Raw genomic sequence first — 54,030 nt, forward strand, 5'->3', positions numbered from 1 at the left:
GTCGATGTCGAGCTGATCGTGCCGATCGCCATGGAAGAGAAGCTGCGCTTCGCCATCCGTGAAGGCGGCCGCACCGTCGGTGCCGGCATCGTCGTCACCATCAAAGAGTAATTTGGACTTAAACCGATCTGTCGCGGGCGCAGGAGTTGCCCGCGCCGCGCCAGAACAAGGAAGTGACGCATGAACGGACAGAATATCCGCATCCGCCTGAAGGCGTTTGATCACCGCGTGCTCGACGCCTCGACGAAGGAAATCGTGTCGACGGCCAAGCGCACCGGTGCCAACGTCCGCGGCCCCATTCCGCTGCCGACGCGGATCGAAAAGTTCACGGTCAACCGGTCGCCTCACGTCGACAAGAAGAGCCGCGAGCAGTTCGAGATGCGCACGCACAAGCGTCTGCTCGACATCGTCGATCCGACCCCGCAGACAGTCGATGCTTTGATGAAGCTCGATCTGGCCGCCGGTGTGGACGTCGAGATCAAGCTCTAAGGGAATGAGAGCGCGGTAAGGGGCGGTGCCCCTGGCCCGGAACTCTAAAGGAATTGAACCGATGCGTTCAGGTGTGATTGCAAAGAAGGTGGGAATGACCCGCATCTACAACGATGCCGGGGAACATGTTCCCGTCACCGTTCTCCAGATGGAGAACTGTCAGGTCGTGGCGCAGCGCACGCAGGAGAAGAATGGCTACACCGCCGTTCAGCTCGGCGTTGGCCTCGCCAAGGTGAAGAACACGTCGAAGGCGATGCGCGGCCATTTCGCGACCGCTTCCGTCGAGCCGAAGGCGAAGGTCGCCGAGTTCCGCGTCTCTGCCGACAACATGATCGATGTCGGCGCCGAGATCACCGTCGAGCATTTCGTCCCCGGCCAGAAGGTCGACGTGACGGGCACGACGATCGGCAAGGGTTTTCAGGGCGTCATCAAGCGCCACCACATGGGCGGTGGCCGCGCGACGCACGGTAACTCGGTCTCGCACCGTACGCACGGTTCGACCGGCCAGCGCCAGGACCCGGGCAAGGTGTTCAAGGGCAAGCATATGGCTGGCCACATGGGCGACACCCGCGTCACCACGCAGAATGTCGAGATCGTTTCGACCGACGCCGACCGCGGTCTGATCCTGATCCGCGGTGCGGTTCCCGGATCGAAGGGCGCCTGGATCCTGGTCCGCGATGCGGCCAAGGTGGCACTGCCGGCCAATGCGCCGAAGCCTGCCGCGATCCGCGCCGTTGTCAAGAATGAGGCTCCGGCCACAGAGGGAGCGGAATAATGGATCTCAAGATCACAACGCTTGGCGGCAAGGACGCCGGCAAGGTGGAACTCTCCGAGGAGATTTTCGGCCTTGATCCGCGTGAAGACATCCTGCAGCGCGTCGTGCGCTGGCAGCTCGCCAAGAAGCAGCAGGGCACGCACAAGGCCAAGGGTCGCGCCGAGATCGCGCGCACCGGCGCCAAGATGTACAAGCAGAAGGGTACGGGCCGCGCCCGTCACCATTCGGCACGCGCTCCGCAGTTCCGCGGCGGCGGCAAGGCTCACGGCCCGGTCGTTCGCAGCCATGAGCACGAACTGCCCAAGAAGGTTCGCGCGCTCGGCCTCAAGCATGCTCTCTCGGCCAAGGCCAAGAGCGCGTCGATCATCATCATCGACGAGCTGAAGTTGACCGAGGCCAAGACAAAGGCGCTGATCGCGAATTTCGCGACGCTGGGCCTGACCAACGCTTTGGTGATCGGCGGTGCCGAGCTTGACAAGAATTTCAAGCTGGCAGCGACGAACATCCCCAACATCGACGTGCTGCCCATCCAGGGCATCAACGTCTACGACATTCTGCGCCGCGGCACGCTGGTCCTTTCGAAGGCCGCCGTCGAGGCTCTCGAGGAGCGCTTTAAATGACCGACCTTCGTCATTACGACGTGATCGTCTCGCCGGCGATCACCGAAAAGTCGACCATGGCCTCCGAGAACAATCAGGTCGTCTTCAACGTCGCCAAGAAGGCGTCGAAGCCGGAAATCAAGGCCGCCGTCGAAGCGCTGTTCGGCGTCAAGGTGGTGGCCGTGAACACGCTTGTCCGCAAGGGCAAGATCAAGCGCTTCCGTGGCACGGTTGGCCGCCAGAGCGACGTCAAGAAGGCGATTGTGACGCTGGCCGATGGCCAGTCGATCGACGTCGCGACGGGTCTCTGAGCAAGGCCGCGAGGACAGAAACATGGCACTGAAAAAATTCAACCCGGTAACGCCCAGCACCCGTCAGCTGGTCATCGTCGACCGCTCGGGCCTCTACAAGGGCAAGCCCGTCAAGGGTCTGACCGAAGGTCTGACCAAGTCGGGCGGCCGCAACAATCACGGTCGCATCACCGCTCGCTTCATCGGTGGTGGCCACAAGCGTTCGTACCGCATCATCGACTTCAAGCGCCGCAAGTTCGACGTTGTCGGCACGGTCGAGCGTATCGAATACGATCCGAACCGCACCGCTTTCATAGCGCTGATCAAGTATGACGATGGCGAGCTGTCCTACATCATCGCTCCGCAGCGTCTGGCTCCCGGCGACAAGATCGTGTCCGGTGAATCGGTCGACGTGAAGCCGGGCAATGCAATGCCGTTGGCCTCGATGCCGGTCGGCACCATCGTCCACAACATCGAGCTGAAGCCGGGCAAGGGCGCTCAGGTCGCTCGTTCGGCAGGTGGTTATGGCCAGCTGGTCGGTCGTGACCAGGGCATGGCGATCCTGCGCCTCAACTCGGGCGAGCAGCGTGTCGTGCACGGTTCGTGCATGGCCACCGTCGGTGCCGTGTCCAATCCGGACCACGGCAACATCAATGACGGCAAGGCTGGTCGTACGGTTTGGCGTGGCAAGCGTCCGCACAATCGCGGCGTGACCATGAACCCGGTCGACCATCCGCACGGCGGCGGCGAAGGCCGCACCTCGGGTGGCCGCCATCCGGTTTCGCCCTGGGGCAAGCCGACCAAGGGCAAGAAGACGCGGTCCAACAAGGCGACCGACAAGTTCATCCTGCGCTCGCGCCATCAGCGCAAGAGCTAAGAAGAGGTAACGCCAAGTGACTCGTTCTATTTGGAAAGGCCCCTTCATCGACGGCTACCTTCTCAAGAAGGTGGACAAGGTTCGTGAAGGTGGTCGCAATGAGGTGATCAAGATGTGGAGCCGTCGCTCCACCATCCTGCCGCAGTTCGTCGGCTTCACCTTCGGTGTCTACAACGGCCAGAAGCATGTTCCAGTTTCGGTGAACGAGGACATGGTCGGTCACAAGTTCGGTGAATTCGCTCCGACCCGGACCTATTACGGTCACGGCGCGGATAAGAAGGCGAAGAGGAAATAATCATGGGCAAGGCCAAAGCTCCGCGCAGGCTTGCTGACAACGAAGCGCGCGCCGTGTTGCGCACGATCCGTATCAGCCCGCAGAAGCTGAACCTGGTTGCCGCGCTGATCCGCGGCAAGAAGGTCGCGACAGCGCTTTCCGATCTCGAATTCTCGGCCAAGCGGATTTCCGGCACGGTCAAGAAGACGCTGGAATCGGCAATCGCCAACGCCGAAAACAACCACGACCTCGACGTCGATGCACTGATCGTGGCGGAAGCCTATGTCGGCAAGTCGATCGTCATGAAGCGGTTCCATGCCCGTGGCCGTGGTCGCGCCAGCCGTATCGAGAAGCCGTTCTCGCACCTCACGATCGTCGTTCGTGAAGTCGAAGAAAAAGGGGAGGCCGCATAATGGGCCAGAAAGTCAATCCGATCGGTCTTCGCCTCGGCATCAACCGCACCTGGGATTCGCGCTGGTTCGCGAACACCGGCGAGTACGGCAAGCTGCTGCATGAGGACATCAAGATCCGCAAGTATCTTGAGAAGGAACTCAAGCAGGCCGCGATCTCGAAGGTCGTCATCGAGCGTCCGCACAAGAAGTGCCGCGTCACCATCCATGCCGCGCGTCCGGGTCTAATCATCGGCAAGAAGGGCGCCGACATCGAGAAGCTTCGCAAGAAGCTGATGGAGATGACGAAGTCCGAGACGCACCTCAACATCGTTGAAGTGCGCAAGCCGGAAATCGACGCGACCCTGGTCGCCCAGTCGATCGCCCAGCAGCTCGAGCGTCGTATCGCCTTCCGTCGCGCAATGAAGCGCGCCGTGCAGTCGGCGATGCGCCTCGGTGCCGAAGGCATCCGCATCAACTGCGCCGGCCGTCTTGGCGGCGCCGAGATTGCGCGCATGGAATGGTACCGCGAAGGCCGCGTGCCGCTGCATACGCTGCGTGCGGACGTCGACTACGGCACGGCCGAGGCGCATACGGCGTACGGCATCTGCGGCGTCAAGGTCTGGGTGTTCAAGGGCGAGATCCTCGAGCACGACCCGATGGCTTCGGAGCGTCGTGCGACCGAGGGCGATGCTGCACATGGCGGTGGTGGTGATCGCGAACGCGGTCGTCGTCGCGAAAACGCCTGAGACATTTAGGAATTTGGAGTTAGAACGATGCTGCAGCCAAAGCGCACAAAGTTCCGCAAGCAGTTCAAGGGCCGTATCCATGGTACCGCAAAGGGCGGCACCAACCTGGATTTCGGTGGTTTCGGGCTGAAGGCGCTTGAGCCGAACCGCGTCACCGCTCGCGAGATCGAGGCGGCCCGCCGCGCGATCACGCGTGAAATGAAGCGCGCCGGTCGCGTCTGGATCCGTATTTTCCCGGACGTGCCGGTCACTTCGAAGCCGACCGAAGTCCGCATGGGCAAGGGCAAGGGCGCGGTCGATTACTGGGCGGCGCGCGTCAAGCCGGGCCGCATCATGTTCGAGATCGACGGCGTCAACGAAGAAACCGCCCGTGAGGCACTGCGTCTCGGCGCGGCCAAGCTCTCGGTCAAGACGCGCTTCGTGCAGCGCATCGCAGAATAAGGACGGGCTGATCATGAAAGCCGAAGACATCCGGACCAAGACCCAGGACCAGCTGACCGACGATCTGGCCAGCCTGAAGAAGGAGCAGTTCAACCTGCGCTTCCAGAAGGCCACCGGCCAGCTCGAGAAGACCGCGCGCGTGAGACAGGTCCGCAAGGACATTGCGCGTATCAAGACCATCGCTGCGGAAAAGTCCGCGGCTAAGAAGGCTTAAGGACGAAAACCATGCCAAAGCGCATTCTGCAGGGCACCGTCGTCAGCGACAAGAACGAGAAGACGGTTGTCGTCAAGGTCGAACGGCGCTTCACGCATCCCGTGATGAAGAAGACCGTGCGCATGACCAAGAAGTACAAGGCGCACGACGAAAACAACGCCCACAAGGTTGGCGATCAGGTGTTCATCCAGGAATCGAAGCCGATTTCCAAGGATAAGCGCTGGATCGTCGTGTCTTCGGACCAGGCGTAAACAAACGAATTTTGGACAGACCGGGGAGGGGCTTAGAGCCCGTCCCGTTAGAAAAGAAGAAGGCGGCCAGTCATGATTCAGATGCAAACAAACCTCGACGTCGCGGATAATTCCGGCGCCCGTCGTGTCATGTGCATCAAGGTGCTGGGCGGCTCGAAGCGGAAATACGCTTCCGTGGGCGACATCATCGTGGTGTCGATCAAGGAAGCCATCCCGCGCGGCCGCGTGAAGAAGGGCGATGTGATGAAGGCGGTCGTGGTTCGCACGGCCAAGGACATCCGCCGCCCGGACGGCAGCGTGATCCGTTTCGACAAGAACGCGGCCGTTCTCGTCGACAACAAGAAAGAGCCGATCGGCACGCGTATCTTCGGACCGGTTCCGCGCGAACTCCGCGCCAAGAACCACATGAAGATCATCTCGCTCGCGCCTGAAGTGCTGTAAGGAGCCGGACCAATGCAAAAGATTAGAAAAGGCGACAAGGTCGTCGTGTTGGCCGGCAAGGACAAGGGCCGTTCGGGCGAGGTCCTCTCGGTTCAGCCGAAGGATGACACCGCGCTGGTGCGCGGCGTCAACATGATTCGTCGTCACCAGAAGCAGTCCCAGTCCCAAGAGGGCGGGATCATCACCAAGGAAGCGCCGATCCAGCTGTCGAACATCGCGCTGGCCGACCCCAAGGATGGCAAGCCGACCCGCGTCGGTTTCATCTTCCAGAAGGACGGCAAGAAGGTGCGCGTCGCCAAGCGCTCGGGAGAAGTCATCAATGGCTAAGGCTCAAACCACGAAGCCCAAGGCTGAAAGCAAGCAGTCCAAGGCCCAGAACACGCCGCGCCTCAAGCAGGTCTACAACGAGACCATTCGCAAGGCGCTGCAGGAACAGTTCGGCTACGAGAACGAGATGCAGGTTCCCCGCATCGACAAGATCGTGCTGAACATGGGCGTTGGCGAAGCGACCGGCGATTCGAAGAAGCCTTCGATCGCGGCCGAAGACCTGGCGATGATCGCCGGCCAGAAGGCCGTCGTCACCCGCGCCCGCAACTCGATCGCCGGCTTCAAGGTCCGCGAGAAGATGCCGATCGGCGCCAAGGTCACGCTGCGCAAGGAACGCATGTACGAGTTCCTCGACCGCCTCGTGAACATCGCACTGCCACGTGTCCGCGATTTCCGCGGGCTCAATCCGAAGAGCTTCGATGGCCGTGGCAACTACGCCATGGGCATCAAGGAACACATCGTGTTCCCGGAGATCAACTACGACAAGGTTGATCAGATCTGGGGCATGGACGTCATCGTTTGTACGACTGCGAAGACGGACGACGAAGCCAGGGCGTTGCTCAAGGCTTTCAACTTCCCCTTCCGCCAGTAACGGCAGCGAGAAAAGGAAAAATCTGAAATGGCAAAGACCAGCTCAGTCGAGAAGAACAACAGGCGCCGCAAGCTTGCCGACCAGTACGGTCCCAAGCGCGCCGCGCTCAAGGCGATCATCATGGATCAGTCCAAGCCGATGGAAGAGCGTTTCCGCGCTCAGCTCAAGCTTGCCGCCATGCCGCGCAACTCGGCCAAGATCCGCATCCGCAACCGCTGCGAAGTTACCGGCCGTCCGCGTGCCTACTATCGCAAGCTCAAAGTATCGCGCATCGCGCTTCGTGATCTCGGCAATAACGGCCAGATCCCGGGCCTGGTCAAGTCGAGCTGGTAAGGAGGACATAACATGTCATTGAGCGATCCTCTCGGCGATATGCTGACCCGCATCCGCAACGCCTACGGCCGCAAGAAGTCGAGCGTTTCGACGCCGGCCTCGCGCCTGCGTACCCGCGTCCTCGACGTGCTGAAGGCTGAAGGCTATATCCGCGACTACAGCCAGACCGACTTCGACAACGGCAAGTCCGAAATCGAGATCGAGCTGAAGTATTTCGACGGCGCGCCGGTCGTGCGCGAAATCGCCCGCGTCTCGAAGCCAGGCCGCCGCGTCTACGTTTCGGCCAAGTCGATTCCGCACGTCGCCAACGGCCTCGGCATCGCCATCCTTTCGACACCGAAGGGCGTGATGGCCGACCACGAAGCGCGTGAACAGAACGTCGGTGGTGAAATCCTCTGCCAGATCTTCTGATCTGGCGTGTGACCGGGAAAATTGGAATCCGGTCTTCGGGATCATGCCCGAAGACAGAGACCTGAAACAAGAGAAGTGACGAGGACAACAAAATGTCTCGTATTGGAAAGAAACCCGTTTCGCTGCCGCAGGGCGTGACCGCGACCGTCAACGGCCAGACCGTGACGGCGAAGGGCCCCAAGGGTGAGCTGAAGTTCGTGGTGAACGACGAAGTTCTGGTCAAGATGGAAGGTAGCGAGATCGCTGTCCAGCCGCGCGACCAGACCAAGACCGCCCGCTCCAAGTGGGGCATGTCGCGCACGCAGATCGTCAACATCCTGCAGGGCGTCAAGGACGGTTTCGAGAAGAAGCTCGAAATCACCGGCGTCGGCTATCGCGCCGCCCTTCAGGGCAAGAACCTGCAGCTGGCGCTTGGCTTCAGCCATGACGTCGTCTACGAGACGCCGCAGGGCATCACCATCACTGTGCCGAAGCCGACCGAAATCACCGTTGCCGGCATCGACAAGCAGCAGGTCGGCCAGGTTGCCGCTGAGATCCGCGAATACCGCGGTCCCGAGCCTTACAAGGGCAAGGGCGTCCGCTATGCCGGCGAGAAGATCGTCCGCAAGGAAGGCAAGAAGAAGTAATTGTAACGCCGCGGGGAGCGGTCGCGGGAGGCGCTTTCGCCTACCGCATATGGCGGCCCCCGTTTTTTGAAGGCAAGGAAGACTATCATGGGTACCAAGGAATCCACGCAGCGTCGTGCGCAGCGCGTTCGCCGCCAGATCAAGAAGGTCGCCGGCGAGCGTCCGCGTCTGTCGGTCCACCGCACGTCGAAGAACATCTATGTGCAGGTCATCGACGACGCCAAGGGGCACACCATCGTCGCTGCCTCGACGCTCGAGAAGGACCTCAAGGGTTCGCTCAAGACCGGCGCCGACACCGCTGCTGCCGCCGCGATCGGCAAGCTGATCGCCGAGCGCGCCACCAAGGCCGGCGTCAAGGAAGTCGTCTTCGACCGCGGCGCCTACATCTATCACGGCCGCGTCAAGGCGCTCGCCGAGGCTGCCCGTGAAGGTGGTCTTAGTTTCTAATGCCTGATCCCGAAAAGTTGCAGACTTTTCGGATAAGATCATGCAAGGGAAAAAATAGCTTTCGCCCCCGGTGACCCACAGAGGCGCCGGATATTATCAGCAACCGTGCTTCCGGAAAAAAACAAGGAACAGGATATGGCACAGGAACGTAGGGATGGCGGCCGCGGCCGCGATCGTGAAGAACGCGATGACGGCATGGTGGACAAGCTCGTCCACATCAACCGCGTCGCCAAGGTCGTCAAGGGCGGCCGTCGCTTCGGTTTTGCAGCACTCGTCGTCGTCGGCGACCAGAAGGGCCGTGTCGGCTTTGGTCACGGCAAGGCGCGCGAAGTGCCGGAAGCTATCCGCAAGGCAACTGAATCAGCCAAGCGCGACATGATCTTCGTGCCGCTGCGCTCGGGTCGTACGCTGCACCACGACGTCGAAGGACGCTGGGGCGCCGGACGCGTGCTGCTGCGCGCTGCCAAGCAAGGTACCGGCATCATCGCCGGTGGCCCGATGCGCGCTGTCTTCGAGACGCTCGGCATGCATGACGTGGTCGCCAAGTCGATGGGTTCGTCGAACCCTTACAACATGGTTCGCGCCACCTTCGACGCGCTGAAGAGCCAGATGCATCCCAAGGATGTGGCTGCTGCTCGCGGCATCAAGTATTCGACCCTTCAGGGCCGCCGCGGCACCGCCGTTGCGGCTGAAGAATAGTCGATCTGACCAGGGATTTTGACCATGGCCAAGAAAGCAACAAAGACCGTCACCGTTGAGCAGATCGGCTCGCCGATCCGCCGCCCGAAGGAACAGCGCGCGACGCTGGTCGGGCTCGGCCTCAACAAGATGCACAAGCAGCGCACGCTGGAAGATACGCCCTCCGTGCGCGGCATGATCGCTGCCGTCCAGCATCTCGTCCGCGTCGTGGACGAGGGCTGAGCCAGAGCGCAGGAGAACTCAGATGAAACTCAACGATCTGCGTGACAAGGACGGCGCGACGCACTCCAAGAAGCGTCTCGGCCGTGGCATCGGCTCCGGCACCGGCAAGACCGGCGGTCGCGGCGTCAAGGGCCAGAAGGCGCGCTCCGGCGTCGCCATCAACGGCTTCGAGGGTGGCCAGATGCCACTCTACCGGCGCCTGCCGAAGCGTGGCTTCAACAACATCTTCGCCAAGAGCTTCACCGTCGTCTCGCTGGCCCGTATCCAGGTCGCCATCGACGCCAAGAAGCTCGACGCCAAGGCAACCGTGACGGCTGAATCGCTGGTCGCTGCCGGCGTCATCCGCCGCGTCAAGGACGGCGTGCGTATCCTCTCGGACGGCGAGATCAAGGCGAAGCTCGCCTTTGACGTTGCCGGCGCCTCCAAGGCCGCGATCGAGAAGATCGAAAAGGCTGGCGGCTCGGTCAAGTTGCCGGAAAAGGCAGCTGCCGAGTAATGGCAATTTGAAGCGCGAGCGGGATCCGTTTTTGCTCACGATTGCGCTTTGATCTGCTCAATTAGGCGGCCGCGTCAACGCGGCCGCTTGCATGTTTAGAGCCCGGAGCTTATCTCGTGAGCTTCGGTGAAACGCGCCGCCTGACCTCAAGGGCCATCAAGCGTTACCAAGCGGAGAATCAGGCATGGCTTCGGCTGCTGAACAACTAGCCTCGAATCTGAATTTCTCGGCCTTCGCCAAAGCGGAGGACCTGAAGAAACGCATCTGGTTCACCATCGGCGCGTTGCTCGTCTATCGCCTCGGCACCTATATCCCGCTTCCCGGCATCAACCCAGACGCCTTCGCCCAGGCCTTCTCCTCGCAGAGCAAGGGCGTGCTTGGCATGTTCAATATGTTCGCCGGCGGCGCCGTGCAGCGCATGGCGATCTTTGCGCTCGGCATCATGCCGTACATCTCCGCCTCCATCATCATGCAACTGATGACCTCGGTCATCCCGTCGCTGGAAGCGCTGAAGAAGGAAGGCGAACAGGGCCGCAAGGTCATCAACCAGTACACGCGCTACGGCACCGTGCTGCTGGCGCTGGTTCAGGCCTATGGCATTTCGGTCGGCCTGGAGGGCGGCAACGGCATCGTCAACGATCCCGGCATGTTCTTCCGCCTCTCGACCGTCGTCACGCTGGTCGGCGGCACCATGTTCCTGATGTGGCTAGGCGAACAGATCACCGCACGCGGCATCGGCAACGGCATTTCGCTGATCATTTTCTCGGGCATAGTCGCCGGTTTGCCGCGCGCCATTTCCGGCACGCTGGAGCTTGGCCGCACAGGCGCCTTGTCGACCGGCCTGATCCTGGCGATCATCGTCCTGGCCATCGTCGTCATCGCGCTCATCGTGTTCTTCGAACGTGCTCAGCGCCGCTTGCTGATCCAGTATCCGAAGCGTCAGGTCGGCAACCGCATGTTCCAGGGCGATACCTCGCATCTGCCGCTGAAGCTCAACACGTCAGGCGTCATTCCACCGATCTTTGCCTCGTCGCTGCTGTTGCTGCCGGCCACCGTCGCCGGCTTCTCGCAGACCACCAACATGCCGGCCTGGGCAAGCACCATCCTGGCGTCGCTCGGCCACGGCCAGCCGCTCTACATGGCATTCTACGCGGCGATGATCGTGTTCTTCGCCTTCTTCTACACTGCGATTGTCTTCAACCCGAAGGACACCGCCGACCAGCTCAAGAAGCATTCGGGCTTCATCCCGGGCTATCGTCCGGGCGAGCGCACCGCCGATTACATCGATTACGTTCTCACCCGCATCACCGTCGTCGGCGCCATCTATCTGGTGCTGGTGTGCCTGCTGCCGGAGTTCCTGATCTCGGCGACTGGCGTACCATTCTACCTTGGTGGCACATCGCTTCTGATCGTGGTCAGTGTCACGCTCGATACGGTTGCGCAGATTCAGGGCCACCTGATCGCGCACCAGTATGAAGGCCTGATCAAGAAGTCGAAGCTGCGCGGGGGGAAGAAAGCCAGATGAGGTTGATATTGCTTGGGCCGCCAGGGGCGGGCAAGGGGACACAAGCACAAAGACTGGTAGAAAAACACGGCATACCCCAGCTCTCCACGGGCGACATGCTGCGTGCTGCAGTCCAGGCTGGCACCGAAGTCGGCAAACGCGCCAAAGCGGTGATGGATGCCGGTGAACTGGTTTCCGACGCCATCGTCAACGCCATCGTCGCCGAACGTATCGATCAGCCGGATTGCGCGAAGGGTTTCATCCTCGACGGATATCCGCGGACCCTGGTGCAGGCGGACGCGGTTGAGCAGATGCTTTCGGATCGCTCGCAAGGCCTCGATGCGGTCATCGAACTTGTCGTCGACGACAAGGCGCTGGTTGGTCGTATCGTCAAGCGCGCCAACGAGGCACAAGCCGCCGGTCAGCCCGTGCGCAAGGACGACAATCCGACCGTGTTCGAGGAGCGTCTGAGGGAATACTACAAGAAGACGTCGCCGCTGATTGGCTACTATTATGCCAAGGGCAAGCTCCGGAGTGTCGACGGCATGGCCGATATCGATGCCGTGACGGAACAGATCGAAGCGGTGCTCAGGGACGCAACGCGGGGAATTTAACGATTGCACTTGACGGGAGCGGTTCGCTGCGGTATGGCGGCCCGTCTTCCTATCAGGCATCGGCTTTGCTTGTCCGCAAGGGCAAGGCAGCCGCTTTGAACTGGAAACTCCCGCATGGGCCGGCCTCCACCGGACGCGGGGCAACTTAAGATAGCGCCGGTTCGTCCGGCCCACATGGAGAAGAGAAGAATATGGCTCGTATAGCCGGCGTCAACATTCCGACCAACAAGCGCGTTGTCATCGCGCTTCAATACATTCACGGCATTGGCAAGAAGTTCGCCCAGGAGATCGTCGACAAGGTCGGCATCCCGGCCGAGCGTCGCGTCAACCAGCTCACCGATGCTGAAGTGCTGCAGATCCGCGAAACCATCGACCGTGACTATCAGGTCGAGGGCGACCTGCGCCGCGAAGTCTCGATGAACATCAAGCGGCTCATGGACCTCGGCTGCTACCGCGGCCTGCGTCACCGCCGCTCGCTGCCGGTTCGCGGCCAGCGCACGCATACCAATGCGCGCACCCGCAAGGGCCCGGCCAAGTCGATCGCCGGCAAGAAGAAGTAATTTAGGGCAGTAAGGGAGTAGGGCAGTAAGGCAATAGGATCGGCAGACACACTGCCCTACTGCCATATTCCCCTGCTGCCTTCTCCCTGGTGGAGCCGCTGGCATTACGGCGGTGTAGAGATCAACTGAAAGGACTATCATGGCCAAGGAAGCCGCTCGTGTTCGCCGTCGCGAACGCAAGAACATCTCGTCGGGCGTTGCCCACGTCAATTCGACCTTCAACAACACGATGATCACCATCACCGACGCACAGGGCAATTCGATTGCCTGGTCGTCGGCCGGTGCCCAGGGCTTCAAGGGTTCGCGCAAGTCGACCCCGTTCGCTGCCCAGATGGCTGCCGAGGACGTTGCCAAGAAGGCCCAGGAACACGGCATGCGCATGCTCGAAGTCGAGGTCTGCGGACCCGGCTCCGGTCGTGAATCGGCACTGCGCGCTCTGCAGGCGGCCGGCTTCACCATCACCTCGATCCGTGATGTGACGCCGATCCCGCACAATGGGTGCCGCCCGCGCAAGAAGCGCCGCGTCTAAAAAAATTACCGAACGCCGCGCGAGCGCCCTTGGGGCGCTCCTCCACGGCATTCCAGGTCGCCCGCCACGATTGGATGGTGGCGGGTCAACGGAAGGAAAGCATCATGATCCAGAAAAATTGGCAAGAACTGATCAAGCCGAACAAGATCGAGTTCTCGTCGAAGAAGAAGACGCTGACCACTCTGGTCGCCGAGCCGCTCGAGCGTGGCTTTGGCCTGACGCTGGGCAACGCGCTGCGCCGCGTGCTTCTGTCTTCGCTGCGCGGTGCGGCTGTTACCGCCGTGCAGATCGACGGTGTTCTGCATGAATTCTCGTCCATCGCCGGCGTGCGCGAGGACGTGACCGACATCGTCTTGAACATCAAGGAAATCGCCATCCGCATGGAAGGCGATGGCCCCAAGCGCATGGTCGTGCGCAAGCAGGGACCGGGCGCGGTTCTCGCCGGCGACATCCAGACGGTTGGCGACGTCGAAATCCTCAACCCCGATCACGTCATCTGCACGCTGGACGAAGGCGCTGAAATCCGCATGGAATTCACCGTCGACACTGGCAAGGGTTACGTGCCGGCCGACCGCAACCGCGCCGAAGACGCGCCGATCGGCCTCATCCCGGTCGACAGCCTCTATTCGCCGGTCAAGAAGGTCTCCTACAAGGTCGAGAACACCCGCGAGGGCCAGGTTCTCGACTATGACAAGCTGACCATGACGATCGAGACCGACGGTTCGATCACCGGCGAGGACGCGGTGGCTTTCGCTGCCCGCATCCTGCAGGACCAGCTCGGCCTGTTCGTCAATTTCGACGAGCCGCAGAAGGAAGTCGCCGCCGAAGCCGTCACCGAGCTCGCCTTCAACCCGGCGCTGCTCAAGAAGGTCGACGAGCTCGAGCTTTCGGTGCGTTCGGCCAACTGCCTGAAGAACGACAACATCGTCTATATCGGCGACCTGATCCAGAAGACCGAAGCCGAGATGCTGCGCACCCCGAACTTCGGCCGCAAGTCGCTGAACGAGATCAAGGAAGTCCTGGCGGCGATGGGCCTGCACCTCGGCATGGAAGTGCCGGACTGGCCGCCGGAAAACATCGAAGACCTCGCCAAGCGTTACGAAGATCAGTATTGAGCATGATCCCGAAAAGTTGCGCGACTTTTCGGGCAAGATCATGCGGCTAACCAGTTGAGGCTGAGGCCTCTTGAACCCGCAATGAAGGAGAAGAGCCATGCGCCACGGATTTAAGGGCCGCCGGTTCGCCCGCAGCATAAGCCACCGCAAGTCGATGTTCGCCAACCTGGCCGTGTCGTTGCTCGAGCACGAGCAGATCGTCACCACCCTGCCGAAGGCGAAGGACCTGCGTCCGATCGTCGAGAAGCTGGTGACGCTCGGCAAGCGTGGCGACCTGCACGCCCGCCGCCAGGTGATCGCGCAGATCGGCAATGAAGGCGTCGTCAAGCGCCTGTTCGACACCATCGCGCCGCGCTACGCCACCCGCAATGGCGGCTATCTGCGCATCATGAAGGCAGGCTTCCGCCACGGCGACAATGCCGCGATGGCGGTCATCGAGTTCGTCGATCGCGACACCTCGGCCAAGGGCGCCGGCGACCGCGCCCGCATCGAAGCCGAAGGCACCGACGCGGACGCCGCAGCCGCATAAGGCTTGGCTTTCCGGAATGAATTCAAAGGGGCCTGCGGGCCCCTTTTTGTTTTCTGGAGGCAGCAGATTGCGGCTAAAGGCGATCTTCTGGCCGGAACCGAGGCTCTTTGGCCAAAATAATCGGATTTCAGCGGCTTAGCCTTTCATTTTGCACAATCGTCGGGACAATGCCCCCGAACTTGCCTTGGAGGATTCGTGAATGCGCGCCAACCGACTGTCCCTTGTTCTGCTCTTCGCCATAATGGCGTTCGCAGCCGCACCGGCGGTCAGGCAGGCATTGGCCGAGGAGACCAAGACCGATCCCGGCCTGTCCGACGTGCTGACCGATCTGTTGCATGGCGTCGAAGGCGAGAACTCTACGTCGGGTCCCGACAAGCGCGTGCCGTTCGGCCGCGAGGAAGTGCAATTGTCGTTCGCACCGCTGGTCAAGCAGACGGCGCCGGCCGTGGTCAATGTCTATGCCTCGCAGACCGCCAAGGTGACGTCGCCCTTCGACGGCGATCCGTTCTTCGAGGAATTTTTCGGCCGTTCGCAGCCGCGTGCGCAGTCTTCTCTGGGCTCCGGCGTGCTGGTCGACCCGACGGGCGTCGTGGTCACCAATTACCACGTCATCAAGGATGCCGATCAGGTCAAGGTGGCGACCGCGGACGGGCGTGAATTCGACAGCAAGGTGATGCTGAAGGACGAGACGCTCGACCTTGCGGTGCTCAAGATCACCTCGGACAAGCCTTTTCCGGTCATCGCCATCGGCGATTCCGACGCGCTCGAGGTCGGCGATCTGGTGCTGGCCATCGGCAATCCCTTCGGTGTCGGCCAGACCACCACCAGCGGCATCGTTTCGGCCCTTGCCCGCAGCCATATCGGCGTGTCCGATTCCAGCTTCTTCATCCAGACCGACGCCGCCATCAACCCCGGCAATTCCGGCGGTGCGCTGATCAACATGGGCGGTCAGCTGGTCGGCGTCAACACGGCGATCTACAGCCGCAGCGGCGGCTCGATCGGCATCGGCTTTGCCATCCCCGCAAACATGGTGCGCGCCTTTGCCGACGCGGCCAAGGCCGGACTGGATTTCTTCGAACGGCCCTATATCGGCGCCGAGTTCGAAGATGTGACGCCGCAGATCGCCGAATCGCTCGGCATGGAGAAGCCGACCGGTGCACTGGTCTCGTCGGTCGAGGCGACCGGCCCGGCGGCCAAGGCGGGGCTCAAGCCCGGCGACGTCGTGCTGCAGCTCAACAGCAAGCCGGTCGAAAGCATCGAAGCGCTGGATTACCGGATGGCGACATTGTCGATCGGCACCACCGCCAATTTCGCGGTTCTGACCAAAGGCCAGCAGGCGGCGATGGACATCGCCCTGGAGCGCGCTCCCGAAGGCATGAAGGCTGCTGAAGTGACGTTGCACGGCCGCAGCCCGTTCTCGGGCGCCAAGGTCGCGGAACTGTCGCCCCGGCTAGCCCAGAAGCTTGGCCTGCGCAACGACATCAAGGGCGTCACCGTGGTCGACATCGACCGTGACTCGCCGGCCGCCGATTTCGGCTTCCAGCCGGGTGACATCGTGCGCGAGGTGAACGGCACCACCATCGATACCGCGGCGACCCTGGAGCAGGCAGCCAAGGCGGATACGCGCTGGTGGCGCTTTACCGTCGAGCGCGGCGGGCAGATACTGCGTCAGGTGTTGCGTTATTAGGCACGGCCCCGAGCATTCGGGCTCATGCTCCAACCAAAAAGAAGTGCATGGCCGATCTGTTCAGCGTCGATGAACCGGAAAAGGCGTCGCCCGGGCGGCCGCTGGCCGACAGGCTGCGGCCGAAGAACCTCGGCGAGGTCGTCGGCCAGGAACATCTGACCGGCCCTGACGGCGCGCTGACCAGGTTGATCGGTTCGGGCTCGCTCGGCTCGATGATCTTCTGGGGACCGCCCGGCACCGGCAAGACCACTGTAGCGCGGTTGCTTGCCGGTGAAACCAGCCTCGCTTTCGAGCAGATATCGGCGGTGTTTTCCGGCGTCGCCGACCTGAAAAAAGTGTTCGAAGCCGCCAAGCTGCGCCGCACCAACGGTCGCCAGACCTTGTTGTTTGTCGACGAGATCCATCGCTTCAACCGCGCCCAGCAGGATTCTTTTCTCCCGGTCATGGAGGATGGCACCGTCGTGCTGGTTGGCGCCACAACCGAAAACCCGTCCTTCGAGTTGAACGCGGCTCTGTTGTCGCGCGCGCGCGTGCTGGTCTTCCACTCATTGGGCGAGGAAAGCATCGCCCAGCTGATGGTGCGAGCCGAGGAAACCGAGGGCAGGGCGCTGCCGCTCGACGATGACGCAAGGGCGATGCTCATCCGCATGAGCGATGGCGATGGCCGCGCCTCGCTGACGCTTGTTGAAGAGGTCTGGCGGGCGGCAAAGTCGGGCGAAATCTTCAACCCCGAGGGTCTGCAGCGCATCGTCCAACGCCGCGCGCCGATCTACGACAAGGGCCAGGACGGCCACTACAATCTGATCTCGGCGTTGCACAAATCGGTGCGCGGTTCGGACCCCGACGCCGCGCTCTATTATCTCGCGCGCATGTTCGATGCCGGCGAGGATCCGCTCTATCTCGGCCGTCGGCTGGTGCGCATGGCCATGGAAGACATCGGCCTTGCCGACCCGCAGGCGCTTGTCGTCGCCAACGCCGCCAAGGACGCCTATGACTATCTCGGCTCGCCCGAGGGTGAACTCGCCTTTGCCGAGGCCACCGTCTATCTCGCCACCGCGCCCAAATCCAACGCCGTCTACACCGCCTTCAAGGCAGCCACGCGTGCAGCGAAGGAACATGGCTCGCTGCTGCCGCCGAAGCACATCCTCAACGCGCCGACCAAGCTGATGAAAGAGGAGGATTACGGCGCCGGCTATCGCTACGACCATGACGAGCCGGACGCCTTTTCAGGCCAGGACTATTTTCCCGAGAAGATGGGTCGGCAGACCTTTTATGATCCGCCCGAACGCGGCTTCGAGCGCGACATCAGAAAGCGGCTCGATTATTGGGCGAAGCTGCGCAAAGAGCGGGAATAGCGGGCTTGCGTGGCCCGGTCGTCGTCACGCATGGTGCAATTGTGCAATCTGGAAGCCATGGATCAGATCCGCAAATGGCGCACGGATTTTCAGCCTGAGCGGGTCGTGCCTTACGCCACAGTCGAGGAAAAGATCACCGGCGTGACGATCGCCGCCAATGGCGCTGCCTTTCGCAGCCGCAGAAACTGGTGCGGTCTGAAGTTCAAATGCCGGCTCGCGCAGGATGGCGAGAGCGTCATCGGCTTCGAGTTCCTGGTCGGTGATCCCGTGGCCAGGGAGAAATGGGACGAGCTTGGTTTGCCTGCGGTGCATTGAAGGATGCTGCCCTAAATCATGTCCGCACGGCCAAACCGCTCAAGGTGCTGGAGCGTCGGCCGCGCTGGGCGTTGTGCGGCGACCCAAAAAACCTTATCAAGGCGCACGGCCGGGCGGTGGTCGATGCCATGATTTTGGCACCACTCTTTCGCAACAGGATCGCGCTTCGCGCGTGGAAAAATGACAAAAACGCTTCGCAAAACCCTTCGCAAATTCGCCATTGCCATCCCGCTTCTTGCCCTTGGCTTTTACTTCATCCCGATCCTGACATCGGTCTTTGTCGTCCTCGGCCTCATCGATGTCCTGCGCAACGACCGCAAGGACCTGTCGCTGTTCAGCGGCTATTTTCTCGGCAATGGCCTGTTCACCTGGCTGCTTTCGCCCTTCAACCTCCTGGTCGATCTCTTGTGCTACCGGAATCCCGGCGTCTGGAATTTGGAGCAGTTTCCCGCTGACTATCAGCGCGAGGTCAATGAGGTCCTGGACATCTTCAAGGCGCGCAAGGACGAGATCATCGCCGACATCGACGCCAATTTCGGCGCCGGCCGGCGAGGCATGTATGTCTATCAATGGTACGGCAAGCACAAGATCGACAACGTCGCCGAATTCAACAAGGATTTCAAATACATCAAGACCATCGCCGTCTCCGTCTTCAGCAAGCGCGAATCGACCTCATGGCATTTCGGCCCGCTGCGGCTCAGCCTGCGCATTCTCTACAATCTGATCCCGGTGAAGTCGGAGATTTTCGTCGAATGCGGCAACGTCAAGAACTACTGGTATGACAATCCGCTGTTCATTTTCGATGACACGCTGCTGCATCGCTCGGTCAACGAGTATGACGGCCGCCGCTACTGCGTGTTCATGGACATCATTCGCCCATCGCCGGTTCCCGGCCTCATCGCGGGCATGCTCGCCGTCGTCTCGGTGAGCGTCGAGCGCATCAACTCGATGTTCTACAAGAACTGGAAGATGATCGGCTCGACCAAGCCGAAGAATGCCGGGACGACCTGAGCTTAAGATCATCAATGCTGCCGGCCTTGCCGGCGGCATTGGGGCGCTTTGCCCGCCGCTCATGGCAACGCCCGTGCATCGCCAAGCCCAAAAGCCCGTTGGAAACCGCTATCCAACCGCATCGTCGTCAGCTTCAGGGGATTGACCAGGCCGCCCCTGTGGAGGCAGTAAACGGTGATGTTCAATCTGCTTCTCGTTGTGGTCGGCGGCGGCATCGGCGCCGGCATTCGTCATCTCATCAACTTCGGCGCGCTGCGCCTTGTCGGCCCCAACTATCCCTGGGGCACGATGGCCATCAACATCATCGGCTCGTTCGCCATGGGCCTGTTCATCGCCACCCTGGCGCGCCGCGGCGGATCGAACGAACTCAGACTGTTCGCCGCCACCGGCATTCTCGGCGGCTTCACCACCTTTTCCGCGTTTTCGCTCGATTTCGCGACCTTATGGGAGCGGGGAGCCACACTGCCGGCGTTTGGATATGCCCTTGCCAGCGTCATTGGCGCCATTATCGCCCTGTTTCTGGGACTTTGGCTCGCAAGAACCGTTTCATAATGTTATTGCCGCGCCGAGAGCGGGCCGAACCCTGCTCGGGAAACGGATAAGCGAAAAAAAATGGCAGGCGTTGAACAGATCACAGTGGAGGCCGGCGAGGCGGGCATGCGGCTCGACCGCTGGTTCAAGACCCACTTCCCGGGCCTTGGCTTCGGCCATCTGCAAAAGCTGCTGCGTTCCGGCCAGATCCGCGTCGATGGTGGCCGCGTCAAGGCCGACACCCGTGTCGAGCCCGGCCAGATGGTGCGGGTTCCACCGCTTGAGGTGGACAAGAAGGGCGAGAGCGCGCTGACCGGTCACTCGATCCGCAACCAGGGCGACGCCGACGTCCTGTCGAAAATGCTGATCCATGAAGATCCCAAGGTCTTCGTCTTCAACAAGCCGGCAGGCCTTGCGGTGCAGGGCGGCTCGGGCGTCACCCGCAATGTCGACGACATGCTGGAAGCCTGGCGCAACCAGAAGGGCGAAAAGCCGCGGCTGGTCCACCGGCTCGACCGCGACACTTCGGGCGTGCTGGTCGTCGCCCGCACCCGGCTTGCCGCCATGAAGCTGTCGGAAGCATTTCGCGCCCGCGAGACCAAGAAGACCTATTGGGCGCTGGTCAAAGGCGTGCCGCCGAAGCGCGAAGACAAGATCTCGACCTGGCTGATCAAGGAGCCGACGCCCGATGGCGATCGTGTCCGCGTCGCCGCGCATGGCGAAAAGGGCGCCGACCACGCGGTGTCCTACTACCGCATCATCGAGCAGGCGGCGCAGACGATGACCTGGCTGGAAATGGAGCCCTACACCGGCCGCACGCACCAGCTTCGTGTCCACGCCGCCTATATCGGCTGCCCGATCCTCGGCGACCCGAAATATTTCGAGGCCGACACCAACTGGGATTTTCCCGGTGGCATTCAAAACCGCCTGCATCTGCATGCGCGCCGCATCATCATTCCGCATCCGGACAAGGGCGTCATCGACGTCACCGCGCCGATGCCACCGCATATGCGCCAGAGCTGGAACCTGATCGGCTTCGACGACGCCAGCGCGGAGGACTGATCGTGAGCGGCGCGACCGATACGCTCGACCGGCGCGACACGGTCGACATGGCCGCCGCCGCGATCATGGTCGGCCTGACCTTTTCCTGGGGGCTGAACTACGTCGCCGCCAAGATCTCCTACGCCGGTTACGATCCTGTCTTCCTGTCGATCGCGCGCTCGATCATCGGCGGTCTGTGTGTCTTCGCCTGGTGCCGCTGGCGCGGCATCGCGCTTTTCACGCGCGATGGAACATTGCTTGCCGGCATCGCGGTTGGCGCGCTTTTCGGCGTCGAGTTCCTTTTTCTTTATGTAGGCCTGGAGCACACGACCGTCGCCCGCAACACACTGCTGGTCAACACAATGCCGTTCTGGATGTTGATTGGCGGCCATTTCCTGCTTGGCGAGGAGATCACCCTGCGCAAGTTCCTCGGCCTGCTGCTGGCCTTTGCCGGCCTTGCCGCGGTCTTTTCCGACAAGCTTGGCGGTGGCGGAGACATGCTGTTCGGCGATCTTCTGAGCCTTGGCTCCGGATTTTTCTGGGCCCTGACCAACATCCTCATCAAGCGGTCGAAGCTGGTCGAGGCGAGCGCCGAGAAGCTGCTGCTCTATCAACTCGCAGGTGCGGCAATCGTTGGCATACTGGTGCTGCCGCTCGCCGGTCCGCCCGTCCGCGACCCTGCCGTGCTGCCGACATTGGCTCTGCTTTTCCAAGCGGTTTACATCGTCGCCTTCACCTATGTGCTTTGGTTCTGGCTGCTGCGGCGCTATCCGGCCTCAGGCCTGTCCAGCTTTACCTTCCTGTCGCCGGTTTTCGGCGTGCTGTGCGGCGCCATGTTCTTGAATGAGCCGCTGACCATGCGCATTTTCCTGGCACTTGGCCTGATCGCCGCCGGCTTGATCATTGTCAACCGGCCGGTGCGCAAGCTGACACCGGTGTAAGAGAGACTTTCCATGCGTGATATCCTCAACGAACTCGAAGCGGGAAAGCAACTTTCCGATCCGGATCCGGTGCGCCGCGCCCAGATCCAGATGAAGACGCATCTGCCGAAGCGCTTCTACAAGACCGTTTCGGTGGCGCCGGTGGAGGACGGCTTTGCCGTGCATCTCGACGGCAAGCCGGTGCGCACGCCTGGCAAGGCGCTGCTGGCGCTGCCGACCGAGAGAGCGGCGGCACTCGTCGCCGACGAATTCGCCGCGCAGGGCGAAGCCATCAACCCGGTGACGATGCCGGTGATGCGCCTCGTCAACACCGCTATCGACGGCGTCGCCAGCGATCCGCAGGCGGTGCTGGAAGACATCCTGCGCTTCGCCTCGTCCGATCTGCTCTGCTACCGCGCCGATGCGCCGCAAGGCTTGGTGGAGCGGCAGAACGAACATTGGGATCCGGTCCTTGATTGGGCGCGCAGCAGCCTCGGGGCTCGCTTCAATCTCGCCGAAGGCATCATCCATGTCGAGCAGCCGCGCGTAACCATCGCCGTGCTGGGAAGTCATCTTGCCCAGCGTGCCGAGCCGCTGCGGCTCGCCGCCATCCACGTCATGAGCTCGCTGACCGGTTCGGCGCTGCTGGCGCTGGCCGTCGATTTCGGCGAACTCGACGCCGAGGCGGCCTGGGCCGCCGGCCATGTCGACGAGGACTGGCAGATCGAGCATTGGGGACAGGACGCCGAAGCGATGGCGCGCCGGTCGGCCCGCAAGCGCGACATGATGGCTGCCGTCGACCTGTTGGAAGCGCTCAAGGGCTGACGGCTCCACCGCTGGCTCCGCTTCATCCCGCACCGCACCTAATACCAAAGTCATAATCCCAAAGACGCCCTGACGTTGGCGCGCGCTTTCTGTCATTTTTTCCGCGATCGCTGTGCTTGAGTCCGTGTTCGGAGGAGGACGCGGACAGTGACGCGCAGCATCGAGGCAATGGGTCTCACGGGAGGACAATTCTATGGCAATGGCATCGACTGCCGGCGGAGCTAGCCGCGGCATGACTCGGGAGGAGAAGAAGGTCATCTTCGCTTCCTCGCTCGGCACCGTTTTCGAATGGTACGATTTCTATCTCTACGGCTCGCTGGCAGTGTTCATTGGTTCGACCTTTTTCAGTCCAACCATTCCGGAAGCGACGCGCAATATCTTCGCGCTGCTGGCTTTCGCCGCCGGCTTCCTGGTGCGCCCGTTCGGCGCACTGCTGTTCGGCCGCATCGGCGACCTTGTCGGCCGCAAATATACTTTCCTTGTCACCATGACGATCATGGGCCTGTCGACCTTCCTGGTCGGCCTGCTGCCTGGATATGCGACTTTGGGCATCGCAGCTCCCGTGATCCTGATTGGCCTGCGCATGCTGCAGGGCCTGGCGCTGGGCGGCGAGTATGGCGGCGCCGCCACCTATGTCGCCGAGCACGCGCCGGACAACCGGCGCGGTTACTACACGTCGTGGATCCAGACGACGGCAACGCTCGGCCTGTTCCTGTCCCTGATCGTGATCCTGATCGTGCAGGGTTCCATGAGCAAGGAAACCTATGCTTCCTGGGGCTGGCGCATTCCGTTCATCGTCTCCTTCCTGCTGCTCGGCATCTCGATCTGGATCCGGCTTTCGCTGTCCGAATCGCCGACCTTCCAGCGCATGAAGGACGAGGGCAAGGGCTCCAAGGCGCCTTTGACGGAAGCTTTTGGCCAGTGGAAGAATGCCAGGATCGCACTGCTGGCGCTGCTCGGCCTCACCGCCGGCCAGGCCGTGGTCTGGTACAATGGCCAGTTCTACGCGCTGTTCTTCCTGCAGAACGTGCTCAAGGTCGAGGCGCAGTCGGTCAACATCATGATCGCCATCGCTCTGGCGATCGGCTCGATCTTCTTCGTCGTCTTCGGCTGGCTCTCCGACAAGATCGGCCGCAAGCCGATCATCATGGCGGGCCTTGCTTTGGCGATCGTCTGCACCTTCCCGCTGTTCAAGGCGCTGACCTGGGCCGCCAATCCGGCGCTCGCCAAGGCCCAGCAGAACACGCGTGCGACGGTGACGGCGGCACCCGGCGACTGCAGGTTCCAGTTCAATCCGGTCGGCACGGCGAAGTTCACGACGTCTTGCGACATCGCGACCTCGTTCCTGACCAAGAACTCGGTTCCCTATGACGTGGTGTCGACGGCCGCGGCCGGAACGGCTGCGTCGGTCAAGATCGGCAATGAGACGGTGGACTCCTACGACGCCATCGCCGCCGGCGATCAGGCGAAGGCCAAGGACGCCGCCTTCGTCAAGGCCGTCAACATGTCGTTGCGGGACGGCGGCTATCCGCTGAAGCGTGCGGCGATCAAGATCCCGGACCAGAAGCTTGACGCGTTTGTCGCCGCCAATCCGGAGCTGAAGCTCGATGCCGCCGCCATCCGCGCTGGCGAGAAGGCGACTGTTCCGATCGACCAGGCGATCAAGGACAAGATCCTGACCAAGGATGAGGCCGCGGGCGCCCCTGAAGTCACCGTCTACAACATACCGGGTGGAGGTGCCTTCGCCATGTTCGCCGACCCGGCGGGGATCAACTGGCCGATGACGATCGGCATCCTGTTCGTCCTGGTCCTGTTCGTGACAATGGTCTACGGCCCGATTGCCGCGATCCTGGTCGAGATGTTCCCGACCCGCATCCGCTACACCGGCATGTCGTTGCCTTATCACATCGGCAATGGCTGGTTCGGCGGCCTGCTGCCGGCGACCGTGTTCGCACTCAGTGCCTACAGGGGCGATATCTACTATGGTCTGTGGTATCCGGTGGTCATCGCCGCGATGTCGCTGGTCATCGGCATGATCTTCGTCAGGGATACGCTTGGAACCGACCTGAACACCAAGCAGTAACGGACCGCACGGTAGCCAACAAAAACCCGGCGCGAGCGATCGCACCGGGTTTTTCAATGCATGGCGATATGCGACCAGGATAGGCGGTTAGCTTTGCCGGTCCTGCTTCGCGTCCTCGATGGCTGCCTCGTGATACCAGCCGTCGCCGAAATCCGTCCGTACACCGCGCAGCGAAGCAAGCTCTGCTGCAAACTTAGCCTTGCCGCTCAAATTTGAGGCAGAGACGCGCGCTGCCGCCGGGAACATCAGAATTTTGGCCGACGGACGTGTGGAAATGATTTCCATTGTCGGGCTCCTTTCTTCTGCCGAACCTTGTCGATTCAACTTAGTTTCAAGATAAGGTCTGCAATCAAGTTAGGCAATATGCCTACGAAAAGATCAGTATTTGCCTATTATTTGTGCGAATTGTGATTGTGATTGATCCGAACGCATTGCTTAGGCGGCTTGCCAACGTCAATCGAATGCGACGTCAATTTTGCCGCACCTTCCAGGCCAAGAGTGGCACACGAATTGCATTTTAGTGATCCGGCAGGCCGGCTGCTGGTGGCAGACGCATGTCGACGCCGTCCAGTGTTCGGTGATCAAGCAACGAGAGGCTAGAATGACGAAATACAAGCTCGAGTACATTTGGCTCGATGGATACACCCCGGTTCCCAATCTTCGCGGCAAGACGCAGATCAAGGAATTCGCTGAATTCCCGACGCTCGAGCAGCTTCCGCTGTGGGGCTTTGATGGCTCGTCAACGATGCAGGCCGAGGGCCACAGCTCCGATTGCGTGCTGAAGCCGGTCGCGGTCTATCCGGATCCGGCCCGCAGCAACGGCGTGCTCGTCATGTGCGAGGTCATGATGCCCGATGGTGTCACGCCGCATGCCTCCAACAAGCGCGCCACCATCCTCGACGACGAGGGTGCATGGTTCGGTTTCGAGCAGGAATATTTCTTCTACAAGGACGGCCGCCCGCTCGGCTTCCCGGAGAGCGGCTATCCCGCACCGCAGGGCCCGTACTACACAGGCGTCGGCTACTCGAATGTCGGCTCCGTCGCCCGCCAGATCGTCGAAGAGCATCTCGATCTCTGCCTCGCCGCAGGCATCAACCACGAAGGCATCAACGCCGAAGTGGCCAAGGGCCAGTGGGAATTCCAGATTTTCGGCAAGGGCTCCAAGAAGGCCGCCGACCAGATGTGGATGGCCCGCTACCTGATGCAGCGCCTGACCGAGAAATACGGCATCGACATCGAATACCACTGCAAGCCGCTCGGCGACACCGACTGGAACGGCTCGGGCATGCACGCCAACTTCTCGACCGCCTATATGCGCGAAGTCGGCGGCAAGGCCTACTTTGAAGCGCTGATGGCGGCCTTTGACAAGAACCTGATGGATCACATCGCCGTCTATGGCCCGGACAACGACAAGCGTTTGACCGGCAAGCACGAGACCGCGCCCTGGAACAGGTTCAGCTATGGTATCGCCGACCGCGGTGCTTCGATCCGCGTGCCGCATTCCTTCATCAAGAACGATTACAAGGGTTATCTGGAAGACCGCCGTCCGAATTCGCAGGGCGACCCCTACCAGATCGCCTCGCAGATCCTGAAGACGATCGCCTCGGTGCCGGCCAGCGCACAGGTTTCAGCAGCCGCGTAAGCGTTCGTCACGGCGAAACCATGCCGTGACCGTCTCAGGTCCATACTATGGTCCGTCCAAGCAAGAACCCCGGCGAAAGCTGGGGTTCTTTTTTGCAATGCGGGTTTGGCGCGCGCCGCTCGCTCTATTGAAATGCCTGAAGCGCAGCGTTCACATCGTCACAGAAATCGAAGCACCATTTTCTGGCATAATCCTGATCTATTCCCACCAGGCTGGCCTGCTCGAATGTGTTCCTCGCCTCAGGAAGATTTCCGCTGCGGACGTAGCGCCCCGACTTCAGAAGCAAGGCAAGCGAAAGAGTTTGCCGCGCGTTCTCGTAAGGCATCAGCGCCATTGCTTTTCCCGCGTATTGGATAGCGCCGTCGGCATCGGCAAACCGCGTCAGCAAAAAGCTCGCATAGTTCCCGTTGAGGTTTGGAGCGGTCGGCGCCATTTCCAATTGACGCAGATAGTAACGCTTCGCGACTTCCATGCTGCCACCACGTTCATTGGCCCTTGCAAGCAAATTGTCATCCGGCAGGCCTGCTTCCTTGTAGAGCGCGATCAACTCTTTGAATTTTTTTTGGGCGTAGAATAGAACGCCTTTGTTATGTGCAATCATCTGCATAGAGTAATTTTTCTTTTCGCCGTCCGAAATCAACTGTTGCATCTTGGGTAAATCATCATCGCTCGCGGCAATGGCGAAACGCAGGTTCCAGGCCATTTGGGCTACGTCCGGTGCATCCTGGATCTTGTCCAACGTATCGAGTGCGGCCTTCGCGTAGTCCTGCTGATATCGGGCAGCTCCAGCCTCGTCATACATGTATCCAGCTTCCAGATACCAGCGCGCGATCTGAAGCTGAAATTTGGGGGTCAGTGCCGACGAAGTCGCAACGCGCTGCCCAACCTGCGCGAGGGTCTGCAGAAGTCCCGGCTCAAAACCGTACTGATCCAGTGCCTTCGAGATGACCGTGGTCAAAGTCGAAGCATTTCCCTCTATTTTGTATATCTGGTCGGCGAGCGCGTCTGCGGATTTGTCGTCCGGGATGCCGCCATTTTTTGCGATCTCTACAATAGCCTCGGCCATTGCCAGGGGTTGTCCTGCTGCTTTGGCGAGGCCGGCTCTGGCCGACATCAAAGCTTTATTGCGATCGCCGGTTCGGTCAAACAGCAGCCCCCAGCTCAGATCGACCCAGGGGTCCTTGGCATCGAGCTCGGCAGCCTTGTTGAGCTGCGGTCTGGCGCTTGCCATGTCGCCAGACAAAATGAAGGCGCGAGCACCCAGGACGTAGGACTTGGCATAGGTCGGATCGCGTTTTTGCAACTCCACTATGATCGGAGTGAACGACTTGGCTCCGATGATCGCGCCGAGCCCATCCGAAACGTATATCCATTTGGCGTGGGCTGCCTCCACTTGAATAGGGACAAAATCGGGATGGCTGTCGCTGAAATTTTTGATATCCGCTTGAACCTTTGCGATCTGGGCGGGATCGCTTTCCCAATTGGCGACGGCGCTCACGATGTCGTCGAATGCAGCTCTGTCGCTTGGGCTGAGCTGTTGGAGTTGGAGGCTGTCGCCGAACGTGAGGGAAGGCTGCGCCAAGACGACCAGAGCGGCCAATAGCGCTGGAATAACTCGCTTGGGGATCATCAGGCAACGCTCCATCTTCGTTACCTAGAGATAGATGGATAGACTTATGACCGGGCGAATCCGGTCATGAAAATTGGACAGATAACCTCAAGATGACGGCCAAGATCTCCAGAGCCGCAGTTCTGGTGCGCGCCGTTGTGTTTGGTGACTGAGCCGAGCAGTATTGCTTGCCAGGGGGTCTGTCGTTTTGAGGGCGGCTTACTGCCACCGTCCAGAATACAACGTGCCCAGGGGTCAGCTGACAATGACGCGACGCGCTTTCAGCGCAGCCACAACCTTGTCATGGGGCAGGGCGGGCGTGCGGTTGCAGTCGCGGCCGATCATGTCATGGTTGGCGACCAGGGCGTTGAGCACGGCCTCCTCGGTCGCTTGCACCACGGCGGCGTAGAAATTGTCCATCCGCCCCCATGGAATGAAGTCCATATGGCCGTAGCTCTGCTCGTTCGCCGGGCCTTGCGGGAAACGGCCGTTGAGCGCGTCGGGATTGCCTGTCGAGAAGGCGAGAAAGATGTCGCCGGAGAAATGCGAGCCGCTGGTGCCGGTGCGCGCCAGGCCGAGCGGAACGCGCCGCGCCAGCACCTTGCATTGGCCAGGCAGCAACGGTGCATCGGTGGCGGCGCGCAGCGGCACCACCGATGGCGGGCACTATCGCATGCCGTTGTTCCCGGTCCCGGCCGTCCTCGCCCTCCTGGCGCTGATCTACGTCGCTTACCAGAACTACCTGGACGTCGCCTTCGTCCGTCCGAGCCTGATCGCGACAGGCCTGATCATGGTCGTGCCGGCGGTCTACTACCTAGTGGTCCTGGCCAGGCGTACGGACTGGAACCTGCACGGTCCCGACGAGCTTGCCGGGTAGATCCACGTCCCTCCGACGGGTCTGCTCCTGCAGGAACCCCGGCCTATGCCGGGGTTCTTTTTGTGGCGATGCCCTCACCGAACAAAAGCCCCCAAAAAAAGTCAGGCGGAAAGACCACCATGAGGGCCGTCCAGGCGGGTTGCTCCAGGCGGGTGCGAGGCCTCCCGCAAGCTCGTGTAGCGGACCACGAAAGCGCCTGAAAAGCCCGGAAAACCGCCTGTTTCGGTGGCTTCCGTCCGCTGATACGCCATTTCACAAGCCTCTGTTCAACCCCCCAAATCGGCGATCTGCATCCCGGCGAGCGGCGTTGACAGATTGCAATGCAGCATGCGTATTCGCAGCTCTTGGGGTTACGTCACGCGATGCTGTTCGGACGGGCGGGGTTTTCTTGAACGGCAGCATAGGCGTGGGCGCCGGACGAGCGGTCACTGTAGCCTGAGGCAGTGCTCCGCTCGCTCCTGGCTTCATCTTCACCATCGACCGAGCTGTTTCTGCCTGCCGATGAATCGCGGGCTGGGCAACCCAGGCATTCCCACGCCGAAAGGCTCAATGACAAGAAAGACGCGCCGATCACGATGGGCGCGGGCCTGTCGGTACACGCGTGGCCTGTGGGAGCGCAGCAAAAAGCCCTTGAAAGAGGGAAATCTTTCAAGGGCTTGAATATTATATCGAATCTTAGACCGAATAGTACATGTCGTACTCGACCGGATGCGGGGTCATTTCGAAGCGCATCACCTCGGCCATCTTCAGCTCGATGTAGCTGTCGATCTGGTCGTCGTCGAAGACGCCGCCGGCTTTCAGGAAGCCGCGATCCTTGTCGAGGCTCTGCAGCGCTTCGCGCAGCGAACCGCAGACGGTCGGGATCTTCTTCAGCTCCTTCGGCGGCAGATCGTAAAGGTCCTTGTCCATCGGCTGGCCGGGGTGGATCTTGTTCTTGATGCCGTCGAGACCGGCCATCAGCATGGCAGCGAAGGCGAGGTAGGGGTTCGCGCCCGGATCGGGGAAGCGGACCTCGACGCGCTTGGACTTGGGCGACGAGCCGAACGGGATGCGGCAGGAAGCCGAGCGGTTACGCGCCGAATAGGCGAGCAGCACCGGCGCTTCGTACCCCGGCACCAGACGCTTGTAGGAATTGGTCAGCGGGTTGGTGAAAGCGTTGATCGCCTTGGCGTGCTTGATGATGCCGCCGATGTAGAACAGGCAGCTTTCCGACAGGCCGGCATATTCATTGCCGGCGAAGGTCGGCTTGCCGTTCTTCCAGATCGACTGGTGGACATGCATGCCCGAACCATTGTCGCCGAAGATCGGCTTCGGCATGAAGGTGGCCGTCTTGCCGTAGGCGTTGGCAACCTGGTGCACGACATATTTGTAGATCAGCATCTTGTCGGCGTTGCGGACCAGCGTGTCGAACTTGATGCCGAGTTCGTGCTGGGCAGCGGCGACCTCGTGGTGGTGCTTTTCGACGCGCACACCCATTTCGGCGAGCACGGTCAGCATCTCGGAGCGCATGTCCTGCGCGGAATCGATCGGCGGCACCGGGAAATAGCCGCCCTTGATGCGCGGACGGTGGCCGAGATTGCCGGTCTCGTAGTCGGTGTCGTCGTTCGACGGCAGTTCGGTGGAATCGAGCTTGAAGCCGGTGTTGTAAGGGTCGGCCTTGTACTTCACATCGTCGAAGACGAAGAATTCGGCTTCCGGGCCGACGAAGATCTGGTCGCCGATGCCTTCCGACTTCATGTAGGCCTCGGCCTTCTTGGCCGTGCCGCGCGGATCACGGTTGTAGGATTCGCCCGAAACCGGATCGAGAATGTCGCACAGGATGACCATGGTCGACTGCGCGAAGAACGGGTCCATGTGGACCGTGTCCGGGTCGGGCATCAGCACCATGTCGGACTCGTTGATGGCCTTCCAGCCGGCAATCGAAGAGCCGTCGAACATCACGCCATCGGCGAACATGTCTTCCTCGACCTCGATGACATCCATCGTCACGTGTTGCAGCTTGCCCTTCGGGTCGGTGAAGCGCAGGTCGACGAATTTCACGTCGTTGTCCTTGATCTGCTTCATGATGTCTTTGGCTGTCGTCATGTCATGTATCCCTGTTTGATGACGTTTTTTGATGATGACGGTTTTCAGGCGGATGGCCGGGCCGGATCAGACCGCGTCCATACCGGTTTCGCCGGTGCGGATTCGCACGACCTCCTCGATGTTGGAGACGAAGATCTTGCCGTCGCCGATACGGCCTGTCTGGGCCGCCTTGCGGATGGCCTCGATCGCGCCTTCGACAGCGTCATCGCCGAGCACGACCTCGATCTTCACCTTGGGCAGAAAATCGACGACATATTCGGCGCCGCGGTAGAGTTCGGTATGGCCCTTCTGACGACCGAAGCCTTTCGCCTCGGTAACCGTGATGCCTTGCAGTCCGGCCTCCTGAAGCGCTTCCTTCACTTCGTCCAGCTTGAATGGCTTGATGATCGCTTCGATCTTTTTCATGTAAAAAGTGGCCTCCACTGCCAAAAAAACGGGTTGTGAGCCCCGCTTGCGCCTCCATCAAGCACGAACTGTGCCAATTGGACGGATTTGAAGCGGTCTCATACGATTTCAAAGCCGCGCCGCGCCGGGATGCAAATTCGCGTCATTCACTGCATCAGGTGCGGCATGGGCTGCTGAAGCCTACACAGCGCCAGCATGTGCGTCCGCACAATAATTAGGCATATCGCCTATCCGGTGGGCGGTTTTGTGCCTGCGATGCCCTCATCCCAACGAAATGACCCGCAAATTTTGCCAACTCCCCTTTGTTTGCTTCGGATCGAAAATTGGACAATGCTTGATCGAATGCGGATCGGCAATCCATGAGCAACGAACTTCATTCCCCGGCCGAAATGAGCGAGGCCGATCGGCTGACGATTGCCGCCGGTCCAACCCACGGTATCGACCTGATGCGGCGCGCCGGCGAAGCGGTCGCAGCTGTGGTCCTCAAGCGCTACCCGGCGGCGACGCACGTCCACGTGCTTTGCGGACCCGGCAACAATGGCGGCGATGGCTATATCGTTGCCCGCATCCTAGCCGGCAGCGGCGTCGGCACGACGATCTGGGCAAGCGGGACGCCGAGGCCGGAAAGCGATGCGGCACTCGCCGCCGCGCAATGCCCGGTCAAGCCTCGACCACTGTCGGATTTTGCCGCCGAGGCCGGCTCGATCGTGGTCGACGCGCTCTATGGGGCAGGGCTGTCCAAGCCGCTGTCCGGCGATGCCGCGAAAGCCGTCGATACTGCCACAGCCCTGCGCCTGCCTGTCGTCGCGGTCGACCTGCCGTCGGGTGTCTCTGGGGCCAGCGGCGAAATATTGGGCAAGGCGTTTCGCGCCGAGGTCACCGTCACCTTCGCGCGAAAAAAGCCTGGCCACCTGCTGCTCCCGGGACGGGAACGATGTGGCGAGATCGTGCTCGCCGATATCGGCATCGGCGACGGCATCATCGCCCAGCTCACCGTGTCGACCTTCGAGAATGTGCCGGACCTGTGGTTACGGGAATTTCCCGTGCCGGCCGTGGACGCACACAAATACAATCGCGGCCATGTCGGCGTCTTTTCCGGTGGCCCGAGCGCCACCGGCGCGGCGCGGCTGTCGGCACTTGCCGCAGCGAGATGCGGGGCAGGGGCGGTCACCGTGCTGTCGCCAGCCAATGCCATGCAGGTCAATGCCGCGCATCTCACCTCGATCATGTTGCGCAAGGCCGACGACAGCGTCGACATCGACTCGTTCATCGGCGAACGCCGACCGTCGGCCTTTGTTCTCGGGCCAGGCTTTGGCGTTGGCGAAAAGACGCGGAAATTTGCACTCGCGCTGCTCACCTCTGGCGAGCAGCGGGATACCTCAACCCGGATTGACGGCCTCGTGTTCGACGCCGACGCGATCACCTCGTTTCGCGAGGCGCCCGACGTCTTGTTCCAAGCTTCTCGCCAACCGGACGCACCGGCTCTGGTGATGACGCCGCACGACGGAGAGTTCGCCAGGCTGTTTCCCGGCATCGCCGATGACGTTGCCACATCCAAACTGGCCAGGGCGCGTTTGGCCGCGGCACGTGCAAATGCCATCATCGTCTACAAGGGCGCCGACACCGTGATCGCGGCGCCGAACGGCCTTGCGGCGATCAACAGCAACGGCGCGGCATGGCTTGCCACCGCAGGCTCGGGCGACGTGCTGTCCGGCATCATCGCCGGGCTGCTTGCGCAAGGCATGCCGGCGTTCGAAGCGGCCTGCGCCGCGGTGTGGATCCATGCCGAAGCCGGCAGCCGGTTCGGGCCGGGGCTGATCGCCGAGGATCTGCCGCGGGCGCTGGTGCCGGTGCTGCGCGAACTTGTCGAAGCGCGTACGGGCGCTCCATGAGCCGCGCCCTGGCTCTGCTGCTCGCCACCTTCTTTGCTGTGTTCGCGGCGTCTGAAGCGCGCGCCGAAGGTCCTGTGACGATCGTCGGTGACCCGGCAGTGCTCGCGGTGCTCGATGCCAAGGGGTATGGCTTCGCCGGTCTTTTTAGCACGCCAGACGAGGGTGATCTAAAAACCCTCTACGACAAGGCGCCGGCCTATCACGCTGTCGTCGAGACTGTAGCGGCCGATGTTGCCGCACTGCGCGCCGACATGAAAGCCGGCGGGCGGCCGCTTTACGAGGTTACCGACGGCAATGTCGGCCGCATCATGGACATGCGCTGGCTGAAGACCGATGCCGCGCGCTTCCGACTGGTCGGCGTCGTCAACCGGCTCGACCGTCGCGACTTCGCGGTGCTGCTGGGTGACAGGAGCTGCGGCGAGGTGCGCTTCATCTACCGACTTGCCTACAGTTTCCGGAAAAACGGCAAGCTGCTGGCGTCGCGTCTGCCGTTCAATTTCAACGCCGTCTACAGCGCGGCACCCGATGCCGATGGCGGCTGCGTCGGCGTTGCCGGACGCTGGACGCCACAGCTTGACGAGACCGTCGATGCTGGCTGGCTGACCGGCGGACCGCTGGAGAAAGCCGGGCTGACCTTCAAGCAGCTGGAACTCAACGCACAGGTGGTGCGCTTTCCCTCCGGTCAGGAAACCGAGTTCGGCGGCCAGGCAGCCTATCTCATGCGGATATTCGGCATCGATGGCGGGACGGTCAGCGAGAAGCCGCTGGAGAACACGCCGGACACCGCACGGCTCTCGCAAGACGCGGCGCTGAAGGCAAGGCTCGCCGCCTATGTCAGCGCCAATCTGCCGGCGGTCGATGAAGGCGTCTACGAAATCCCCGACGAGTTCCTGGCCAGGAAGGTCATCTCCTGGTCGACCTTCGGCAGTGCGCGACAGGCCAACCACCCGTTCACGCCGCTGTTCCAACCCGGGGAATTCGCGTCGCTCGATTATTCCGGGCTGAAACTGGTGCGCACGCCTGAAGCGCTGGTCGAGCGGCTGGATAATGGCGCCTGCCAGGGGTGCCATCAGGCTGGTTCGACGGCGGGGTTCCACTTCATTGGTCTCGACGACAAGACGACGTCGCCGTTGAACCGCATCGAGGTCGGCATTTCGCCGCATCTTCACGCCGAAATCCCGCGCCGTCAGGCTTGGCTGCGCGCCATGGCGCAAGGCAAGGAGCCGAACCGCTTCCGTCCGCTCTCCTTTGCACCGCCGGCTGCCTGGACGGACGCCGGCGCGGTCGACTACGCGCCGGCAGAGATGGCAATGCCGTGCCTGATGCCGGAAGATGCCGCCCGCTTCGGCACCACCTGGCAGTGCGGCAGCGGCACGGTCTGCACGCCGCTGGCGACGGCATCGGGGGTGCGGACCAAGCTGGCACAATGCCTGCTGCCCAAGGACAGCGAAAAGATGTTTTCCGGCCATCCCTGCCTGACCGGCTCGATCGCCAGCAACGAAGCGCAGCCGTTCAACGACCGCTACAGCATATCGGGCCAGTTCGCGGCTTTCGCACCGGACGTCTCGCGCACCGCTTACACCTGCCGTCCGCCGAAGATCGGTGTGCCTGCCGGAATTGCTTATCGCGGCTGCGACGACAAGGACCGTGTCTTCGCGGCCTTCAAAGCCGGTAAGCCGATGCCGAACGAGATCTGCGGGCTGGTCGGCGGCAAGAAATTCGACATCTGCGTGGCCACCAACAACTTCGACCAATGCCTTGGCGGCGCCGTCAATCGCGGCAACAGGCCGGCCTGTTCGGCCGATCATTTCTGCCGCGAGGACTATATGTGTCAATCGCTGCCGCCCGATACGCCTGGCATCGGCAAGATCAGGGGCATCGGCTTCTGTTCGCCGACCTATTTCATCTTCCAGATGCGCATCGACAACCATGCGACGCCTTGGGGCAGTTCCGTGCGTGCCACCATGGGAGCGGGGTTTGGCGCGGCGGAAGAGGAATGATCTGCCCTGTTGCGACCAACTGGATACGTCCGCCCGACAGGATGCCTCACAGCGGGATATTGTCGTGCTTCTTCCAGGGGTTCTGCATGTCCTTGTTGCGCAGCATCCGGAGCGCGCGCGCGATGCGGCGGCGGGTCGAGTGCGGCATGATCACCTCATCGACATAACCGCGCTCGGCGGCGACGAAGGGGGACAGGAAGCGATCCTCGTAAGCCTTTGTATGGGCTGCGATCTTTTCGGCGTCGCCGATGTCCTTGCGGTAGATGATCTCGACCGCGCCCCGGGCGCCCATCACGGCGATCTGTGCAGTCGGCCAGGCATAGTTCATGTCGCCGCGCAGGTGTTTTGACGCCATCACGTCATAGGCGCCGCCGTAGGCTTTTCTGGTGATGACGGTGATCTTCGGCACGGTGGCCTCGGCATAGGCGAACAGGAGTTTCGCGCCGTGCTTGATCAGCCCGCCATATTCCTGCGCCGTGCCGGGCAGGAAGCCGGGAACATCGACAAAGGTGACGATCGGGATCGAAAAGCAGTCGCAGAAGCGCACGAAACGGGCAGCCTTGCGGCTGGCGTCCGAATCGAGCACGCCCGCCAGCACCATCGGCTGGTTGGCGACGAAGCCGACGGTGCGGCCCTCGACGCGCCCGAACCCGGTGACGATGTTCTTGGCGAAATTCTGCTGGATCTCGAAGAAGTCGCTTTCATCGGCGACCTTCAGGATCAACTCCTTGATGTCGTAGGGCTTGTTGGCATTGTCGGGGATCAGCCGGTCGAGCGACAGATCGTGGTCGGTGACCGACTGGTAGCATTCGATCTCCGGGAGCTCCGACGTGTTGGAGGCGGGCAGCAGGTCGACCAGCCGGCGCATCTGCAGCAGTGCTTCGACGTCATTGTCATAGGCGCCGTCGGCGATCGAGGATTTCGTCGTGTGGACGGAGGCGCCGCCGAGGCTCTCGGCGGTCACCGTCTCATTGGTGACGGTCTTCACCACATCCGGTCCGGTGACGAACATGTAGGAGGTGTCGCGCACCATGAAGATGAAGTCGGTCATCGCCGGCGAATAGACATCGCCGCCGGCACAAGGACCCATGATCAGCGAAATCTGCGGAATGACACCGGAGGCGAGCACGTTGCGCTGAAAGATCTCGGCATAGCCGCCCAGTGCGGCCACGCCTTCCTGGATGCGCGCGCCGCCGGCGTCATAAAGGCCGATGATCGGCGCACGGTTGCGCAGAGCCATCTCTTGCACCTTGATGACCTTTTCGGCATGCGCTTCCGACAGCGAACCGCCGAACACGGTAAAGTCCTTGGCGAACAGGTAAACCGGGCGGCCGTTGACGGTGCCCCAGCCGGTGACCACACCGTCGCCGGCGATCTTGGTCTTCTCCATGCCGAAATCGGTCGAGCGGTGCTCGACATACATGTCGAATTCCTCGAACGAGCCCTCGTCGAGAAAGACCTCGATGCGCTCGCGCGCGGTGAGCTTGCCCTTCTTGTGCTGTGCATCGATGCGGTCCTGGCCGCCACCCATGCGGGCGATGTCGCGGCGGCGTTCGAGTTCCTTCAGCACGTCCTTCATCGGTTATCTCCCAGGCCAGCGGCATTTCGTGGTAATCGTGCCGGCAAGCGAGCGCAAGCACCGCTTGCGCCATGGTTTTGTTGCGCTGCAGCATGACGCCCCTTGCATTTGGCCGCGAACTGGGCCATATGCGGCGACATAGGCGCTTGGGCCGGGAACAATCCGGCCTTCTCGACAAATGAGACTGGTTGCGTCTGTTTTCCCTCTTTCCGGTATATCGGCCCCTCTTTCCGGTACATCACAAAGCGGCGAAAAAGCCCCGTGGTATGATGCCTGCGGGCACGACAGCGCAGCCGAGTGGACGATCCCGTCCGCCCGCCTTGTCGTTTCATGACAATTTATCCGACGGCAGGTTGCGCCCTGCCGCCATTGATGTTTGCGGCCAGGAGCCGCGTGAAAGAAGAATATTTTGACCAACGAAAACACTTTGCTCGGTACTGGGGAACTCTCTGGTTTCGCAGCACTTGGAATTACGGGCGCGCTGCTCAAGGCGACCCATGCCGCCGGCTTCACCGAGCCGAAGCCGATCCAGACCCAGGCGATCCCGCCGCAGCTGGAAGGCCGTGACATTTTCGGCATTGCCCAGACCGGTTCGGGCAAGACCGCGGCCTTTGCGCTGCCGATCCTGTCGAAGATCATCGCTCTCGGCACCAAGCGCCGGCCGAAGACGGCGCGTGCGCTGATTCTGGCGCCGACGCGCGAACTCGCCGTGCAGATCGAGGACATGATCAAGTTGCTCGCCAAGGGCGCGCATGTCTCGACCGCGCTCGTGCTCGGTGGCGTCTCGCGCTTCAGCCAGGTGAAGAAGGTTGCGCCCGGCGTCGACATCCTGATCGCCACACCAGGCCGGCTGACCGATCTGGTGCGTGAGGGCGACCTCGTGCTTGCCGACACCAAATGGCTGGTGCTGGACGAAGGCGACCGCATGCTGGATATGGGCTTCATCAACGACGTCAAGCGCATCGCCAAGGCGACCGCGCCCGACCGTCAGACGGTGCTGTTCTCCGCGACCATGCCAGCCGAAATCGCCGAACTGGCGAAAGGCCTGTTGAAGAACCCGATCCGCGTCGAAGTCGCCCCCCACAGCACGGCGGCAGCCGAGATCGTGCAGGGCGTCGTCTTTGCCCGCACCAAGCAGAAGCGCCAGGTGCTGTCGACCATGCTCGCCGACGAGGCGATGAAGTCCGTCATCATCTTTTCGCGCACCAAGCATGGTGCCGACCGGGTGACCAAGGACCTCGAGCGCGACGGCTTCAAGGCCGCCGTCATCCATGGCAACAAGTCGCAGAACGCCCGCCAGAAGGCGCTGAACGATTTCCGTGAGGGCTCGGTGCGCATTCTGGTGGCGACCGACATCGCGGCGCGCGGCATCGACGTGCCCGGCATCAGCCATGTCGTGAATTTCGACCTGCCGGACGAAGCCGAGAGCTATGTCCACCGCATCGGCCGCACCGGCCGCAACGGTATGGACGGTATCGCCATCACGCTCTGCGATCCGTCGGAAAACAGCAAGCTGCGCCAGGTCGAGCGCATCATCCGCACCAAGCTGCCGATCGTTGCCGACCATCTCGGCAGCCCTGATCCGCTGCGCAATCCGGCTGAAAAGAACGAGCGCTTCGAGCCGGCCAATGACCGCAACGGCAATGGTCGTCGCGACGGCAGGCGGCCCGGTGGTGAGAACAAGGGCAACGGCTTTGGCAAGAAGCGCTTCGGCGACAAGCCGGCCTTCGCTGGCGAGCGCAAGCCGGAAGGCGCCAAGCCTTTCAAGGGCAACAACAAGCGCCGCTTTGGCGGTAAGCGTCCGGCTGCGCGGGCTGCGTAAGCCAGACCGCGTTGTAATCAGTCAAGCTTAGGCTGGCTGATTGCCCATGAGTGACAAAGAAAGGGCGGCTGAAGCGATGCTTCGGTCGCCCTTTTCGTCTGGAGGCTACTTGGCCACCGCCTCGACCCAGACGGCGATCCTTTGCGCCAGAAAGGTCGTGGTCGACGGCGACATTGCATCGCCGGCGATGACGTGGTTGTCGGGATCGCCGGTGTCGTCGACCGGAACCAGTTCATGCGGCGCGCCCCAGCGCCCGGCGCTTTCGCGGGTGCGGTCTTCGCGCACCACTCTGTCGGAATCGGAGAAGATGAAGAGAGCCGGTATCGTCGCCTTTTCCACCGGCGCGGCGTAGGCGAGTTCGGTCAGCGCCGCCATCGGCAGTGTCGCGGCCATCGGATATTTGTGCGTCCAGAATTTCTCGTGCAGGGCGTTGCGGGTCGGAAAGCTGCGTTCCTTGCCGCCGACGAGCTCGGCAATCTGCTTGCCCCAGGGCATGGTCAGGATTTCGGCGCCGGACGCCTTGACGCCGAAATTCGGCGAGATGAACGCAATCGCCGCCACACCGTCCGACGCGCCCGGCTGCGTTGCCGCCCATGTCGCCAGCGAGCCGCCGGTCGAGGTCGAGATGACGATCACCTTGTCGCCGATCGCCCTGCCGATGGCGAGCGCCTCCTCATAATCGTTGATCCAGGCATTGACGCTGCCTTGCATCATCGCCGCCCCGTCCTGCCCGTGACCGGTAAGGCGGGTGTAGAACAGATTGGCGTCGAGCTGGTCGGCCACCTCGTCCGGCAGCGGGCGGACCTCGCCCTTCGATGCGGAAAAGCCGTGGATATAGACGATCGACAGCGGCGTCCTGGCATGCACCATCGGATTGGCCCACACGATCTCCTTCTCCAGCCCGTCACGGATTCCGGGTATGGCGGCTTCTATCTTCGCCACATAGGCCTGCGGATCGTCGCCTATGACCGAGGGATCGAAACGGATCGTGGTGTCGATTTTGACGCGCGGGCCAAGCACGAAAGCCAGTGCGAGGACAACGACAAGGCCCAGCACAGCAAGCACGATCCGTCGCCCCATCGCAGACTCCACGCAACAATCCCTCAGCCTATGGCGGCGGTCACAAACAGGCAACGCTCTGCCCGGAGAGGGGAACTTGCCAATGTCGATGGCGTTCTATTCGCTTTGTGGCTTGCGGTCGTAGTGCAACGGACGCGCCTTCCAACTGGTCATCAGGCTGATCACCCCTCTGCACAGCGGCCTCGGCAGCAGGCTGAGCAGTTTCAGAGGCCAGCTCAGCCGGCGCGGGAAGGTGACTTCGAAGCCGCCGGACTTGATGCCCTGGGCCATACGGCGCGTCGCGCGGCTGACCGGCATCAGCCCCGGCATCGGCAGCATGTTCTTCTCGGTCAGAGCGGTGTCGATGAAGCCCGGGTTGATCACCTGGATACGCACATTCATCTTGTCGAAGTCATATTTCAGCGACTCGGCCAGGATGTTGATCGCCGCCTTGGTGCCGCCATAGGCGGCCGTGGTCGGCCAGCCGAAATAGGCGGTGACCGAGCCGACCAGCACGACGTGGCCGCGTGCCCGCACACGCATGCGCTGGATGACGGGCACCAGGCCGTTGATGATGCCGAAATAGTTGACATCGAAGGACCGGCGAAAGTCGTTGACGACTAGATTTTCTCCCGGCGTCGAAATGTAGTTCCCGGCATTGAAGACGGCGAGCACGATAGGCCCGAGTTCCTTCTCGATCGCGGCGACGGTTTTTGCCATGCGCGGCTCGTCGGTGACATCACAGGGAAAGGCCGTGACACTGCCCGGCATCTGCGCGGTCTCGACGACAAGCGTGTCGATCGGATCGTCGTCGAGCGCTGTCACCGCGACGGCATAGCCCTGGGACGCAAGATCCCTGGCCAGTGAACGGCCGATGCCGCTGCTGCCGCCCGTGATCCAGGCGACGCCGTGCTTCGGATTGGCTCGATAGAGTGTCATGCTGCGCCCTGTCGACTTGTTCGTGCCTTGCTCTAGCGATGAAGAAATCGAATGAAAAGAGTGCTTTCATCACAGTGAGGAAATGAACTGTGGGCCATGAAGGCGATATTGAGAAGCGTCGGCGCGGCAACAGTGCCGCAAATGCGACTGGTCCAGACAAATTCTTGCCTTGAAACCGAAGCTTCGGGTTTCTACGGTTTCGGCGCAGCTACACAAGGAATCCTGAATGCCCCGTTCTGTGATCGACGTGATCGGCAACACGCCTCTGATCCGCCTCAACAAAGCGTCTGAACAAACCAGTTGCGAGATCCTGGGCAAGGCCGAGTTCATGAATCCGGGCCAGTCGGTCAAGGATCGCGCCGGTCTGTTCATCATCCGCGACGCCGAGCAGCGCGGGCTGCTGAAGCCCGGCGGCGTCATTGTCGAGGGAACGGCCGGCAATACCGGCATCGGGCTGACGCTGGTCGCCAAGGCGCTGGGATACCGCACCGTCATCGTCATTCCCGACACGCAGAGTCAGGAAAAGAAGGACACCATCAAGCTGCTCGGCGCCGAGCTGATCGAGGTGCCTGCGGTGCCTTACAAGAACCCCAACAATTACGTGAAACTGTCGGGGCGGCTGGCCGAGCAGATGGCGCGGACGGAGCCGAACGGCGCCATCTGGGCCAACCAGTTCGACAATGTCGCCAACCGTGACGGTCATATCCGCACCACGGCGCAGGAGATCTGGAACCAGACCGGCGGCAAGGTCGACGGCTTTGTCTCGGCGGTCGGTTCGGGCGGAACGCTCGCCGGTGTCGCCTTCGGATTGAAAGCCAGGAGCAAGGACGTCAAGATCGCGCTCGCCGATCCGCTGGGGGCCGCGCTCTACAGTTTCTACACCAGCGGTGAGTTGAAGTCCGAAGGCAGCTCGATCACCGAAGGCATCGGGCAGGGGCGCATCACCGCCAATCTCGATGGCTTCACGCCGGATTTTTCGTTCCAGATCCCGGACGAGGATGCGCTGCCGATCGTCTTCGACCTGATCCAGGAAGAAGGCCTTTGCGTCGGTGGCTCGACCGGCATCAACATTGCCGGCGCGATCCGTCTGGCACGCGAACTTGGGCCCGGCCACACCATCGTGACCATCCTTTGCGACTATGGCACGCGCTATCAATCGAAGCTGTTCAACCCGGAATTCCTGCGCGAGAAGAACCTGCCGATACCGGGCTGGATGGAGCAGCGGAGCACGATTTCGGTGCCGTTCGAAAAGGTCTCGTGATGGCGCACCGGACCGAAGCGCTGTTTCGCGACGACGCCTATCTGCGCACGGCGGATGCCACGGTCGTTGCCGTCAACGACCGCGGCGGCATCATTCTCGACCGGACGATCTTCTACGCCACCTCGGGCGGCCAACCGGGCGATACCGGTTATCTCGAACGCGCCGATGGCAGCCGCATCGCCATCGCCGCCACCATTACGGGCGAGACCAAGGACGAGATCATCCATGTGCCGGCGCTGGAGCAGAGGGTTCCAGAGGTCGGTGATCGCTTGAGCCTGGCGATCGACTGGGAGCGCCGGCATCTTTTGATGCGCATGCACGCGGCTTGTCACCTGCTCACTGTGGTCTGCCCGTTCCCGATCACGGGCGCGTCTGTTTCCGAGGATGACAGCCGCGTCGATTTCGATATTCCCGACGCCAGCTTCAGCAAGGAAGAGGTGACGGCGAGCCTGATGGATCTGGTGCGGGCCGATCACCCGATCTTCACCAGGCTGATCAGTGACGAGGAACTGGCCGCCAACCCCGGCCTGGTGAAATCCAAGAACGTCCGGCCGCCGGTTGGCACCGGCAAAATCCGCCTGGTCTGCATCGGTGACAACGCTTCGGTGGATAGCCAGCCCTGCGGCGGCACCCATGTCAAAAGCACCGGTGAAGTCGGCGAAATCCATATCGGCAAGATCGAGAAGAAGGGCCGTGAGAACCGGCGCTTCCGCATCCGCTTCGGCCCGGATGCCGGCGAACTGATGCATGTCGCCCAAAAGTGGCCCCGGTTTTGAGACAACGACATGCATAAAAACAAGACTTAAAGCGCGTCACCGGAACCCGTTTCAACGCGAAGCGCTTTAATCGGACAATCACCGCCAAAAGGCGAGCAGGAGAAAAAATGGCCGAGGACAGTCCTTTCACCGTCGACGCGGATTGGCTGCAGCAGCGCCTCGGCGAGCCGGGTCTGACGATCATCGACGCATCCTGGTATCTCCCGGCGCAGAAGCGCGATGCGCGCGGCGAATACCAGGCCGCCCACATTCCGGGCGCACGGTTTCTGGATCAGGATGCGGTTTCGGACCCGGATTCGCCGCTGCCGCATACGTTGCCGTCACCGCAGCATTTTGCCCAGTATGTCGGGTCGATGGGTGTTTCGGCCGACGACACCATCGTCGTTTATGACGGTCCGGGTTTCTTCTCAGCGCCTCGGGCGTGGTGGATGTTTCGCGTGATGGGCGTCTTCCAGACCTATATTCTGGACGGCGGCTTCGATGGCTGGAAAGCGGCCGGCCGGCCGGTAACGGCCGAACCGACCAAGATCGCGCCAAGTGTGTTTCATGCCAATTTCGACGCCGGTCGCGTCGCCAGCCTCGCCGACATGCGCCGGATCGTCGATACCGGGGAAAGCCAGATCGCCGATGCCCGTGGACCGGGCCGCTTTTCCGGCACGGAGCCTGAACCGCGCGCCGGTATCCGCTCCGGCCATATGCCTGGCGCGCGCAATCTGCCCTATTCGGCGCTGTCGGAAAATGGCGAGCTGTTGTCGAAGGACCGCCTGCGCAAGGTGATGGAGGCGGCGGGCATCGATCTGTCGAAACCCGTCATCACTTCGTGCGGTTCCGGCATTACAGCCGCGGTGGCGACGCTGGCGCTGGAAACGCTTGGCCATACCGACAACAGGCTCTACGACGGTTCGTGGACGGAGTGGGGTGGGCGTTCCGACACGCCCGTCGTGACCGGCAAGGAATGAAGACGATGGAAAACGGCGCGCTGGAAGACATCGAAGTCACGGTGACGTTTCTCGAGATGCATGTGCCGCCGGCCTATTCGCCACCGGTGCCCTACAACCGTCAGGTCGCGCTGTTGAAGACCAAGGACATTCCCCTGCATTTCTACCGCTATTTGATGGACCGGGTGGGACGCAAATGGCACTGGGTCAATGTGCTGAGGCTGGATGACGACGAGCTTTCAGCCGGCATCCACCGCGAGGACCGCGACATCAGGGTGCTCTATCTCGACGGTGCGCCGGCCGGCTTCTTCGACCTCAAGCCGCATCTGCCGGAAGAAGTCGAACTCGCCTATTTCGGCATGATGGAACATGCGACAGGGCAAGGCATCGGCCGCTGGTTCCTGGGTGCGGCGATTGCAGCGGCGTGGTCGTACGGGCCCAAGCGGGTGACGGTGCAGACCTGCACGCTCGATCATCCGGCGGCTTTGCCGCTCTACCAGAAGCTCGGCTTTGCGCCGGTGGCGCAGAAGAAGGAAATCGTGCATCCGCTGCCTTTCGGTGAACGCTCGGCCAGCGTCATGCGGCCGTGACATCAACTAAAAACTGAACCATTCGCTAACTCGCAGGAATCGGGTGGGAAGCACTGACGTGAAGGCATAATTTCCGGTCGACGACACCGGAGATTTTACCATGACCATCCAGTTCAAAGCTCTGCCGACCCGGGATGTCAGGGCCCTGCAGTTTGGCGGTCCCGATGCTTACGGCCACACGCCCGAGCGAAAGATTTCCGACGGGGACGGCATGCCTTGCCGGCATTGTCTGAAGAACATCGCCGCCGGCGACGCCTACCTCATTCTGGCTTACCGGCCATTCCCGGAGCTTCAGCCCTATGCCGAAACCGGGCCGATCTTCCTGCATGCCGAAGAATGCGACCGCGCCGCCGAGACCGAGGTGCTACCCGAGATTCTCGAAAGCCCTGACTACATCGTGCGCGGCTACGGCAGGGATGACCGTATCGTCTACGGCAGCGGCGGTGTCATCCCGACCGGAGCAATTGCTGCGCGGGCCGAGACCTTGTTCGAGCGCGACGATATCGCCTATGTCCATGTCCGCTCGGCGCGCAACAATTGCTACCAGTGCCGCATCGAGCGCGCCTGAGGCATTGGAACCGCCGGGCGGAGAGCGCTTGTCGTACTCCCGTCGCATAATCGCGCTAGACAGCGATTGTCGATCGATTTGCCGACCGCGGATGAACCGGCGGCAAATCTCGATATCGAGGAAGCGGGGCTTTGGCTCCGCTTTTTTGTTGCCCGCCGTCAGGTCAAGAAAAAACCCGCCGGAATGAACCGGCGGGCTGACAGGAGGTCGCTTTTAAGGGTGAAGTCAGGCCGCGAGAACGGCTTTCGGCTCAACCAGTTCGTAGCCGAGTGCCTCGGCGACCGCCCGGTTGGTGATCTTGCCCTTGTGAACATTGAGGCCGTTACGCAGGTGGTGGTCGTCGACCAGCGCCTTCAGGCCCTTGTCGGCAAGCTGCAGGCCATAGTGAAGCGTTGCGTTGTTGAGCGCGTGGGCTGACGTGACCGGCACCGCGCCGGGCATGTTGGCGACGCAGTAGTGAATGACGCCGTCAACCTCGTAGGTCGGGTCGGCATGGGTGGTGGCGTGCGAGGTCTCGAAGCAGCCGCCCTGGTCGATGGCGACGTCGACCAGCACCGAACCCTTCTTCATGCCCGACAGCATTTCGCGCGAAACCAGCTTGGGTGCCGCGGCGCCCGGAATCAGCACGGCGCCGACGACGATGTCGGCCGAAAAGCACTCTTCCTCGAGCGCCTCGACGGTCGAGTAACGGGTGTGCACCCGGCCGGCAAAGAGGTCGTCGAGCTGGCGCAGGCGCGGGATCGAGCGGTCGATGATGGTGACGTCCGCGCCAAGACCCGCCGCCATCCTGGCCGCGTGCAGGCCGACGACGCCACCGCCGAGCACGGTGACCTTGCCGGGCAGCACGCCGGGCACGCCGCCGAGCAGCACGCCGCGGCCGCCATTGGCCTTCTGCAGAGCCGTGGCGCCGGCCTGGATCGATAGCCGTCCGGCGACTTCTGACATCGGCGCCAGCAGCGGCAGGCCGCCACGGTCGTCGGTCACGGTCTCGTAGGCGATTGCGGTCACGCCGGAAGCGAGCAGGCCCTTGGTCTGCTCCGGATCCGGAGCCAGGTGGAGATAGGTATAGAGAATCTGGCCTTCGCGAAGCTGCGCCCATTCATTGGGTTGCGGCTCCTTGACCTTGACGATCATGTCCGACTTGGCGAACACGTCGGCTGCCGTCTTGGCGATCGTTGCGCCAGCCGCGCGGTAGGCGTTGTCATCGGCGCCGATGCCGGCGCCGGCGCCGGTCTCGACCAGCACTTCATGGCCATGGGCGACATATTCGCGAACCGAGCCCGGCGTGAGGCCGACGCGATATTCGTGGTTCTTGATTTCCTTGGGGCAGCCGACGCGCATTGTCTTCTCCTGATCCGGCCCTTTGGGCTCGTTTCCCTGTATCAGTAGAGTGAACCACGAATCGCTGTGCAGGTGTTTGCGAATGCGCTTGCGCGAACAGCTCGGTTTCGATAATCGTTGCGCAAAATAGTGGAATATTCGCAGGATTCACGAAAAATGCCGCTCGACAGGATCGATATCGCCATTCTCGAGACTTTGCAGAAGGATGGCAGGATACCCAATGCAGCACTTGCCGAGAAGGTTGGCCTGTCGCAGTCGGCGTGTTCGCGCCGGCTCGACAATCTGGAGAAATCCGGAACCATCCGCGGCTACCACGCCCGGCTTTCCAATGCCGCACTTGGCCACCAGATGACGGCGATCGTGCATATATCGCTGTCGGGGCAGTTCGAGAAGACACTGTCGGACTTCGAGGCGGCGATCAAGCGCTGCCCCAACGTGCTGTCCTGCCATCTGATGTCGGGTGAATATGATTATATTCTACGCATCGCGGCCAAGGATCTCGTCGACTATGAGCGCATCCACAAGGAATGGCTGTCGGCGATGCCACATGTGACCAAGATCAACTCGTCGTTTGCGTTGCGTGAAATCGTTGACCGTACCGCGATGGGCATGAAGCCGGAAATGGCTTAACGCCAAAGGCACACCCGGACGTCCTTCCCAACATAGCATGCGCCTTCGCGGCGAAGTTCTCCCCAATCTCCTGGTTCACCGTGGGTTGCGCGAATATCCGAGTTCCCATAGCCTTCCCAAAAATCACCGTCCTTGTAGATAACTGCCCAGTAATCTTCGGACATTTCACCAGCCCCACTATTCGTATCAGGATAGTCGATACCTGCAAAAACTTGCCGGGGCCCCTGGATATTAAAATCGCCGCCCTTCTCGATTTGATAGGAGCATCTTCCGGATATGCGAGTCTGACCGTTAACAATAAGCAGGCAGCGGCCCCACTTATAACCGCTCGGTAAACGATGCTGTGGTTGCGCATGCGAAGGCGAAAAGGAAAACGCAATTGCAAGGGCAGCCGCTATAGTTCGTCCGATCATCTTATCATCCGTTGTGAAGCAGCCGATCTAAAGAGCGACCGGACACTGTTGGATCCGCCCAGAGCGCATGTCGAAACCGTCCGCCGCAGCATGGTCCCCTTAAAGATCAAAATATTTATCGACCAAGTCGGATTTTTGTCACGTGACATTCGCGCTGCTACACGGCGGGAGTATGTTTCGATTGAAACGCGTTGGTCCGTACCTGAGGTGTTTTTACGTGATCCCGGCCAACTGGCCTCGCTGCTGTCGTGTCCGCGTTTCAAGGGTGAATCATATTCGCAGCGAAACAGAAATCCAGCCGGTCTCATTTTCCAAACAGGGTCTTAGGCCTCGGTGACGATCCGATCCATCGGGATGTCGTGCGGCTGCGGGTAGATGGTGGCGATGCGCTGCAGGCCGTAGCCGACGCCGATGATCAGCGGCTTGAAGGGCATCGCAGCCAGCGTGCGGTCGAAGAAGCCGCCGCCATAGCCCAGGCGGTAGTTCCCGGGATCGATACCGACGATCGGCGAGATGACGATGTCCGGCAGCACCGGATCGCCCTCGGCCGGGATCGGGATGTTCCAGACACCTTTTTCCAGCCGGTCTCCCGGCGCGTAGGCGCGGAAGATCAGCGGCTGCCCTTTCTCGACAACGATGGGCAGGGCGGTGCGGCCGCCGCGTGCGTTGACGGACGCCATCCATGGCCGCAGGTCCGGCTCGCCGCGAAACGGCCAGTAGAGACTGACCATGCGGCCGGCGATCTTGCCGACGATTGCGTCGAGACCTTCCGCAATGCGTTGCGACATCACCGTTCTCGCGTCGGCCGAAACGGCAAGACGGGCGGCGATCAGGCGTTCGCGCTCGACCTTGCGCCAGCGTCTCACATCGGTCCAGTCGCTCAACGGCGCCCGAAATTTCGGATCCAGTTCATGCATGAAGCAGGGCGGCGAAGAATACTGCGCCGGGCCTTCTTCGTCATGATCGTCAGCCATGCCTCACCTCGTCTTGCTGTTTCGAGAACGCTATACCCGGCCACGGGGTCCGACATGTGCATTCACGACATTCAAGGGCGACTCCCAGGCAATCATCAAAGGACGGAACGTTGTTGCGGTGCACAAAAATACCTACATCAGATCGGATGCATTGGGGTGAATGAGATGAACCAGGCCAGCCATCACATCGTCGTTGTCGGCGCGGGTTTCGGCGGTCTCGAATTCACCCGAGCGCTTGCCGGCGCGCCGGTCCGCATCACCATGATCGACAAGCGCAACCATCACCTTTTCCAGCCGCTGCTCTACCAGGTGGCGACCACGGCGCTGGCGACGTCCGAGATTGCCTGGCCGGTCCGCCACCTCCTGCGCAAGCGCAAGGATGTGACGACGCTGCTCGCCAATGTCGTCGGTGTCGACCGGCCCAGCAAGCGCGTGCTGCTCGATGATGGCAGTGCGGTCGCCTACGACACGCTGCTGCTCGCCACCGGTGCCCGCCACGCCTATTTCGGCCATGACGAATGGGAACCTTTCGCGCCCGGCCTGAAGACGCTGGAGGACGCCACCACTGTTCGGCGGCGCATTCTTTTGGCCTTCGAGCAGGCCGAGCGGGAGACCGATCCCGCCAAGCGCCAGGCGCTGCTGACCATTGCGATCGTCGGTGGCGGGCCGACCGGCGTCGAGCTTGCCGGCACCATCGTCGAACTGGCGCATGACACGCTGCGCGGTGAATTCCGCAACATCGATACACGGCAAACGCGCGTCGTTCTGATCGAGGCCGGCGACCGTATTCTGGCCAATTTTGCACCGAAACTTTCCGACTATGCCATGAAGGCGCTCGAGCGGCTCGGCGTGACGATCGAACTCGGCCGGGCCGTTACGCGGTGCGACGCCGAGGGCGTCGTCTTCGGCGACAAGCATCTGGCGGCAAGCACAATCCTGTGGGCGGCGGGCGTCGCCGCCTCGCCAGCCGCCGAATGGCTCAGCGCGGCCGCGGACCGGGCGGGCAGGGTGCTGGTCGAGCGTGACTTGAGCGTGCCGGGCAGCCCGGAGATTTTCGTCGTCGGCGACGCCGCTCATGTGCTGAGGCCGGACCGGCGGCCCGTTCCCGGCGTTGCGCCGGCCGCCAAGCAGCAGGGCCGGCATGTTGCCGCCACGCTGAAGGCGCGGCTTGCCGGCGACACCAGCCCACGGCCATTTCGCTATAGACATGACGGCGACCTCGCCACGATCGGCAAGCGCGCCGCGGTGATCGATTTCGGCTGGATCAAGCTGACCGGCTGGGCGGCCTGGTGGCTGTGGGGCATAGCCCACATCTATTTCCTGATCGGCTTTCGCAACCGGCTTGCGGTTTCGTTGAGCTGGCTATGGATCTACGCGACGGGCCAGCGCAGCGCGCGGCTTATCACCCAGGGCGACGACGACAAGGGCTGATTTCTTCACCTAGGCCGTTCATCCGCACGTCATCTGGAACTGATCGACTGGCGGCTTGATGCGCGCGACTTGTTGAATGGACTCAGATGGGTTTCGGCGCGAAGTTCGCTTCGGGGCAGGGCTGTCACGTTGTCGAAGAAGGAGAACTCATGTCGCGACTGCACTATCCCGTCTCCCGCCGCGATCTCCTTGCGGGTGCTGCCGCCGCAGGAGCGTTGATCATGCTGCATCCGTTCTCCGCCCGCGCACAGGCCAACCAGGCCCATCTTAGGATCATGGAAACCACCGACATCCATGTGAATGTGCTGCCTTACGATTACTACGCCGACAAAGCGAACGACACGATGGGCCTGTCGCGCACGGCTTCCCTGATCGACGCAGTGCGCAGGGAAGCCGTCAATTCGATGCTGATCGACAATGGCGACCTGCTGCAGGGCAATCCGATGGGCGACTACATCGCCTATGAGAGGGGCATGAAGGATGGTGATCTGCATCCGATCATGAAAGGCATGAACCTGCTTGGTTACGAATGCTCGACGCTGGGCAACCACGAGTTCAACTACGGCCTGTCGTTCATGGACAAGGTGCTGGCCGGTGCCAATTTTCCCTTCGTCTGCGCCAATTTGATCCGTGGCACCGAGCTTGCCGCGAACCCGCGCGACGACAAGCTCTATCTCAAGCCCTATGTCATCCTCGACAAGAAGATCAAGGACGGTTCGGGCGTCGATCAGCCGATCAGGATCGGCATCATCGGCTTCGTGCCGCCGCAGATCATGGTCTGGGACCTCAAGAATCTGGAGGGCAACGTCAAGACGCGCGACATCGTCGAGGCGGCCAAGGCCTGGGTGCCGCAGATGAAGGAGGAAGGCGCCGACATCGTCATCGCGCTCTCGCACTCCGGCATCGACGTGAAGCAGGGTGACATGATGGAAAACGCATCGTTCTTCGTCGCCGGTGTCAACGGCATCGATGCGGTGTTCACCGGCCATCAGCATCTGGTCTTCCCCGGCAAGAAGGATTTCCAGTCGCTGGACGGCGTCGACACGCAAAAAGGCACGCTGCAGGGCAAGCCCGCCGTGATGGGCGGCTTCTGGGGCTCGCATATGGGGCTGATCGACCTGATGCTGGAGCGCGACGGGTCAAAATGGAAGGTCGTTTCCGCGACATCCGAGGCGCGACCGATCTTCGAACGCGTCGACAACAAGGCCAAGCCGATAGTCCCTGATGACAAGCGCATCATCGCGGCACTCGAGCAGGATCACCAGGCGACACTGGCCTATGTGCGGCGGCCTGTCGGCAAGACCTCCGCTCCGCTCTATTCCTATTTCGCGCTGGTCGCCGACGATCCGTCGGTGCAGGTCGTCAGCCAGGCGCAGACCTGGTACCTCAGAGACATTCTCAAGAACACGCAGTGGAAGGACGTGCCGTTGCTGTCGGCCGCCGCTCCCTTCAAGGCCGGCGGACGCAGCGGCGCCGACTACTATACCGACGTGCCGGCGGGCGACATCGCCATCAAGAACGTCGCCGATCTCTATCTCTACCCGAACACCGTGCGAGCCGTCGAAATCACCGGCGCGCAGGTCAAGGAGTGGCTGGAAATGTCGGCCGGCATCTTCAACCGGATCGAACCGGGCAAGGCCGACCAAGCGCTCATCAACACCGACTTCCCGTCCTACAATTTCGACGTCATCGACGGCGTCAGCTACAAAATCGACCTATCGCAGCCGCCGAAATACGATGCCAAGGGCGGGCTGGCGAATGCCGGCGCCAATCGTATCGTCGACCTGATGTTCGATGGCAAACCGATTGATCCCAAACAGAAATTCGTCGTTGCGACCAACAACTACCGTGCCGGCGGTGGCGGCAATTTCCCCGACATCAATGCCTCGAAGATCATCTACGAGGCGCCGGACACCAATCGCGACGTCATCGTTCGCTACATCATAAGCGAGGGCACGATCAACCCGTCGGCGGACGGCAACTGGTCGTTCGCGCCGCTGCCTGGAACCAGCGCCGTGTTCGAAACCGGCGCCAAGGCGAAGGATTTCATTGCCGAGGTGAAGTCGCTGAAGATCGAGCCGGCAGGTGAGGGCGAAGCGGGATTTGCGAAATACCGCATCCTTCTCTGATTGTAGCGGTGTAGACTCGAATCCACGCCGTCACGGCGGCGTGGACCTATGCCTTGTAGACCACCTGGCGCACGTCGATGTAGCTGGCGCGGAAGCCAGCCTCGCAATAATGCAGGTAGAACTCCCAGAGCTTCTTGAAGCGGTCGTCGAAGCCGAGCGGGACGATCTTTTCCCATGACGCCCAGAACCGGTGACGCCATTCGGCGAGCGTACGCGCGTAGTCATCCGGAAAAACGCGCTCGCGCAGATGGGCAAGGCCATGATCCTTGCCGAGTGCCTTCAGGATCGACGGCGTCGGCAGCATGCCACCCGGGAAAACGTAGCGCTGGATGAAATCCGGCCTTGCGCGATAGGTGTCGTAAGACGCTTCGTTGATGGTGATGATCTGCAGCCCGGCGGTGCCGCCGGGCTTCAGACAGGCCTTCATCTTGCTGAAGAACACCGGCCAGTATTTCTCGCCGACCGCCTCGAACATCTCGATCGAGGCGATGCGGTCATAGGTGCCGGTTTCGTCGCGATAATCCTGCAGCTTGATGTCGACCTTGTCGGCAAGCCCGGCCTTGGCGATGCGCGCCTTGGCGAAATCGTGCTGCTCGCGGCTGATCGTCAACCCGGTCACACGGCAGCCGATCTCGCGTGCCGCGAATTCGGCGAAGCCGCCCCAGCCGCAGCCGATCTCCAGCACGTGGTCCTTCGGACCGATGCCCGTATCCTTGGCCAGGGCGCGATATTTGGCGGCCTGGGCGCTTTCGAGGTCATTGGCGCCGGTCGCGTAGAGCGCCGAGGAATAGGTCATGCTCGGATCGAGCCATTCCTTGTAGAAGGCGTTGCCGAGGTCGTAATGCGCCGAAATATTGCGCTTCGAGCCGGTGCGTGTGTTCTCGTTGAACCAGTGCCGGATGCGCTGCACGGTGTTGATGAGCCAGCTGGCGCCGCCAGCAACGCGTTCGCCGATGGCCGAATTGACCACGAACAGCTCCAGGAAGCAGGTGACGTCAGGGCTTTCCCAATCGCCGTCCATATAGGATTCGGCAACGCCGATCGTGCCGCCGGAAAAGGCACGGCCGGGCAAGCGCCAGTTCTTGAGCACCAGTTCGGCGTCTGGGCCAGGTCCTTTGCCCCCGACCATGACGGCGCGTCCGTCCGGCATCCGGACCTTCAGCGATCCGCGCGGCAGGTTCATCGCCGCCGACAGCACCATGCGCGCCTTCGCCGGCAAGCCCTTGACGATTTCGGCGAAATTGAATTCGTCCAGCCTGACCGCGTCGCTCAACGCTAGACCATGATGTTCCTTGTGTGCCATCTAACGCCCCTGGACTTCCGCGGTGTCGGCGCAAATTGCCGAGCCTCGGTTCTCGCGGTTCATTCGCCAGGTTCGAGCGCCATTGCCTGATCCCGGCAGCTGACCGGTTCGGCGACGGGCGGGCTCGAACGAAGCGCGCGCCCTTTAACCAGAGCTTCAGCGCTTCCCAGTGAATCCCTGCCACAATCTTCCACGTCATAGGGGGGAACTTCAAGGGGCAGGCTGCAAGCTGGGCTGTGCCAAGTCGAGGGCACTCGCCGGCGTGGATCTGGCTTTTACACAGCAAAGGCCGAACACGCCCAAAACGCCTATGGCTGCAACCCTGCTTGTGCGATAGTTTTAGCCATGCGTTATGTAATCGTCATTGCCGCCGTCGCCTTTTTCCTGATCTGGGACGGCCTCTACAATCAGGGCCGGTACCTCGACACCGCGGTAAGGGGTGTCACGCACGTCGTGCGATCCGTCACCGGCAAGACCTAAAACGCGTCGCGTTTGAACGGATTCAGGCGACGCGCTTTAGGTGTTTGTCCTTATGCATGTCGTTCTCGCAAAACCGGGGCCACTTTTGCGCGACATGCACTAGCGTCCATCCGCATGACTCGTTGCCGCGACATCCTTGTCGATTGACGCGGCCGTCCTGCCGTCACAAAAGACCCCGGCACTTAGATCGAGGAGGCGGGGTTGATCCGGCATATCGTTTTCTTCAGCGCGCGGCGTAAAGAGGATGTGGAGGCCGTGCACACCGGCCTGCAGGCGCTCGGCAACATTCCCCATTCCAGCCTGTTCGAGGTGACGCTCAACACCAAGGTTGACCCGCTGTCGGACGAGATCGACGTGGTCGTCTATGCCGAGTTCGCCGATGACGCGGCATTGGCCGCCTACAAGGCCCACCCGCTCTATGCGCAGACGACCAGCAAGGTCAAACCGATGCGTGAACTGCGTTATTCCGCCGATGTCGTGGCCGGCGGCTGATCAAGTCTTGAACCGGTTTGCGGAATGATGCACATCGCGCTTGCATGAACCAAACAACAGCCGCCGGCATTCATCCGCTCGATCATCTGGTGCTGCCGACGCAGAGTCTCGATGTGGCGCGAGCCCGGCTCACCGCGCTTGGCTTCGTCGTTGCCCCGACCGGAATCCATCCCTTCGGAACGGAAAATTGTTGCGTGTTCCTCGCCGACGGCACCTATCTCGAGCCACTCGAGG

Annotated in this window: 65 protein-coding genes (1 of these 65 only partly in view); 53 read left to right on the forward strand and 12 right to left on the reverse strand. The window is 61.7% G+C overall.

The window, feature by feature from the left end; genetic code table 11:
• The 37 genes from ACFFNA_RS22805 to ACFFNA_RS22985 all read left to right on the forward strand — a co-directional run.
• The coding region (locus ACFFNA_RS22805) for an EF-Tu C-terminal domain-related protein (protein WP_023745017.1) at positions 1-111 on the forward strand (111 nt) is incomplete at its 5' end.
• A 69-nt stretch (positions 112-180) separates the two neighbouring features.
• The gene (rpsJ, locus tag ACFFNA_RS22810; RefSeq protein ID WP_010909272.1) at positions 181-489 is read left to right on the forward strand and encodes a 30S ribosomal protein S10; all 309 of its coding nucleotides are present in this window, start codon (positions 181-183) and stop codon (positions 487-489) included.
• Positions 490-550: 61 nt separating this feature from the next.
• Positions 551-1,264: a 50S ribosomal protein L3 gene (gene rplC, locus ACFFNA_RS22815; protein ID WP_111548978.1), complete on the forward strand. Its 714-nt coding sequence runs from the start codon at positions 551-553 to the stop codon at positions 1,262-1,264.
• The gene (gene rplD, locus ACFFNA_RS22820; RefSeq protein WP_006333366.1) at positions 1,264-1,884 is read left to right on the forward strand and encodes a 50S ribosomal protein L4; all 621 of its coding nucleotides are present in this window, start codon (positions 1,264-1,266) and stop codon (positions 1,882-1,884) included. The genes rplC and rplD overlap by 1 nt, the downstream gene beginning before the upstream one ends.
• Positions 1,881-2,174: a 50S ribosomal protein L23 gene (locus tag ACFFNA_RS22825; RefSeq protein ID WP_378921826.1), complete on the forward strand. Its 294-nt coding sequence runs from the start codon at positions 1,881-1,883 to the stop codon at positions 2,172-2,174. The genes rplD and ACFFNA_RS22825 overlap by 4 nt, the downstream gene beginning before the upstream one ends.
• A 22-nt stretch (positions 2,175-2,196) precedes the next feature.
• Positions 2,197-3,030, forward strand: coding sequence for a 50S ribosomal protein L2 (gene rplB / locus ACFFNA_RS22830; RefSeq protein ID WP_024505067.1), 834 nt, complete (start codon positions 2,197-2,199; stop codon positions 3,028-3,030).
• 16 nt (positions 3,031-3,046) lie between these two features.
• Positions 3,047-3,325 (forward strand): 30S ribosomal protein S19, encoded by a 279-nt coding sequence (gene rpsS / locus ACFFNA_RS22835; RefSeq protein ID WP_006205463.1) that lies wholly within the window; start codon positions 3,047-3,049, stop codon positions 3,323-3,325.
• 2 nt (positions 3,326-3,327) lie between these two features.
• Entirely contained in the window at positions 3,328-3,717 is a 390-nt protein-coding gene (gene rplV / locus ACFFNA_RS22840; RefSeq protein WP_006205462.1) for a 50S ribosomal protein L22, read from the forward strand.
• On the forward strand, positions 3,717-4,442 hold the full coding sequence (gene rpsC, locus ACFFNA_RS22845; RefSeq protein WP_023672753.1) for a 30S ribosomal protein S3: 726 nt from the start codon (positions 3,717-3,719) through the stop codon (positions 4,440-4,442). The genes rplV and rpsC overlap by 1 nt, the downstream gene beginning before the upstream one ends.
• Positions 4,443-4,469: 27 nt before the next feature.
• Positions 4,470-4,883, forward strand: coding sequence for a 50S ribosomal protein L16 (gene rplP / locus ACFFNA_RS22850; protein ID WP_013531427.1), 414 nt, complete (start codon positions 4,470-4,472; stop codon positions 4,881-4,883).
• Between the two features lie 13 nt (positions 4,884-4,896).
• Positions 4,897-5,097, forward strand: coding sequence for a 50S ribosomal protein L29 (gene rpmC / locus ACFFNA_RS22855; RefSeq protein ID WP_006205459.1), 201 nt, complete (start codon positions 4,897-4,899; stop codon positions 5,095-5,097).
• A gap of 11 nt (positions 5,098-5,108) precedes the next feature.
• The gene (rpsQ, locus tag ACFFNA_RS22860) at positions 5,109-5,348 is read left to right on the forward strand and encodes a 30S ribosomal protein S17 (RefSeq protein WP_010909280.1); all 240 of its coding nucleotides are present in this window, start codon (positions 5,109-5,111) and stop codon (positions 5,346-5,348) included.
• Between the two features lie 72 nt (positions 5,349-5,420).
• Positions 5,421-5,789, forward strand: a complete 369-nt coding sequence (gene rplN / locus ACFFNA_RS22865; RefSeq protein ID WP_006205457.1) for a 50S ribosomal protein L14 — start codon at positions 5,421-5,423, stop codon at positions 5,787-5,789.
• A 12-nt stretch (positions 5,790-5,801) separates the two neighbouring features.
• Positions 5,802-6,116 (forward strand): 50S ribosomal protein L24, encoded by a 315-nt coding sequence (gene rplX, locus ACFFNA_RS22870; RefSeq protein WP_006205456.1) that lies wholly within the window; start codon positions 5,802-5,804, stop codon positions 6,114-6,116.
• A complete protein-coding gene (gene rplE / locus ACFFNA_RS22875) occupies positions 6,109-6,708 on the forward strand; it encodes a 50S ribosomal protein L5 (RefSeq protein ID WP_111548980.1) in 600 nt (199 codons plus the stop codon). Before rplX ends, rplE begins: the two co-directional genes overlap by 8 nt.
• Before the next feature lie 27 nt (positions 6,709-6,735).
• Positions 6,736-7,041, forward strand: a complete 306-nt coding sequence (rpsN, locus tag ACFFNA_RS22880) for a 30S ribosomal protein S14 (protein ID WP_013895695.1) — start codon at positions 6,736-6,738, stop codon at positions 7,039-7,041.
• Between the two features lie 12 nt (positions 7,042-7,053).
• Entirely contained in the window at positions 7,054-7,452 is a 399-nt protein-coding gene (gene rpsH / locus ACFFNA_RS22885; RefSeq protein WP_006205453.1) for a 30S ribosomal protein S8, read from the forward strand.
• Positions 7,453-7,544: 92 nt separating this feature from the next.
• Positions 7,545-8,078, forward strand: coding sequence for a 50S ribosomal protein L6 (rplF, locus tag ACFFNA_RS22890; RefSeq protein ID WP_013531432.1), 534 nt, complete (start codon positions 7,545-7,547; stop codon positions 8,076-8,078).
• 87 nt (positions 8,079-8,165) lie between these two features.
• Positions 8,166-8,525, forward strand: coding sequence for a 50S ribosomal protein L18 (gene rplR, locus ACFFNA_RS22895; RefSeq protein WP_023757972.1), 360 nt, complete (start codon positions 8,166-8,168; stop codon positions 8,523-8,525).
• Positions 8,526-8,660: 135 nt separating this feature from the next.
• Positions 8,661-9,224, forward strand: coding sequence for a 30S ribosomal protein S5 (gene rpsE, locus ACFFNA_RS22900; RefSeq protein ID WP_378921837.1), 564 nt, complete (start codon positions 8,661-8,663; stop codon positions 9,222-9,224).
• Positions 9,225-9,248: 24 nt separating this feature from the next.
• Positions 9,249-9,446 (forward strand): 50S ribosomal protein L30, encoded by a 198-nt coding sequence (gene rpmD, locus ACFFNA_RS22905; RefSeq protein ID WP_023736690.1) that lies wholly within the window; start codon positions 9,249-9,251, stop codon positions 9,444-9,446.
• Positions 9,447-9,468: 22 nt separating this feature from the next.
• Positions 9,469-9,942, forward strand: a complete 474-nt coding sequence (rplO, locus tag ACFFNA_RS22910) for a 50S ribosomal protein L15 (RefSeq protein WP_111548982.1) — start codon at positions 9,469-9,471, stop codon at positions 9,940-9,942.
• A gap of 184 nt (positions 9,943-10,126) precedes the next feature.
• Positions 10,127-11,467, forward strand: coding sequence for a preprotein translocase subunit SecY (secY, locus tag ACFFNA_RS22915; protein ID WP_111548983.1), 1,341 nt, complete (start codon positions 10,127-10,129; stop codon positions 11,465-11,467).
• On the forward strand, positions 11,464-12,060 hold the full coding sequence (locus ACFFNA_RS22920; RefSeq protein WP_111548984.1) for an adenylate kinase: 597 nt from the start codon (positions 11,464-11,466) through the stop codon (positions 12,058-12,060). Before secY ends, ACFFNA_RS22920 begins: the two co-directional genes overlap by 4 nt.
• Positions 12,061-12,251: 191 nt before the next feature.
• Positions 12,252-12,620, forward strand: coding sequence for a 30S ribosomal protein S13 (gene rpsM / locus ACFFNA_RS22925; RefSeq protein WP_006205445.1), 369 nt, complete (start codon positions 12,252-12,254; stop codon positions 12,618-12,620).
• 139 nt (positions 12,621-12,759) lie between these two features.
• Positions 12,760-13,149 (forward strand): 30S ribosomal protein S11, encoded by a 390-nt coding sequence (rpsK, locus tag ACFFNA_RS22930; protein WP_006205444.1) that lies wholly within the window; start codon positions 12,760-12,762, stop codon positions 13,147-13,149.
• 104 nt (positions 13,150-13,253) lie between these two features.
• Positions 13,254-14,264 (forward strand): DNA-directed RNA polymerase subunit alpha, encoded by a 1,011-nt coding sequence (locus tag ACFFNA_RS22935; protein WP_013531438.1) that lies wholly within the window; start codon positions 13,254-13,256, stop codon positions 14,262-14,264.
• A gap of 97 nt (positions 14,265-14,361) precedes the next feature.
• On the forward strand, positions 14,362-14,793 hold the full coding sequence (rplQ, locus tag ACFFNA_RS22940) for a 50S ribosomal protein L17 (protein WP_056588614.1): 432 nt from the start codon (positions 14,362-14,364) through the stop codon (positions 14,791-14,793).
• Positions 14,794-14,992: 199 nt separating this feature from the next.
• Positions 14,993-16,480 carry a DegQ family serine endoprotease gene (locus tag ACFFNA_RS22945; RefSeq protein ID WP_378921844.1) on the forward strand — a complete coding sequence of 496 codons (1,488 nt, stop codon included), beginning with the start codon at positions 14,993-14,995 and terminating at the stop codon, positions 16,478-16,480.
• A gap of 47 nt (positions 16,481-16,527) precedes the next feature.
• On the forward strand, positions 16,528-17,835 hold the full coding sequence (locus ACFFNA_RS22950; RefSeq protein ID WP_111548986.1) for a replication-associated recombination protein A: 1,308 nt from the start codon (positions 16,528-16,530) through the stop codon (positions 17,833-17,835).
• 30 nt (positions 17,836-17,865) lie between these two features.
• Complete coding sequence (locus tag ACFFNA_RS22955) at positions 17,866-18,150, forward strand: DUF930 domain-containing protein (RefSeq protein WP_378921946.1); 285 nt, start codon at positions 17,866-17,868, stop codon at positions 18,148-18,150.
• A 180-nt stretch (positions 18,151-18,330) separates the two neighbouring features.
• Complete coding sequence (locus tag ACFFNA_RS22960) at positions 18,331-19,161, forward strand: aspartyl/asparaginyl beta-hydroxylase domain-containing protein (RefSeq protein ID WP_378921846.1); 831 nt, start codon at positions 18,331-18,333, stop codon at positions 19,159-19,161.
• Positions 19,162-19,338: 177 nt separating this feature from the next.
• Entirely contained in the window at positions 19,339-19,713 is a 375-nt protein-coding gene (crcB, locus tag ACFFNA_RS22965) for a fluoride efflux transporter CrcB (protein WP_378921848.1), read from the forward strand.
• Between the two features lie 60 nt (positions 19,714-19,773).
• Entirely contained in the window at positions 19,774-20,754 is a 981-nt protein-coding gene (locus tag ACFFNA_RS22970) for an RluA family pseudouridine synthase (RefSeq protein ID WP_024505072.1), read from the forward strand.
• Positions 20,755-20,801: 47 nt separating this feature from the next.
• The gene (locus ACFFNA_RS22975) at positions 20,802-21,674 is read left to right on the forward strand and encodes a DMT family transporter (protein WP_378921948.1); all 873 of its coding nucleotides are present in this window, start codon (positions 20,802-20,804) and stop codon (positions 21,672-21,674) included.
• Positions 21,675-21,686: 12 nt separating this feature from the next.
• Positions 21,687-22,478 carry an ATP12 family chaperone protein gene (locus ACFFNA_RS22980; RefSeq protein WP_378921851.1) on the forward strand — a complete coding sequence of 264 codons (792 nt, stop codon included), beginning with the start codon at positions 21,687-21,689 and terminating at the stop codon, positions 22,476-22,478.
• A gap of 193 nt (positions 22,479-22,671) precedes the next feature.
• Positions 22,672-24,561 (forward strand): MFS transporter, encoded by a 1,890-nt coding sequence (locus tag ACFFNA_RS22985; RefSeq protein ID WP_378921853.1) that lies wholly within the window; start codon positions 22,672-22,674, stop codon positions 24,559-24,561.
• A gap of 87 nt (positions 24,562-24,648) precedes the next feature.
• Here ACFFNA_RS22985 and ACFFNA_RS22990 read toward each other — a convergent pair whose 3' ends face one another.
• Positions 24,649-24,846: a DUF2735 domain-containing protein gene (locus tag ACFFNA_RS22990; protein ID WP_378921855.1), complete on the reverse strand. Its 198-nt coding sequence runs from the start codon at positions 24,844-24,846 to the stop codon at positions 24,649-24,651.
• A gap of 316 nt (positions 24,847-25,162) precedes the next feature.
• Here ACFFNA_RS22990 and ACFFNA_RS22995 point away from each other — a divergent pair, with 316 nt between their 5' ends.
• Positions 25,163-26,203 carry a glutamine synthetase beta-grasp domain-containing protein gene (locus ACFFNA_RS22995; RefSeq protein ID WP_111549040.1) on the forward strand — a complete coding sequence of 347 codons (1,041 nt, stop codon included), beginning with the start codon at positions 25,163-25,165 and terminating at the stop codon, positions 26,201-26,203.
• 124 nt (positions 26,204-26,327) lie between these two features.
• On the opposite strand, the gene ACFFNA_RS23000 is transcribed toward ACFFNA_RS22995, so the two are convergent.
• Both ACFFNA_RS23000 and ACFFNA_RS23005 read right to left on the reverse strand, forming a co-directional pair.
• Positions 26,328-27,833 (reverse strand): tetratricopeptide repeat protein, encoded by a 1,506-nt coding sequence (locus tag ACFFNA_RS23000; protein ID WP_378921857.1) that lies wholly within the window; start codon positions 27,831-27,833, stop codon positions 26,328-26,330.
• Between the two features lie 234 nt (positions 27,834-28,067).
• Positions 28,068-28,412 carry a P1 family peptidase gene (locus tag ACFFNA_RS23005; RefSeq protein ID WP_378921859.1) on the reverse strand — a complete coding sequence of 115 codons (345 nt, stop codon included), beginning with the start codon at positions 28,410-28,412 and terminating at the stop codon, positions 28,068-28,070.
• Between the two features lies 1 nt (position 28,413).
• Here ACFFNA_RS23005 and ACFFNA_RS23010 point away from each other — a divergent pair, with 1 nt between their 5' ends.
• Positions 28,414-28,689, forward strand: coding sequence for a hypothetical protein (locus tag ACFFNA_RS23010; RefSeq protein ID WP_378921861.1), 276 nt, complete (start codon positions 28,414-28,416; stop codon positions 28,687-28,689).
• 675 nt (positions 28,690-29,364) lie between these two features.
• On the opposite strand, the gene glnA is transcribed toward ACFFNA_RS23010, so the two are convergent.
• Positions 29,365-30,774, reverse strand: coding sequence for a type I glutamate--ammonia ligase (gene glnA, locus ACFFNA_RS23015; protein WP_111548994.1), 1,410 nt, complete (start codon positions 30,772-30,774; stop codon positions 29,365-29,367).
• A 66-nt stretch (positions 30,775-30,840) separates the two neighbouring features.
• Positions 30,841-31,179: a P-II family nitrogen regulator gene (locus ACFFNA_RS23020; RefSeq protein WP_006205430.1), complete on the reverse strand. Its 339-nt coding sequence runs from the start codon at positions 31,177-31,179 to the stop codon at positions 30,841-30,843.
• A 359-nt stretch (positions 31,180-31,538) separates the two neighbouring features.
• On the opposite strand from ACFFNA_RS23020, the gene ACFFNA_RS23025 reads away from it, so the two are divergent.
• Both ACFFNA_RS23025 and ACFFNA_RS23030 read left to right on the forward strand, forming a co-directional pair.
• The gene (locus tag ACFFNA_RS23025; RefSeq protein ID WP_378921867.1) at positions 31,539-33,071 is read left to right on the forward strand and encodes an NAD(P)H-hydrate dehydratase; all 1,533 of its coding nucleotides are present in this window, start codon (positions 31,539-31,541) and stop codon (positions 33,069-33,071) included.
• Positions 33,068-35,071, forward strand: coding sequence for a hypothetical protein (locus tag ACFFNA_RS23030; protein ID WP_378921869.1), 2,004 nt, complete (start codon positions 33,068-33,070; stop codon positions 35,069-35,071). The genes ACFFNA_RS23025 and ACFFNA_RS23030 overlap by 4 nt, the downstream gene beginning before the upstream one ends.
• Before the next feature lie 46 nt (positions 35,072-35,117).
• Here ACFFNA_RS23030 and ACFFNA_RS23035 read toward each other — a convergent pair whose 3' ends face one another.
• Positions 35,118-36,650: an acyl-CoA carboxylase subunit beta gene (locus ACFFNA_RS23035; RefSeq protein ID WP_378921871.1), complete on the reverse strand. Its 1,533-nt coding sequence runs from the start codon at positions 36,648-36,650 to the stop codon at positions 35,118-35,120.
• A 409-nt stretch (positions 36,651-37,059) separates the two neighbouring features.
• Here ACFFNA_RS23035 and ACFFNA_RS23040 point away from each other — a divergent pair, with 409 nt between their 5' ends.
• Positions 37,060-38,472, forward strand: coding sequence for a DEAD/DEAH box helicase (locus ACFFNA_RS23040; RefSeq protein ID WP_111548998.1), 1,413 nt, complete (start codon positions 37,060-37,062; stop codon positions 38,470-38,472).
• Positions 38,473-38,577: 105 nt separating this feature from the next.
• Here ACFFNA_RS23040 and ACFFNA_RS23045 read toward each other — a convergent pair whose 3' ends face one another.
• Entirely contained in the window at positions 38,578-39,552 is a 975-nt protein-coding gene (locus ACFFNA_RS23045) for an alpha/beta hydrolase (protein WP_378921874.1), read from the reverse strand.
• A 96-nt stretch (positions 39,553-39,648) separates the two neighbouring features.
• A complete protein-coding gene (locus ACFFNA_RS23050; RefSeq protein ID WP_378921876.1) occupies positions 39,649-40,470 on the reverse strand; it encodes an SDR family oxidoreductase in 822 nt (273 codons plus the stop codon).
• Positions 40,471-40,696: 226 nt separating this feature from the next.
• On the opposite strand from ACFFNA_RS23050, the gene ACFFNA_RS23055 reads away from it, so the two are divergent.
• The 5 genes from ACFFNA_RS23055 to ACFFNA_RS23075 all read left to right on the forward strand — a co-directional run bounded on the left by ACFFNA_RS23055 (position 40,697) and on the right by ACFFNA_RS23075 (position 44,603).
• Entirely contained in the window at positions 40,697-41,731 is a 1,035-nt protein-coding gene (locus ACFFNA_RS23055) for a cysteine synthase A (protein WP_378921878.1), read from the forward strand.
• Positions 41,731-42,507, forward strand: a complete 777-nt coding sequence (locus ACFFNA_RS23060; protein ID WP_378921880.1) for an alanyl-tRNA editing protein — start codon at positions 41,731-41,733, stop codon at positions 42,505-42,507. The genes ACFFNA_RS23055 and ACFFNA_RS23060 overlap by 1 nt, the downstream gene beginning before the upstream one ends.
• A gap of 107 nt (positions 42,508-42,614) precedes the next feature.
• Positions 42,615-43,466: a 3-mercaptopyruvate sulfurtransferase gene (sseA, locus tag ACFFNA_RS23065; RefSeq protein WP_111549003.1), complete on the forward strand. Its 852-nt coding sequence runs from the start codon at positions 42,615-42,617 to the stop codon at positions 43,464-43,466.
• Between the two features lie 5 nt (positions 43,467-43,471).
• The gene (locus ACFFNA_RS23070; RefSeq protein ID WP_378921882.1) at positions 43,472-44,035 is read left to right on the forward strand and encodes a GNAT family N-acetyltransferase; all 564 of its coding nucleotides are present in this window, start codon (positions 43,472-43,474) and stop codon (positions 44,033-44,035) included.
• A gap of 100 nt (positions 44,036-44,135) precedes the next feature.
• A complete protein-coding gene (locus ACFFNA_RS23075) occupies positions 44,136-44,603 on the forward strand; it encodes a DUF1203 domain-containing protein (protein WP_378921884.1) in 468 nt (155 codons plus the stop codon).
• Positions 44,604-44,828: 225 nt separating this feature from the next.
• Here ACFFNA_RS23075 and ald read toward each other — a convergent pair whose 3' ends face one another.
• Positions 44,829-45,944, reverse strand: a complete 1,116-nt coding sequence (ald, locus tag ACFFNA_RS23080) for an alanine dehydrogenase (RefSeq protein WP_056588673.1) — start codon at positions 45,942-45,944, stop codon at positions 44,829-44,831.
• 156 nt (positions 45,945-46,100) lie between these two features.
• On the opposite strand from ald, the gene ACFFNA_RS23085 reads away from it, so the two are divergent.
• Entirely contained in the window at positions 46,101-46,574 is a 474-nt protein-coding gene (locus ACFFNA_RS23085) for an Lrp/AsnC family transcriptional regulator (RefSeq protein ID WP_010909317.1), read from the forward strand.
• On the opposite strand, the gene ACFFNA_RS23090 is transcribed toward ACFFNA_RS23085, so the two are convergent.
• Together ACFFNA_RS23090 and ACFFNA_RS23095 are read right to left on the reverse strand one after the other, a co-directional pair.
• Positions 46,571-46,987: a hypothetical protein gene (locus tag ACFFNA_RS23090; RefSeq protein ID WP_378921887.1), complete on the reverse strand. Its 417-nt coding sequence runs from the start codon at positions 46,985-46,987 to the stop codon at positions 46,571-46,573. The genes ACFFNA_RS23085 and ACFFNA_RS23090 overlap by 4 nt on opposite strands.
• Before the next feature lie 323 nt (positions 46,988-47,310).
• Positions 47,311-47,961: a 5-formyltetrahydrofolate cyclo-ligase gene (locus ACFFNA_RS23095; protein ID WP_378921889.1), complete on the reverse strand. Its 651-nt coding sequence runs from the start codon at positions 47,959-47,961 to the stop codon at positions 47,311-47,313.
• A gap of 165 nt (positions 47,962-48,126) precedes the next feature.
• Between ACFFNA_RS23095 and ACFFNA_RS23100 the strand changes: the two genes are divergently transcribed.
• Both ACFFNA_RS23100 and ACFFNA_RS23105 read left to right on the forward strand, forming a co-directional pair.
• On the forward strand, positions 48,127-49,392 hold the full coding sequence (locus ACFFNA_RS23100; protein ID WP_111549007.1) for an NAD(P)/FAD-dependent oxidoreductase: 1,266 nt from the start codon (positions 48,127-48,129) through the stop codon (positions 49,390-49,392).
• A gap of 149 nt (positions 49,393-49,541) precedes the next feature.
• Positions 49,542-51,521 (forward strand): bifunctional 2',3'-cyclic-nucleotide 2'-phosphodiesterase/3'-nucleotidase, encoded by a 1,980-nt coding sequence (locus ACFFNA_RS23105; protein WP_378921891.1) that lies wholly within the window; start codon positions 49,542-49,544, stop codon positions 51,519-51,521.
• Positions 51,522-51,567: 46 nt separating this feature from the next.
• On the opposite strand, the gene ACFFNA_RS23110 is transcribed toward ACFFNA_RS23105, so the two are convergent.
• Positions 51,568-52,824, reverse strand: a complete 1,257-nt coding sequence (locus tag ACFFNA_RS23110; protein WP_378921893.1) for a class I SAM-dependent methyltransferase — start codon at positions 52,822-52,824, stop codon at positions 51,568-51,570.
• A gap of 345 nt (positions 52,825-53,169) precedes the next feature.
• Here ACFFNA_RS23110 and ACFFNA_RS23115 point away from each other — a divergent pair, with 345 nt between their 5' ends.
• The 3 genes from ACFFNA_RS23115 to ACFFNA_RS23125 all read left to right on the forward strand — a co-directional run.
• Positions 53,170-53,304: a hypothetical protein gene (locus ACFFNA_RS23115; RefSeq protein ID WP_281005072.1), complete on the forward strand. Its 135-nt coding sequence runs from the start codon at positions 53,170-53,172 to the stop codon at positions 53,302-53,304.
• 201 nt (positions 53,305-53,505) lie between these two features.
• Complete coding sequence (locus ACFFNA_RS23120) at positions 53,506-53,796, forward strand: Dabb family protein (protein WP_378921895.1); 291 nt, start codon at positions 53,506-53,508, stop codon at positions 53,794-53,796.
• A gap of 44 nt (positions 53,797-53,840) precedes the next feature.
• Positions 53,841-54,030, forward strand: partial view of a VOC family protein gene (locus ACFFNA_RS23125; RefSeq protein WP_378921897.1) — the beginning only. 701 nt of this gene lie beyond the right edge of the window; the window shows 190 of its 891 coding nt (coding positions 1-190); the start codon lies at positions 53,841-53,843; its stop codon lies off the right edge, out of view.

The organism is Mesorhizobium kowhaii (genome assembly GCF_042431665.1).
GTDB lineage: Bacteria > Pseudomonadota > Alphaproteobacteria > Rhizobiales > Rhizobiaceae > Mesorhizobium > Mesorhizobium kowhaii.

Bases quoted from the DNA above. Each gene is read 5' to 3' on its own strand.
- rpsJ (WP_010909272.1), top strand. From the start codon at position 181: ATGAACGGACAGAATATCCGCATCCGCCTGAAGGCGTTTGATCACCGC.
- rplC (WP_111548978.1), top strand. From the start codon at position 551: ATGCGTTCAGGTGTGATTGCAAAGAAGGTGGGAATGACCCGCATCTAC.
- rplD (WP_006333366.1), top strand. From the start codon at position 1,264: ATGGATCTCAAGATCACAACGCTTGGCGGCAAGGACGCCGGCAAGGTG.
- ACFFNA_RS22825 (WP_378921826.1), top strand. From the start codon at position 1,881: ATGACCGACCTTCGTCATTACGACGTGATCGTCTCGCCGGCGATCACC.
- rplB (WP_024505067.1), top strand. From the start codon at position 2,197: ATGGCACTGAAAAAATTCAACCCGGTAACGCCCAGCACCCGTCAGCTG.
- rplV (WP_006205462.1), top strand. From the start codon at position 3,328: ATGGGCAAGGCCAAAGCTCCGCGCAGGCTTGCTGACAACGAAGCGCGC.
- rpsC (WP_023672753.1), top strand. From the start codon at position 3,717: ATGGGCCAGAAAGTCAATCCGATCGGTCTTCGCCTCGGCATCAACCGC.
- rplP (WP_013531427.1), top strand. From the start codon at position 4,470: ATGCTGCAGCCAAAGCGCACAAAGTTCCGCAAGCAGTTCAAGGGCCGT.
- rpmC (WP_006205459.1), top strand. From the start codon at position 4,897: ATGAAAGCCGAAGACATCCGGACCAAGACCCAGGACCAGCTGACCGAC.
- rpsQ (WP_010909280.1), top strand. From the start codon at position 5,109: ATGCCAAAGCGCATTCTGCAGGGCACCGTCGTCAGCGACAAGAACGAG.
- rplN (WP_006205457.1), top strand. From the start codon at position 5,421: ATGATTCAGATGCAAACAAACCTCGACGTCGCGGATAATTCCGGCGCC.
- rplX (WP_006205456.1), top strand. From the start codon at position 5,802: ATGCAAAAGATTAGAAAAGGCGACAAGGTCGTCGTGTTGGCCGGCAAG.
- rplE (WP_111548980.1), top strand. From the start codon at position 6,109: ATGGCTAAGGCTCAAACCACGAAGCCCAAGGCTGAAAGCAAGCAGTCC.
- rpsN (WP_013895695.1), top strand. From the start codon at position 6,736: ATGGCAAAGACCAGCTCAGTCGAGAAGAACAACAGGCGCCGCAAGCTT.
- rpsH (WP_006205453.1), top strand. From the start codon at position 7,054: ATGTCATTGAGCGATCCTCTCGGCGATATGCTGACCCGCATCCGCAAC.
- rplF (WP_013531432.1), top strand. From the start codon at position 7,545: ATGTCTCGTATTGGAAAGAAACCCGTTTCGCTGCCGCAGGGCGTGACC.
- rplR (WP_023757972.1), top strand. From the start codon at position 8,166: ATGGGTACCAAGGAATCCACGCAGCGTCGTGCGCAGCGCGTTCGCCGC.
- rpsE (WP_378921837.1), top strand. From the start codon at position 8,661: ATGGCACAGGAACGTAGGGATGGCGGCCGCGGCCGCGATCGTGAAGAA.
- rpmD (WP_023736690.1), top strand. From the start codon at position 9,249: ATGGCCAAGAAAGCAACAAAGACCGTCACCGTTGAGCAGATCGGCTCG.
- rplO (WP_111548982.1), top strand. From the start codon at position 9,469: ATGAAACTCAACGATCTGCGTGACAAGGACGGCGCGACGCACTCCAAG.
- secY (WP_111548983.1), top strand. From the start codon at position 10,127: ATGGCTTCGGCTGCTGAACAACTAGCCTCGAATCTGAATTTCTCGGCC.
- ACFFNA_RS22920 (WP_111548984.1), top strand. From the start codon at position 11,464: ATGAGGTTGATATTGCTTGGGCCGCCAGGGGCGGGCAAGGGGACACAA.
- rpsM (WP_006205445.1), top strand. From the start codon at position 12,252: ATGGCTCGTATAGCCGGCGTCAACATTCCGACCAACAAGCGCGTTGTC.
- rpsK (WP_006205444.1), top strand. From the start codon at position 12,760: ATGGCCAAGGAAGCCGCTCGTGTTCGCCGTCGCGAACGCAAGAACATC.
- ACFFNA_RS22935 (WP_013531438.1), top strand. From the start codon at position 13,254: ATGATCCAGAAAAATTGGCAAGAACTGATCAAGCCGAACAAGATCGAG.
- rplQ (WP_056588614.1), top strand. From the start codon at position 14,362: ATGCGCCACGGATTTAAGGGCCGCCGGTTCGCCCGCAGCATAAGCCAC.
- ACFFNA_RS22945 (WP_378921844.1), top strand. From the start codon at position 14,993: ATGCGCGCCAACCGACTGTCCCTTGTTCTGCTCTTCGCCATAATGGCG.
- ACFFNA_RS22950 (WP_111548986.1), top strand. From the start codon at position 16,528: ATGGCCGATCTGTTCAGCGTCGATGAACCGGAAAAGGCGTCGCCCGGG.
- ACFFNA_RS22955 (WP_378921946.1), top strand. From the start codon at position 17,866: ATGGTGCAATTGTGCAATCTGGAAGCCATGGATCAGATCCGCAAATGG.
- ACFFNA_RS22960 (WP_378921846.1), top strand. From the start codon at position 18,331: ATGACAAAAACGCTTCGCAAAACCCTTCGCAAATTCGCCATTGCCATC.
- crcB (WP_378921848.1), top strand. From the start codon at position 19,339: ATGTTCAATCTGCTTCTCGTTGTGGTCGGCGGCGGCATCGGCGCCGGC.
- ACFFNA_RS22970 (WP_024505072.1), top strand. From the start codon at position 19,774: ATGGCAGGCGTTGAACAGATCACAGTGGAGGCCGGCGAGGCGGGCATG.
- ACFFNA_RS22975 (WP_378921948.1), top strand. From the start codon at position 20,802: ATGGCCGCCGCCGCGATCATGGTCGGCCTGACCTTTTCCTGGGGGCTG.
- ACFFNA_RS22980 (WP_378921851.1), top strand. From the start codon at position 21,687: ATGCGTGATATCCTCAACGAACTCGAAGCGGGAAAGCAACTTTCCGAT.
- ACFFNA_RS22985 (WP_378921853.1), top strand. From the start codon at position 22,672: ATGGCAATGGCATCGACTGCCGGCGGAGCTAGCCGCGGCATGACTCGG.
- ACFFNA_RS22990 (WP_378921855.1), bottom strand. From the start codon at position 24,846: ATGGAAATCATTTCCACACGTCCGTCGGCCAAAATTCTGATGTTCCCG.
- ACFFNA_RS22995 (WP_111549040.1), top strand. From the start codon at position 25,163: ATGACGAAATACAAGCTCGAGTACATTTGGCTCGATGGATACACCCCG.
- ACFFNA_RS23000 (WP_378921857.1), bottom strand. From the start codon at position 27,833: ATGATCCCCAAGCGAGTTATTCCAGCGCTATTGGCCGCTCTGGTCGTC.
- glnA (WP_111548994.1), bottom strand. From the start codon at position 30,774: ATGACGACAGCCAAAGACATCATGAAGCAGATCAAGGACAACGACGTG.
- ACFFNA_RS23020 (WP_006205430.1), bottom strand. From the start codon at position 31,179: ATGAAAAAGATCGAAGCGATCATCAAGCCATTCAAGCTGGACGAAGTG.
- ACFFNA_RS23025 (WP_378921867.1), top strand. From the start codon at position 31,539: ATGAGCAACGAACTTCATTCCCCGGCCGAAATGAGCGAGGCCGATCGG.
- ACFFNA_RS23030 (WP_378921869.1), top strand. From the start codon at position 33,068: ATGAGCCGCGCCCTGGCTCTGCTGCTCGCCACCTTCTTTGCTGTGTTC.
- ACFFNA_RS23035 (WP_378921871.1), bottom strand. From the start codon at position 36,650: ATGAAGGACGTGCTGAAGGAACTCGAACGCCGCCGCGACATCGCCCGC.
- ACFFNA_RS23045 (WP_378921874.1), bottom strand. From the start codon at position 39,552: ATGGGGCGACGGATCGTGCTTGCTGTGCTGGGCCTTGTCGTTGTCCTC.
- ACFFNA_RS23050 (WP_378921876.1), bottom strand. From the start codon at position 40,470: ATGACACTCTATCGAGCCAATCCGAAGCACGGCGTCGCCTGGATCACG.
- ACFFNA_RS23055 (WP_378921878.1), top strand. From the start codon at position 40,697: ATGCCCCGTTCTGTGATCGACGTGATCGGCAACACGCCTCTGATCCGC.
- ACFFNA_RS23060 (WP_378921880.1), top strand. From the start codon at position 41,731: ATGGCGCACCGGACCGAAGCGCTGTTTCGCGACGACGCCTATCTGCGC.
- sseA (WP_111549003.1), top strand. From the start codon at position 42,615: ATGGCCGAGGACAGTCCTTTCACCGTCGACGCGGATTGGCTGCAGCAG.
- ACFFNA_RS23070 (WP_378921882.1), top strand. From the start codon at position 43,472: ATGGAAAACGGCGCGCTGGAAGACATCGAAGTCACGGTGACGTTTCTC.
- ACFFNA_RS23075 (WP_378921884.1), top strand. From the start codon at position 44,136: ATGACCATCCAGTTCAAAGCTCTGCCGACCCGGGATGTCAGGGCCCTG.
- ald (WP_056588673.1), bottom strand. From the start codon at position 45,944: ATGCGCGTCGGCTGCCCCAAGGAAATCAAGAACCACGAATATCGCGTC.
- ACFFNA_RS23085 (WP_010909317.1), top strand. From the start codon at position 46,101: ATGCCGCTCGACAGGATCGATATCGCCATTCTCGAGACTTTGCAGAAG.
- ACFFNA_RS23090 (WP_378921887.1), bottom strand. From the start codon at position 46,987: ATGATCGGACGAACTATAGCGGCTGCCCTTGCAATTGCGTTTTCCTTT.
- ACFFNA_RS23095 (WP_378921889.1), bottom strand. From the start codon at position 47,961: ATGGCTGACGATCATGACGAAGAAGGCCCGGCGCAGTATTCTTCGCCG.
- ACFFNA_RS23100 (WP_111549007.1), top strand. From the start codon at position 48,127: ATGAACCAGGCCAGCCATCACATCGTCGTTGTCGGCGCGGGTTTCGGC.
- ACFFNA_RS23105 (WP_378921891.1), top strand. From the start codon at position 49,542: ATGTCGCGACTGCACTATCCCGTCTCCCGCCGCGATCTCCTTGCGGGT.
- ACFFNA_RS23110 (WP_378921893.1), bottom strand. From the start codon at position 52,824: ATGGCACACAAGGAACATCATGGTCTAGCGTTGAGCGACGCGGTCAGG.
- ACFFNA_RS23115 (WP_281005072.1), top strand. From the start codon at position 53,170: ATGCGTTATGTAATCGTCATTGCCGCCGTCGCCTTTTTCCTGATCTGG.